Genomic DNA, 55,695 nt, shown 5'->3' with positions numbered 1-55,695 from the left:
AAGCGGAAGCTCGGCAACCGGTTGCCGCGTTCGCGCGCCGCCGCCGCCAGTTCGACGAGGAACGGCGTCGCCGCGACAGTGCCGACCGCCTGGTGCCGGTCGATCAGCGCGAGCGCCTCGGCCGCGTTCCAGCTTTCCATCAGCACCGTGCGGGTGCCGCAGACGAACGGCGCCTCCAGCCCGTTGGCATAGCCCGATACGTGGGTCACCGGCGAGGGCATCAGTGTCGCCTCGCCCGGCATGAGCCCCCAGTAGGTGCCGCTTTCGCGCAGGATGCGGGCGATCGAGACGTGGCTGTGGAGCACGCCCTTGGGCCGGCCGGTCGTGCCGGAGGTATAGAGCACCATCTTGACGCCGAGCGGGTCGACCTTCGGCCGGGCGAACGGCAGCGCGCGCCCTTCCTCGACGAGCGCGGCATAATCGTCCGGTCCTTCGCCGCGCACCGTGAAGACATGCTCGAGATCGGGCAGCGCGGCAGCGAGTCGCTGCGCCATCGCGGCATAGTCGAATCGCCGGAAGCTGGCCGGCACGAACACCGCGCGCGCGCCGCAGTCGGCCAGCATCAGTGCGACTTCATGGTCGCGATAGATCGGCACGACCGGGTTGACGACGAGGCCGGACATCGCCGCGGCGAGATTGATGACCATGGCCTCGCGCCAGTTCGGCACCTGGAAGGCGATCACGTCGCCGGGCCGGAGGCCGCGCGCGTGGAGCGCCGCGCTCAGCGCTTCGGCGTCGGCGACGACCTGGGCCCGGGTCACGTGCGTCTCGCCTTCGACCAGCGCGACGAAGCCGGGGTCGGCCTCGGCCAGCGCGGTCGCCTGCTCGGCGATCGTGCGTTCGTCCCACAGCCCGGCGCCCGCGAAGGGCGCCAGGTGCGGCGGCAGGCCACCGGGTTGCGATTCTAGCCATGCCCACGGGGCGCTTTTCCTCTCCATCATCGCTCCTGACTGCGCTGCGCGGGCGCGCAGGCCAACTGGCCAAAATACCAAGGAGGCCGAAATGAGGCTCGTTCGCCTATCACCTTGCGCAGCTTGTCGCCACGTCCGCGCTCGCGCAGGATCGCAGCATAAGGCAATCGGGAGAAGACCGTGGAACGCGTGAAGCGCATTGGCGACGTGGCCGAGATCATGCTCGACTACGTCGAGAACAAGAAGACCTACCAGACCGACAAGCCGCTTCGGGTCCCGACCAGCAGCTATACCGACAAGGACCAGTTCAAGGCCGAGATGGAGCTGGTGTTCAAGCGCGTGCCGCTGATGCTCGCGTTCACCGCCGAACTGCCCAACCCCGGCGACTACAAGGCGATGGACGCGGTCGGCTCGCCGGTGCTCATCAACCGTGACAAGCAGGGCAAGGTCCGCGCCTTCCTCAACGTGTGCTCGCACCGCGGCGCGCCGGTCGCGCCCGACGGCACCGGCAACTGCTCGCGCTTCACCTGCAAGTACCACTCGTGGACTTACGGCGCCGACGGCCGCCTGATCGGGATTTCCGAGCCGGGCACGTTCGGCGAGGTCGACAAGGGCCGGATGGGTCTGCGCGAACTGCCCTGCGAGGAGCGCGGCGGCATGATCTTCGTCAGCCTCACGCCCAACGCGCCCATGGACCTCGATACCTATTTCCAGGGTTTCCTCGAGGACTTCGACGCGCTCGACTTCGCCAACTGGACCTATCTCGGCAACCGCACCATCGAGGGCGCGAACTGGAAGATCGCCTTTGACGGCTACCTGGAAGGCTACCACTTCAAGTCGCTCCACCCCGAGACGATCTTCCCGCGCACGCCGTCCAACTGCACGCACTACGAAGGGTTCGGGCCGAACATCCGGATCGGCTTCCCGCAGCACACCATCGCCGAGCAGCTCAAGGATGTCCCGCGCGAGGAATGGGGCAACCGCGAGAACTACGGCTACGATTTCGTGCGGATCTTCTTCCCCAACGTCTCGATCTTCATTGCGCCAGAGATCACCCAGGTCGCACAGCTGTTCCCCGGGCCCACGCCCGACCGCAACCGCACCGTGCTCAACTACCTGCGTCGCGACCCGATCAGGGACGAGGCGGACCGCGAAGGCGTCGAGGCGGCGATGAACTTCTTCCGCGACGTGACCTACGAGGAAGACTACGTCATTGGCCTGGAAATCCAGCGCGGCTTGGAATCGGGCGCCCACGACGACCTGACCTTCGGCAAGAACGAGCGGGGCAACCAGTACTTCCACGAATGGCTGAACTGGTATCTGGAAGACGACGCCTCGTTGCCCCAGCCGGAGATGTGACCGCCGGAGATGTGACCGCCGGAGTTGTCGCCTGCCGGCCGCGCTTGCGCCGGCGGGCAGGGCACGCCTTGATCGTATTCTCGTCATTTCCGTGAAGGCGGGGATGACGAGGAGGGTCAAGGCAAGATCACGCGCCGGCGCCATCGGAACCAACGGCTTGGGAGAGCCCGAACATGCACAAGTTGTCACTCGCATCGGGCGTATTGCCCGAGTTCGGCGCGGTCGACGTGATCGAGGCCGGGGCCGCCGCCGGGTTCGATGCGGTGGGCCTGTGGGTCGATCCGCTGGAATGGACCGCGCAGCATACCCGCGACGCCAAAGCCGCCCTGGCGCGAACCGCCCTGCCGGTGCTCGACGTCGAGGTGGTGTGGATCAGGCCCGACACCGCGCTCGACGATCACCGCAAGGTGCTCGATGTCGGCGCGGAGCTGGGCGCGGGCAACGTGCTGTGCGTGTCCTCGCACCCCGAGGTCGGCGAGACGGTCGCGCAACTGGCGGCGCTGTGCCGCCATGCCGAGGGTTCGGGCATGCGCGTCGCGCTTGAGTTCGGGATCTTCACCGAGGTCAGGGGCCTCACGCAGGCACTGGCGGTGCTCGACCGGGTGGCCCATCCCTTGCGCGCGGTGCTGGTCGATCCGATCCACGTCGACCGTTCGGGCACCACCGTGGCGCAGATCGCCGCGATCGACCCCGCGCTGCTGCCCTATGCCCAGTTCTGCGACGCTCGCGGCCAGCGACCGGACCCGGCCGACTTTGCTGCCGTCATCACCGACGCCATCGACTTGCGCGAACAGCCGGGCGAGGGCGTGCTGCCGCTCGCCGCGCTGGTGCAGGCACTGCCGGCGGGCATTCCGCTGTCGATCGAACTGCGCTCCGCCGCCTTGCGCGACGCGTTCTCGCATCCTGCCCTGCGTGCCCGGGCCGTCCTCGACGCGACCCGCGGCTGGATGGAGCAACTGGCATGACCGTCACGGTGATAACCCTGCTCAAGCGTCGGCCGGACATGAGCCCGGACGCGTTTCGGGCCTATTATGAAACGAGCCACCGGGTGATCGGGGAGCAAGTGCTTGCCGGCTACGCCACCCGCTACGTGCGACGGTTCCTGACGCCGATGGACGGGATCGACCAGCCGTTCGACTGCGACGTGGTGACCGAAATCGACTTTCCTGACGTGGCCACGCGCGATGCCTGCTTCGCTGCGCTCGGCGATCCGGACACGCTGGCGATGATCGTCGCCGACGAGGAGCAGCTTTTCGACCGCAGCCGGATCAGGACCTTCTCCGTCGAGGACAGCGCCTCGGTCCTGCCGGCGGTGGGCGCAGCGGCGGGCTGACCGACGATACGACCTCAGGGGCGGATGGGTGTCAGCCTGTGCGGGACGGCCGCTACTGCCCCGTACCGACTTTCGATCCCCAGCGGTTGTCGCTCGGCACGAAGCCGATTTCCGCGAGCAGGTCGATCAGGCGCTGGCCATCGGCCTGCACACGGTCGACCCAGCCGTTGTGATCGAGGTGCCCGAGTACCGAGCGCTGGAACAGGCCCGCTTCGCGAACCGCATCGCGCAGCAGCAGCGCCGAGGGCCTTTCGGGGGCGACGCTGCTTCGGCGTCGGAGCGTCGGGGTGGCATCGACCGCGCGCAAGGGGAGGCCGGGCGATGGCGGGGCGGTTCCGTCAAGGGAGGTCGGGATTGCGCGCGGCGCGCGGTTCACGGTGTCGAATTCCACTTTCAGGCTCCCGGAGACGATCACGTGACCCGGCCCAGGCGCCGGGTTCGTCCTGCCTTCTGAACCCCTTGGCGGGGATTTGGTTTCCGGGAAAAGCGCTTCAGGCCCGGATCGGCAGGATTTCGGCGGTCTCGTGGATTTCGAGGATCTCGAACACGTTTCCGAAGAAATCGCGGCAATACGTACCTGTATAGCCGTGCCTGATACCATGCTCGTCGACGGTGATCCCCTCCAGCGCGGGCGGGGTGTGGACCGGCAGGCCGGCCGCGACGATGCGCTCGTGCACGGCGGTGATGTCCTCCACCTGCAATGCCATATGGGTGTAGCCGTATTCGTTGACGCCCCGGCGGGGGTCCTGCGCGGCCTGGCGCGGGGCGTCGTACCGGAACACCTCGATCTGCAGGTTGCCCAGGCGGCAGAAGAACTGCTCGGCGGCGCTGCCTTCCAGCCCCACGATCCGGTCGATGAAGGGATTGTCGGCCCAGCGCAGCGGCGCGACTTCCTCGACCGCGCCCAGGATGTCGAGGTAGAACTCGCGGGCCTTGGCAAGGTCGGGCACGGAGACGCCGATGTGGTGGACGCCGATGACGCCGGGGAGTTTGCGCGACATGGATGGGCTCCTCGTGGCCTCGTCCCGGGTGTGACCCGGGACGAGGCGGGAATCAGGCCGGAACCTGTGCTGCCACCTCGGCGCCGACGTTGCGCTGGGCGGCGTGCCTGCCGGCAAGGTAGCCGAACACCATGCCCGGGCCGAGGGTGCCGCCGCCGCCGCCGTAGGTCATGCCCATCATCGAGCCCATCGCGTTGCCCGCCGCATAGAGCCCGCCGATCGGCCTGCCGTCGAGGTCGATGACGCGGCCCAGGGTGTCGGTCTTGGGACCGCCCTTGGTGCCGAGCGCGCCGGACTTGACCTCGGCTGCGTACCAGGGGCCGCCTTCCAGCTTGCCCAGGGTTGCCTCCTTGCTGCCCTTGTGCGCAGGGTCGCCCCAGTACAGGTCGTAGTAGCTCTCGCCTCGGCCGAAGTCCTCGTCGCGGCCGTTCTCGACCATCGTGTTCCAGCGCGCGACGGTAGCCTCCAGCGCGCCGGCGGGAATGCCCAGCGTCTCGGACAGTTCGTCCAGCGTGTCGCCGCGCGCGATCCAGTCGGCGGGGGTCTTCGTGTGCTCGCCGGCGTCGGCGGTGCCGATCAGTTGTGCGTCGAGGAAGCCCCACTTGTCGTAGAAGCTCTGGTTGAACACGCACCAGGCCGGCAGGTTCGCCCAGGAACAGGTGTTGAGGTCCTGGACGTGGAACGCGGCGCCGAAGGCGTTGTAGTTGGCGGCCTCGTTGGTGAAGCGCTTGCCGGTCCGGTTGACCATGATGGTGCCGGGCAGGGTGCGCTCGCCGGTGAACAGCATGCGGCCCATCGGGTTGAGCGGCGCCTCGACCACCGGCATCCACCACGCCTCGCGCATCGAGGACAACATTGCGCCGGCCTTCATCGCCATGCGCAAGCCGTCGCCGGTGTTGGTCCTGATCGAGACCGGGGACGTGAGGGGGCCACGCAGGAAGGCGGTCTTGAACGCCTCGTCGTGCTCGAAGCCGCCAGTGGCTATCACCAGATTCGGGGTGTCGAGCCTCGTGCCGTCGTCGAGAGTGACGCCGGTGATCGCACCGTTCTCGATCACCAGGTCCTTGCCGCCGGTGCCGAGGAGAAACTCCACGCCCCGGTCGAGGCACCCGCGCAGAAGGCGGCCGACGAGGGCATGGCCAAGGCCGCGCTCGTCGTTTTCGGCGCGGCGCCGGGCTTCCTCGGGCGGCAGCGGGTCGGGCACGGCCTGCGCCAGCGAGGTCTCGCCCACGGTAAAGTAGACGTGCGGCCAGTAGTAGGGCGAGACTTCCACCTTGTCGCGCCACTCGCCCAGTTCGCCATAAGGGTAGACGGCGCATTCGAGCGTACGGCCGCCTCGGCTGGCGGCGCCGGGCTGTTCGGGGTGATAGTCGGGGAAATGCGGCACGACCATGAACTGGACGGGGGTGTTCTGCTCGAGGAAGGCGACCATCTCGACTCCGCCGTCGACGTAGGCCTCGGCCATGGCCGGCTCGATCAGCCCGTTGGACATCGATTCGAGGTAGGTCAGCGCCTTCTCGCGGCTGTCGTCCTTGCCGTAGGCCTGCTGATGCGGATTGCACGGAATCCAGATCTGCCCGCCCGACCAGGCGGAGGTGCCGCCCAGTTTCTCGCCCTTCTCGACGACGAGCACGCTGGCGCCGTGTTCGGCTGCGGTCAGCGCGGCGGTCATCCCTGCCGCGCCCGATCCGAGCACGACGACGTCGTATGCCTTGTTGGTCATTTTCTCTCTCCCGACGGGCTCTTCGTCCCGAATGAAATCAAACCTGGCTGAAGCCTCCGTCCATCACGAGTTCGTCGCAGGTCATGAAGCTGGAGGCCGCGCTGGCGAGGAAGACCACGCCGCCGGCCATCTCCTCGGGCCGGCCGAGGCGCCCGATCGGGTGGGCGACGTTCATCGCCGCGATCGAAGCCTCGCGCGAGGGTGCCGCGCCCAGCTCGATGTAGCGATCCATGATCGAGTTCAGCATGGGCGTCTCGATCCCGCCCGGATGCACCGAGTTGACGCGGATGTTGTACTTCAGGGCGGCGAACTCCGCGCCAAGGCACTTGGACAGCATCTTGATCGCCGCCTTGCTGACGCAATAGGCGGCGTTGAAGGCCGCACCGCGCAGACCGCCGACGCTCGAGAAGTTGATGACGGATGCGCCCGACAGCCTCGCCTTGCCGCCTTCCTTCAGCAGTTCGAGCATGACTTGCGTGCCGATGATCGCGGAGTCCACGTTGATCGCGTTGACCTTGTGGAACTCGCTGAGCGGCGTGTCCTCGAACCTGGTGACGATCGAGAAGCCGGCATTGTTCACCAGCACGTCGAGGCGCCCGTACGTTTCGCGCACCAGCGCTTCGGCCGCGCGCCAGTCGGCCTCGCTGGTGACGTCGTGCCGGAGGTAGTGGTCGGCGCCTTCGATCTCGGCGCTCTCGCGCAAGTCGGTGGCGATCACGGTGGCGCCGGCGGCCTTCATGGCCTTGACGATCTCGCGGCCGATGCCGCCGGCGGCGCCGGTGACGAGCGCGATCGTGTCGGGGAGGGCGATGGTCATTTCAGGGTCTCTTCCGCTCTTGTTCTTGTCTTGTCGTCCCGGCCTGCGCCGGGACGACGGCCTCACTGCGCGGTCCAGCCTCCGTCCACCACCAGCTCCGCGCCGGTCATGTACGAGCTGTCGCTGCCGGCGAGGAAGTACACCGCGCTCGCCAGTTCCGACGGATCGGCCAGCCGCCCGATCGGCGTCTTGCTGGACATCAGGTCGACGAGGTCCTCCGCCTTCGCGGCCACGCCCTTGTCGACCCAGCGCTGGAAGCCTTCGTTCAGCAGCGGCGTTATCACGAAGCCGGGGTGCAGCGAATTGGCGCGGATCGGCATCTTCTTCTCGGCGAATTCCAGCGCGATCGACTTGGTGAACAAGCGCACCGCGCCCTTGCTGGCGTTGTAGCCCGACACCTCGCTCATGCCGACGAGGCCCATGATCGAGCTGACGTTGATGATGGAGGAGCCGCCTTTCACCTCGGCGCCGCTCGCTTCGAGCAGCGGCACGAATGTGCGGGTGCCCAGGAACACGCCGTCGACGTTGATGGACATGATCCGGCGCCAGCCCTCGAGCGAGGTCGTTGCGACCGGGCCGGTGAGGTCGATGCCGGCATTGTTGACGAGGATGTGCAGCTTGCCGTGGCGCTCGGTCACGGCGGCGAGGGCCTTGGCCCAGTCGTCCTCGCTGGTGACGTTGGCCTGCACGTAGCTTGCCGCCTGGCCGAGCCGGGCGAGCGTTTCCGCCGCCTCCTCGGGGGAGGACAAGTCGGTGAGGACCACTTCGGCGCCCTCGGCCAGGAACCGCTCGACGCAGGCGAGGCCGATGCCCCGCAAGCCGCCCGAAACCAGCGCGACGCGGCCCTTGAGCCGCTGCGAACCCAGATCCGTCATACGCCGTTCATTCCTGCAGTGGACGCGCCGTCCATGGTGAATTCGCTGCCCGAGCAGAACCGCGCCTCGTCGCCGGCGAGCCACGCGACCATGCCGGCCACTTCCTCGACCGTCGCCATGCGGCCCATCGGCGAGAGTCCTTCGTAGGCGGCGCGGGTGGCGACCGGATCGGCGGACTTGTCGATGAGGTTGACGATCAGCGCGGTCTCGACGACGCCCGGAAGCACGGCGTTCACGCGGATCTTGTACTTCTGGTTGCCGGCGTGGACGGCGGCCGACTTGACCAGTCCGATCACGGCCGACTTCGACACCGAATAGGCGCAGAAGTTGCCCATCGCCCGGTGCGCGTTCATCGAGGAGTTGACGATGATCGAGCCGACCGGCCCGTCCGGGTTCCGGGCCATCGCCCGCATCGCGTGCTGCACGGTGAGCATGACGCCGGTGAGGTTCACGCCGATGATGTTGTTCCAGCCCTCGATGGAAACGTCCTCGATGCTGCCGTCGCCGCTTTCGGTGCCGGCATTGGCGAAGGCGATGTCGAGGCGGCCGTGGGTTGCGAGGATGTGCGCCATGAGCCCGTCCCAGGCGGCGGCATCGGTGACGTCGTGCTTGACGAACTCGGCTCCGGTGGCGGCGCATAGCACATCGGCGGCCGCCTGGTTGGAACCGGTGAAAATAACCCTGGCACCTTCGGCGCAGAGGCGCTCCACGGTGCCGGCGCCGATGCCGGAGGTTCCTCCGGTGACGAGCGCCACCTTGCCTTCAAGCCGCGTCACGGCATTCTCCCAACTTGCGCCAAACTCTATACTGGCCGCACTCAACATGGCGTATCCTCGGCCCTCGACAACCTATGATTAGAGCAAGGTGACTTGGCGCCGGCGAAGGTCCAGACAGGCCTCCAAACAGGGTAATCCGTGCTTGGGAGATTGATTGCCGATGGCCGACCGTGACCCCGAAATCGCCACGAAACTGGGTGAAGACCGCAGCGAGGGCATAAGCTGGGCCGAGCTGATGGCGCAGGATTCGCGGCAAGCCCCCGCGATCCTCACCGAGGAAAGCTACACCTTCCGCGGCTCCGACCCGATCCCGGCGGAGCGCTACACCAGCGAGGCCTTCGCGCAATTGGAGCGCGAGCGGATGTGGCCCTACGTGTGGCAGTTCGTCGCCCGCGAGGAGGACCTGCCCGAAGCCGGCGACTTCATCGTCTACGAGAACGCCGGGCGTTCCTACCTCGTCAGCCGCCAGGACGACGGCTCGATCCGGGCCATGCACAATGTCTGCCTCCATCGCGGGCGCAAGCTGCGCACCGACGAGGGCACCGCCGACAAGTTCGTCTGTCCCTTCCACGGCTTCGCCTGGAAGAAGGACGGCAGCTTCGATTCGATGCCCTGCCAGTGGGACTTCCCGCACCTGGTCGAACAGAACCTCGATCTGCCGGCGGCCGAAGTGGGCCGCTGGGCGGGCTACGTGTTCCTGCGCGAGGAACCCGGCGGGCCGAGCCTCGAGGAGTTCCTCGCCCCGCTGCCCGAGCACTTCAAGCGCTGGCGGCACGAGGAATGCGCCAGCGTCATGCGCGTCGCCAAGGAAGTGCCGGCCAACTGGAAAGTCGTGATGGAGGCCTTCATGGAGGCCTGGCACACGATCGTCACCCATCCCCAGTTGCTGCCCTTCACCGGCGATTCCAACGCCGCCTACTGGACCTGGGGCGACAACGTGAACGTCAACCTCGTCCCCTTCGGGGTGATGAGCCCGCATATCGAGCAGGGCCAGGGCGAGCAGTGGATCGTCGACGAGTTCGTCAAGTACAACGGCCGCTCGGGCGACAACTACGAAGGCGAGGCTTCGGCCAACCCCATGGCGATCACCGTGCCCGAGGGCATCACCGCCCGCGCGGCACTGGGCGCCGCGATGCGACAGGCCTATACCGAGAGCACCGGCTACGACCACTCCGAGGCGACCGACGCCGAACTGCTCGACGCGCTGGTCTACAACGTGTTCCCGAACTTCGCGCCCTGGGGCGGCTACATGCCCAACATCGTCTACAACTGGCTGCCCGGAAAGACGCCCGACACTTGCATCATGGAAGTGCGGGTGCTGGCGCGCATTCCCAAGGGCCAGCCGATCCCGCGCGGCGCCCCGCTGAAGTTCCTGACGCTCGACCAGAAGTGGACCGAGGCGCCCGAACTGGGCATCCTGGGCGACGTGTTCGAGCAGGACATGGACAACCTCCCTTACGTCCAGCAGGGTCTCCATGCCTCCAAGAACGGCAAGGTGAACTTGGGCAACTACCAGGAAATCCGCATCCGCCAGTTCCAGGATACCATGATGAAATACATCGAGGGCGACCTCGGCGGATCGAAGCAGGCCTGACCCGATGAGCGACACGGAAAACGAAGCGGCGCGGCCGCCGCGCATCAACTGCGTGCTCGTCTGTGGCGGCGTGTGGCACGACATGGACTTCGCCCGGCTGGAGCTGCTCAAGCTGCTGGGCGAGGACCCCGCCGTGCGCACCCGCGTATTCGAGAACTACGAGACGCTCGACGCGCTGCGCGAGGCGGACGTGCTCGTCACGTATACTTGCGACGTCACGCCCTCGCTGGCGGCGCAGGAAGTGCTGCGCGACTGGCTGGCGGCGGGCGGGCGCTGGTATGCGCTCCACGGCACCAATTCGGTGCTGCGCCTGCTTGCCGACGGGCCCGACGCCGGGCTGTGGGACGCGCCGCGCTGGGCGCCGCTGTTCATGGACATGCTCGGCTCGCAGTTCCTCTCGCACCCGCCGATCGCGCCCTATACGGTGACGGTCGCCGATCCCGGGCACCCGCTGGTCGCCGGTATCGAGGCGTTCGAGACCACCGACGAGCTTTATCACCTCGAAACCCACGGCGATCTCCACGTCCTGCTGGAGACCGACTGCACCGAGGAGGGCACCGGCTTCGTCGAGGCCAGCGATGCGCTCGGCAAGCAGCCGGTGATGTATCTCAAGGACCATGGGCGCGGCGCGGTGCTCTACAACACGCTGGGGCATTGCCGGGGGCACTACGACCTCCAGCCGATGCTCGACTGGTGGCCGACGGTCGACCGCTGTGCGTGGGACCTGCCGGTGTTCTACGAGTTGCTGCGCCGGGGGATGGGCTGGCTCAAGCAGCGCGAGCGGTAGGGCGGGCGCCTTCGTCCCGGGCTCGACCCGGGACCGTGGGCAAGGCCGCGGGCAAAAAAGAAGGGGCGGCCCGCAAGGGACCGCCCCTTTCGTCAGGCGTGGTCTGGAAAGTCAGTTCAGCAGCCCGGCATAGCGGTCGAGCGCAGCCAGCGGGCCCTCGGGCCAGCGCGAGAGCACCAGCAGCCGCTTGTGGCCGCCGCCGATGGCCAGTTCGTCGGTGACGCCCATGCCGCCGTGGAACTGGATCATCTCGTGGCCCAGCTCCACCGAGGCCGGCGCGATGAAGGCGCGGGCGCCGTGGACGGCCGGCGCGAAGGCCTCGCTGCCCCACGATACCAGCGCGAGGTTGAGCAGGGCGCGGCTCTGTTCGATCACCGCGTACTGGGCGACCATGCGGTGCTGGATCGCCTGGAACGAGCCGAGCGCTGCGCCGAACTGGTCGCGGGTGCGCAAGTAGTCGATCGTCTCGTGCAGCAGCCGCTCCATGATGCCGAGCGCCTCGGCGCTGCGGGCGAGCGAGGCGAGGTCGCCGGTCGCGGCGATCGCGGCGAGGCCGTCGTCGGCCAGCTTGTGGCCGGCGGGGACGAGGGTGCCCTGAAGGTCCAGCGAGGTCGCGACACTGCCGTCGGCCATCGTCCAGTCGCGAGTCGAGGCCCCGGCCGTGCCGGCGGGGACGAGGAACAGCGCGACGCCCTCCGCATCGCCCGGCGCGCCGGAAACGCGGGCCGAGACGACATAGCCATCGGCGCCGCCACCGGCCGCGCAGTAGGGCTTGGTCCCGGTGAGGCGCCAGCCGTCGCCGTCGGGGACCGCGGTGGTCTCCACCCAGGGCAGGCCGTCCCGGGTGCGCGCTTCGGCATGGGCGAGGGCGAGGCGCTTCTCGCCGATCAGCAGCGCGTCGAGCCATTCGCCGCGCAGGGCTTGCGGCGCGGTCGCGGCGAACAGGCGCCCGGCCATCACCACCGCTTCCGCCAGCGGTTCCACCACGAGGCCGCGGCCCAGCGCCTCGAACACGGTGGCGATGCCGGTGGCGTCGAGGCCCAGGCCGCCCAGTTCCTCGGGGAAGGGCGCGGCGATCAGGCCGAGTTCGCCCAGCAGCCGCCAGTTGGCGCCGGAAAACCCGCCGGGCTCGGCGAGGAAGGCGCGGCGGCTGTCGTGATCGTAATGGTCGGTCACGAAGCGCTCGGTCAGGGCCTTGAGCATTTCCTCGTCTTCGCTGAGGTCGAAATTCACGTTCCACTCCCGCCAGGCCGTTCCTGGTCTCGATGCCGGTCTATCACCAAGCGGCGGGCGCTTGCCGCTGGGCAAAAGGCTAGTCACAAAAAAGGCCTATGTGCCGGTTTCAAGCGATTGTGCGGCAGGATTCCGCGAGCTAAGAGAGTGTGGAGAGGATCCCATGCAACTGTTGTCACAGGAACACATCGACGCCGTCCGCGTGACGTCGCCCCAGGGGATCCGCGCGGCCGCCGAAGCGCTGCACCGGATTGCGATGGAGCACGGCATGCGCGCGGCCCCCGCCCACGACATCGCCGACAAGCGCACGCCTGTCGATGCGGAGGGCAAGATGCTGGCGACCGAGGTGTTCGGCTGGGGGAACGAGGAAAAGGTGTGGTGGCGCAATTCGCGCATCGCCCTCGACAGTCCGCTGACCACGGCCTGCCGCTTCGAGAGCCAGCCGTTCTGGGCCAATGCCGAAGGCTTCCGCACCCGCGAGCCCAACGCCTACCTCGCCTCGATCGAAATCGGCAATTTCGAGCAGCGGGCGATGACCCGCGCGGCTATCGGCGTTCCGGTGCACCTGCCGTTCGGCCAGATCGGCGCGGTCAGCTTCAACCCGCTCGACCGCGACAAGACCGACCTCTCGGAGGAGTTCGACCGGCTCTCGGACGCGTTGGGCCTCTACGCGCGCACGTTCATCGCCACGTACGTCCAGGTCATGGGCTCGACCCAGGCGCTGCCGCCGGCCTCGCGGCTGTCCAAGCGCGAGGTCGAGTGCCTGCGCTGGGCGGCGATCGGCAAGACCGACCTGGAAATCAGCATGATAATGTCGCGCAGCCGCGCCACCGTGCGCTTCCACATCCACAATGCGGCGACCAAGCTCAACGCGGTGAACCGCAGCCAGACCGTCTTCAAGGCGGCGCAACTGGGCTACATCTCGCTCCAGAACTGACCTCGCGCCGCGCCGTCCGGGCGGGCAAGGCGACACAGGTTTACACGGTTTACACGGTCCAGGAGGAACGGGCGTCGCCTTGCGCGCGCGGCCCGTCACCTTGCGGCGGGCGGATGGCCGGGGCGTGCGCGGATGATCGGGCCGGGACATGCGGCGAAGCTACCGCGCGGCGCCGGGTGTAGGAAAACGGTTTCGACCGCGTTAGAGCGCCCGTGCCTGCCACCATCGAAAGCCCCCCGTGCAGATACGTATCGACGATCCGACCGCAGCCCATGTCGCGGCCTTGCTCGCCCATCACTTGCGCGAACTGCAAAGCGTCATGGGCGAGCACGCCTTCGCGCTCGACGCCAGCGGGCTCTCGTCGCCCGGGGTGACGTTCTGGACCGCCTGGCGCGGCGAGGAACTCGCGGGCTTCGCGGCGCTCAAGCAACTCGGGGCGGGGCAGGGCGAGGTCAAGTCGATGCGCGCCGCCCCCGCCGCGCGCGGCACCGGCGTGGGTCGCGCGCTGCTGGAGCACGTCGTCGCCGAGGCGCGGGCTCTGGGGTTGCGCGAACTCTATCTGGAGACCGGGACGGCGCAGCTGCATGTCCCGGCGATCGCGCTCTATCGCAGCGCCGGGTTCGTCTCGTGCGGGCCTTTCGCGGACTACGAGGCGAGCCCGCACAACCAGTTCATGGTGCTGGGGCTCCCTTCGTCCACCTCGGATGAGGGGGTCCACCCGCTTCGCGGCGGCTTTCCTCCTCCTGCCCGGGAGGAGTGAGCTACCCGCGATCCTCCAGCATCAGCGCTGCGCCCCTCAGGCCCAGCGCCATCGCCGGGGCATTGGTGTTGCCGGTCACATGCCACGGCATCACCGAGCAGTCCGCCACGCGCACCCCCTGCACCCCGTTCACCCGCAGCCGGGGGTCGACCACGGCCTGCGGATCGCCGCCCATGCGGCACGAGCGGATGGCGTGGAGGCCGCAGCTCGACAGGCGCCGGAACATCGCCAGGATGTCCTCGTCGCTCTCCACCTGGGCGCCGGGCACCAGTTCCTCCCCGACCATCCGGTCGAGCGGCGCGGCGTGCACGAAATCGCGCATCTTGCGCACCAGCGCGATCGCCGAGCGGCGGTCGTGTTCGGTGGTGAGGAAGTTGTGGTGGATGTCCGGCGCATCGGTGGGCGAGGGGCCGGTGGCGCGCACGCTGCTTTCGGAAGTGAGGCGCAGGAGCTGGCCGTAGATGGTGACGCCGGGGCGGGGGTCGATCTTGTCGAGCGGGACCGGGTCCTTGTCGTCGCCGACCCTGAAGGTGTAGCCGCCCAGGTAGAACTGCGCATCGGTGCGCCCGTCCGGGTGGGCGACGTTGCAGAAGGCGCCGACCTCGAACGGCCCGGTCGCCAGGACGCCGTCGTGGCGCACGAGGTAGCGCAGCATGGCGAGCGCGGCGCCGAGACCGAAGAAGCTCTTGTTGGTGCCCTTGCCATGATCGAGCCGGAACGGGATCGAGAGCGAGAGGTGCTCGATCATCCGCTCGCCCACGTCCGGCGAATGGGCGACGAGGGGAATGCCCGCCGCCGCCAGCCGGTCCGCATCGCCGATGCCCGATCGTTGCAGGAGCAGGGGGCTCTCCATCGCGCCGGCACTGACGACGATCTCGCCCGAACACGCGAAGCGGCGCGCCTGGCCGTCGACGGTCGCCTCGAGAGCCACCGCGCGGGTGCCTTCGAAGACGATCCGGGTCGCCATCACGCCGGTCATCACCGTGACGTTGGGCCGCTTGCGGGCGGCGGCAAGGTAGGTGCGGGCGGAGGAATCGCGCTTACCGTCGCGGATGTTGTGGCTGTAGTAGCCGACGCGCGGGCCGGGCCTGCCGTTGAGGTCCTCGACGCGGGCGAGGCCCAGCGTCTCGCCGGCCTCGATCATGCGCTCGGCCAGCGGGTACTTGAAGCAGGCGGGGTCGACCCGCACGAGGCCGCCGCTGCCGCGCATCGGGCCCGCGCCGGCGGCGTGGTCCTCCAGTTCGAGGAAAGCCCGCGTCATGCTCTCGCCGTTCCAGCCGGTGGCGCCGGCCTCGGTTTCCCAGGCGTCGTAGTCGGCCGGTTCGCCCCGGCTCCAGATCATGCCGTTGATCGAGGAGGAGCCGCCCAGGCCCTTGCCGCGAATCCACACTTCGCCCGCGCCGGGATCGTTGGCGCCCGGATCGCGCGGCTGGGCGACGTGGTAGGCCCACATGTGTTCGGGGCGCTTGACCAGCTTGGAGACGCCCTTGGGCAGCGTGACCCAGAAGCTGTCGTTCTCGCCGCCGGCTTCGAGCACGAGCACTTGCGACCTGCCGTCCGCGCTCAGCCGCTCGGCCATGACGCAGCCGGCCGAACCGGCGCCGATGATGATGTAGTCCCATTGTTTCGACATTATGCGTCTCTCCCGCGCCGAGAGGTCGCACGAACTAGCGCAATGGCTACCCTAGCGTTTTGGTGAGTCACAATGCGTGCGCCGGCGGGCTTAAACCGATCCCGGGACCGGACTCCAATACCGGCCGGATTGCGTTACGGAAATGGGAGCGAGATGCGCGCTATTGCACAAGGCCTGTTCACTGACGAGACGCCCGCGCGGCTGATCGGCGGCAAGGATCGGGAGACCGGCCGGATCGTGTTCCCGTGTCCCGCAAGCACCGGCTACGAGCCCGTGCCGCTGTCGCGAGAGGGCACCGTGTGGTCGTTCACCGTGCAGCGCTACCGGCCCAAGACGCCGCCATATGCGGGGCCCGACGCTTTCGCGCCCTGGGTGGTCGCCTATGTCGAGCTGCCGGGCGAAGTGATCGTCGAGGCGCGGCTGGACGAGGTCGCCTTCGCGGACGTGAAGATCGGCATGCCGGTGCGCCTTGCTCCTTCGCCGCTGGACCCCGACGACGCGGACAGCGCGCTCATCCCCGCTTTCGTGCCCGCAGGAGCAGCAGCATGAGCACAGGAACCCCCGACGTGTGCATCGTCGGCATCGGCATCCATCCGTTCGGACGCACCGACGGGCTTTCCGGCCTGGACCAGGGCGTCTTCGCGGTGCGCCAGGCGCTCGCCGACGCGGGCCTGGAATGGCCGCAGCTCCAGTTCGCCTACGGTGCCTCGGACTCGGCCGGCAACCCGGACACCATGGTCGACCGCCTCGGGCTGACCGGCATGCAGTTCATCAACGTGCGCAACGGCTGCGCGGCGGGCGGTTCGGCGCTGTTCTCGGGCCAGATGGCGATCAAGTCGGGCGAGTTCGACATCGGCCTCGCGGTCGGCTTCGACAAGCACCCGCGCGGCGCCTTCAACGCGCTGCCGAGCGAATACAACCTGCCCGACTGGTACGGCGAGGTCGGCCAGATGGTCACCACCCAGTTCTTCGCGGCCAAGATCATGCGCTACATGCAGATGTTCGGCATCTCGCAGGAGACGCTGGGCCGGGTGGCGGAGAAAGCCTTCCGCAACGCCGTGCACGCGCCCCACGCCTGGCGCCGCGAGCCGGTGTCGCTGGAGGACATCCTTGCCGCTCCGCTGGTGAGCGATCCCTATACCAAGTACATGTTCTGCTCTCCGGCCGAGGGCGGCGTCGCGCTGGTGCTCGCCAGCGAGAAGAAGGCGCGCGAGCTGGGCAAGCCGCTGATCCGCCTCAAGGCCGCGACCATGCGCACCCGCCCGCCGCACAGCTTCGAGGTGTTCGCGCCGTCGGTCGACGTGGTCGCGGACGATTCCAGGCCCCGCCCGACCGCCTCGCGCATCGCCTCGGCCGACGCCTTCCGCCTCGCCGGCATCGGCCCGGGCGACATCGACGTCGCGCAGTTGCAGGACACCGAGGCGGGCGCCGAGATCATGCACATGGCCGAAAACGGCTTCTGCGCCGACGGCGAGCAGGAGAAGTGGCTGGCCGAGGGCCGCACCGCGATCGGCGGCGCGCTGCCGGTCAACACCGACGGCGGCTGCCTGGCCTGCGGCGAGCCGATCGGCGCCTCGGGCCTGCGCCAGGTCTACGAAAACGTCGTGCAACTGCGGGGCGACGGCGGTGGCCGTCAGGTCCAGGGGAACCCGAAGACGGCCTACAGCCACGTCTACGGCGCCCCGGGCGTCTCCGCCGTCACCATTCTGGAACGTTGAAGCGAATGGACATCGAACTTTCCCCCGAGGACCGGGCCTTCCGCGACGAAGTCCGCACGTTCCTGCGCGAAAACCTTCCCGCCGAGGTCAAGGCCGGCGCGGCGGCGACGCCGTCCGTGTTCGTCGAGCCCGACATCGGCCAGGTCTGGAACGGCGTGCTCAACGCCAAGGGCTGGCTGGGCTACCAGTGGCCCACAGAGCATGGCGGCACCGGCTGGACGCCGCTGCAACGCTACCTGTTCGAGAAGGAGTGCGCCGCCGCCGGCGCTCCCAACCTCACCGTGCTGGGCCTGAAACTGCTGGCGCCGGTGATCTGGACGTTCGGCACCGAGGCGCAGAAGGCGCAAGTCCTGCCGCGCATCCTTTCGGGCGACGACTACTGGTGCCAGGGCTTCTCCGAGCCCGGCGCCGGCTCCGACCTCGCCAGCCTCAAGACCCGCGCGGTGCTGGAAGGGGACCACTATCGCGTCACCGGCTCGAAGATCTGGACCACCCACGCGCACCACGCCAACCGCATGTTCACGCTGGTCCGCACCGATCCCGAGGTGAAGAAGCAGGCGGGCATCTCGTTCCTGCTGATCGACCTCGACAGCCCGGGCGTCTCGGTGCGCCCGATCCTGACCAACGCCGGCGACCACGAGGTCAACCAGGTGTTCCTCGAGGACGTGATCGTCCCGGCCGAGAACCTCGTCGGCGGCGAGGGCCAGGGCTGGACGATCGCCAAGTTCCTGCTGGAAAACGAGCGCGGCGGCTCGTGCCACGCGCCCAAGCTTGCCTACGACCTCGACCAGGTCGAGGCCGGCGCCCGCGGCGAGAGCGACGGGAAGGGCGGATCGCTCGGCGACCAGGTCGACTGGCGCCGCCGCGTGGCCAAGGCGCGCCTTTCGGTCAACGCGCTGGAGATGATCGAACTCAAGATCATTTCCGAGATCGCCAAGGGCCGCAAGCCCGGCCCGCAGACCTCGCTGACCAAGCTGCTCGCCTCGAACCTGCGCCAGGAGATCGACCTGCTCGCGGTGGACCTCTACGGTCCGGCCGGGCTGCAACTGGAAACCGCCCGCCCGCTCTACGGCGACAATTGTCCGCCGGGCCTGCATTCCAAGGGTGCCCAGGTCGCATCGCCGCGCTATCTCAACAGCCGTGCCTGGACGATCTTCGGCGGCACCAACGAGGTGCAGAGCACGATCATCGCCAAGTCGGTGCTGGGGTTGTGATCGCGGCGCTGGTTCCATCCCGATCCGCGTCCGCATCGTCATTGCGGGGCCCGAAGGGCCGTGGCAACCCGGAGCGTCGGGGGCATCCCCCTGGGTTGCTTCGCTACCCTCGCAATGACGAGCGAGGGAGCGGTCATGAATGAAATCGATGCGGTCCGCCGCACCCACAACGAGAGGAAATCCTGATGCAGCAGAACCGCGAGGCGCTGACCCGCGCCTATCGGCAGATGAAGCTGATCCGCGAATTCGAGGAACGGCTCCACGAGGAGATCCAGACCGGCGAGATCGCGGGCTTCACCCACCTCTACTGCGGCCAGGAAGCCGTCGCCGTCGGCGTGTGCGAGCACCTGACCGAGCGTGACAAGATCGTCTCCACCCACCGCGGCCATGGCCATTGCCTCGCCAAGGGCTGCGACGTCGACGGGATGATGAAGGAAATCTGGGGCAGCCAGGAAGGCCTCTGCAACGGCAAGGGCGGCTCGATGCACATCGCCGACCTCGACAAGGGCATGCTGGGCGCCAACGGCATCGTCGGCGCCGGCGCGCCGATCGCGGTGGGCGCGGCGCTGGCGAGCAAGATCGACGGCCCCGACGCCGAAGGCAAGCTGGGCGTCTCCATCGCCTTCTCGGGCGACGGCGCCTGCAACCAGGGCACCACGTTCGAGGCGATGAACCTGGCGGTCGTCACCAAGTCCCCGGCGATCTTCGTCTTCGAGAACAACCACTATTCCGAGCACACCGGCGTCGACTACGCCGTCGGCACGGTGAACGACATCGCCAGCCGCGCCGAGGCGTTCGGCATGAAGGTGTGGCGCGGCGACGGCACCGACTTTTTCTCGGTCTACGACACGTTCCGCGAAGTGCTCGAATTCGTGCGCGTCCCCGGCAACGGCCCCGCCGCCGTCGAATTCGACACCGAGCGCTTCTTCGGCCACTTCGAGGGCGACCCGCAGCGCTATCGCGGCGACGGCGAACTCGACCGCCTGCGTGCCGAGCGTGATTGCCTCAAGATCTTCCGCAAGAGCGTGACGGGCGCAGCCCTGCTCGACCATGCGGACCTCGACACGATCGACGCCGACGCTCTCCAGGCCATCGAGAACGCGGTCCAGGCCTCTCGCGCCGCGGCTCGCCCGAGCCCCGAGAACGTCCTCGACAACGTCTACATCAGCTACTGACGGCAGGAGCGAGAACCATGGCAAAAATGATGTATCGCGACGCCATCCGCAACACGATCTTCCAGGAGATGCAGCGCGACGAACGCGTCGTCGTCCTGGGCGAGGACGTGGTGGGCGGCATGGGCACTGCCGGCGGCCCCGAAGCCATCGGCGGCATCTGGTCGACCTCGACCGGCTTCTACGACGCCTTCGGGCCCGACCGGGTGATCGACACCCCGATCAGCGAAAGCGCGATCATGGGCGCGGCTGGCGGTTTGGCCCTGGCCGGAAAGCGGCCCGTGGCCGAGATCATGTTCGCCGACTTCATCGGCGTGTGCATGGACCAGCTGTGGAACCAGATCGCCAAGTTCCGCTACATGTTCGGCGGCAAGTCGATCTGCCCGGCGGTGATCCGCATGCCCTGCGGCGCCGGCTACAACGCTGCCGCGCAGCACAGCCAGATGATCTCCCAGTTCGTCACCAACATGCCGGGCATCAAGGTGCTCATGCCGGCGACCCCGGCGGACGCCTGCGGCCTGCTGCGCCAGGCGATCCGCGACGACGATCCGGTGGTCTTCCTCGAGCACAAGTTCCTCTACGCGATGACCGGCGACGTGCCCGACGACCCGGACTTCTGCATCCCCTTCGGCCATGCCCGCCTGGCGCGCGCCGGCAAGGACGCCACCATCGTCGCCAGCGGCATGATGGTGCAATATGCCGAGACCGCCGCCGACGACCTCGCGCAGGACGGCATCGGCTGCGACGTGATCGACCTTCGCACCACCTCGCCGCTCGACGAGGAAGCGATCCTCGACTCGGTCGAAGTGACCGGGCGCGCGGTGATCGTCGACGAAGCGCCGCCGCGCTGCTCGCTGGCGACCGACCTCTCCGCGCTGATCGCCCAGAAGGCCTTCGCGAGCCTCAGGGCGCCGATCGAGATGGTGACGCCGCCGCACACGCCCGTACCGTTCGCCCGCGAACTCGAGAGCGCCTACCTGCCCAGCCCCGCGAAGATCGCGGCCGCCGTGCGCAAGACGCTCGATTACCGTTGAGAGAGGCGCTGACATGAGTCGCATCCGCGCATTCACGATGCCGAAATGGGGCATCGAAATGACCGAGGGCACCATCGCCGACTGGATGGTGAAGGAAGGAGACACCTTCAAGCGCGGCCAGACGCTGTGCCTGATCGAAACCGCCAAGATCACCAACGAGGTCGAGGCCGAATACGACGCCACCGTACGGCGCATCCTCATCGGCGGCGGCAGCGAGGCCGAACCCGTCGGCGCACTGCTCGCGGTGTTCGACGAGGGCTCGCACTCGGACGACGAGATCGAGGCCTTCGTCGCCGGGTTCAAGCCGGCCGAGGGAGGGATCGCCAAGGGGGCGGAGAAAGCCAAGGCGCCTGAACCCGCGCCTGCCGCAACCGCCGCGCCCGAGCCGGAAAAGCAGCGCGTCAAGATCGACACCAACCGCCCGATCAGCCCCGAGGCGCTGCGCCTCGCGGAAGAGGAAGGCGTCGACATCGCCGGCATCGAGGGATCGGGCCGGGGCGGGCGCATCACCCACCAGGACGTCGTCAGGGCGCTGCGCGGACCCGCGACGGCGGCACCCAAGGGCGTGCTGGCGGTGGAGCCCGACGACCTGCGGGTCCTCGCCTCGCCGCTGGCGCGCCGGATCGCCGCGCTGCACGGCCTGTCGCTTTCGGGTCTCACCGGGACCGGTCCGCGCGGCCGCATCTCCAAGGCCGACGTGCTGGCGCTGGTGCCTGCGCCGAAGGCCGCGGCGAGCGGCTTCGGCACGCCGGAATTCGTCGCCGGCGAGAACCGTCCCGAGATCGTGCCCTTCGACCGCATCCGCAAGGTCGTCGCCCAGCGGCTGACCCAGGCCAAGCAGGAACTGCCGCACTTCTACTTGCGCATGTCGGCCAGCGCCGATGCCCTGCTCGAGATGCGCAAGACCGCCAACCTGGTGCTGGGCGCCAAGGCCTCGGTCAACGACTGGATCGTCAAGGCCTGCGCCATGGCGCTGGCCAGGCACCCCGACGTCAACGTGCAGGTCCACGGGCAGGAGATCCACCGCTTCCCGCACGCCGACGTCTCGATCGCGGTCGCCAGCCCCAAGGGCCTCGTCACGCCGGTGGTGCGCCAGGCCAACCTCATGCGCATCGACCAGATCGCAAGCGAGACCCGCCGCCTGATCGACAAGGCACAGGCCGGCAAGCTGAGCATGGACGACATGGAGGGCGGCACCTTCTCGGTCTCGAACCTGGGCATGTTCGGGATCGAGAACTTCGATGCGATCATCAACCCGCCGCAGGGCGCGATCCTCGCCGTCGGCGCGGCCCTGCGCCAGCCGGTCGAGACCCCGTCGGGCGGCCCAAATGGTTCCTGGGCCTTCGAGACGCGCATCTCGGTGACGCTCTCGGTCGACCACCGCGCCATCGACGGCGCGGCCGCTGCGCAGTTCCTGCAGACGCTCAAGGGCCTGATCGAGAAGCCGGAAGGCCTGTTCTAGGCTGTGGCCGCAAACCTCCCTTCGTCATTCCCGCCTTCGCGGGGATGCCGAGGACAATACAAGAATGATCGTGCGTTGAAAGGATAACGCGATGACCGGAGAGGCAACCACCCCTGCAATCACCAGACCGGGCCCGCTCAAGCGGCTCGGCGACGTGATCCAGCTCGCCTATTTCCCCACCGACTTCGACGCTACCATGAAGTACTGGATCGGGACCGTCGGCGTCGGTCCGTTCTTCGTGCTCAACGACGTCCGCCTCGACGACATGAAGTACAAGGGCCAGCCCACCGACGCCACCTTCACCATGGCGATCGGCTACTGGGGCGACATCCAGATCGAACTCATCAAGACCGACAGCGACGCCCCCTCGCTCTACTCGGGCGAATACGCGGTGCGCGACCGGCTCCACCACGTCTGCGTCTTCGTCGAATCGATCGCCGAAGCGCGCAAGGCCTGCGCCGAGGCCGGTGCGCAAGTGATCGTCGAGGGCAAGGTCGGCGCCGATGGCGAAGTGATCTACGTCGATCCCGGCCAGGGCCCCGGCCACGTAATCGAGTACCTCCAGCCCTTGACCGGGACCGAGGGCCTCTTCCAGATGATGAAGGATGCCGCCCGCGACTGGGACGGCTCCGATCCGATCCGGGTGCTCCAGTAATGACCGACATATCCCAGCACGCACAGGACATGGCCGAAAAGGTGGAGGCCTTCGTGCGCGATGCGATCGTGCCCTACGAGAAGGACCCGCGCCGCGACCACCACGGCGCCCCGACCGACGAACTGGTGATGGAGATGCGCGCGCTCGCCCTCGAGGCCGGCGTGCTCACCCCGCACATCCGCGAGGACGGTTCGCACCTGACCCAGCGCGAGACCGCGGTGGTGCTCACCAGGTCCGGCCTGTCGCCGCTGGGTCCGCTCGCCTGCAACACCATGGCGCCCGACGAGGGCAACATGTACCTGATCGGCCACGTCGGCTCGCCCGACCTGAAGGAACGCTTCCTCAAGCCCCTGGTCGAGGGCAGGGCGCGCTCCGCCTTCTTCATGACCGAACCGGCCGACTGGGGCGGCGCCGGGTCCGACCCCTCGATGATGAAGACCACCTGCCGCAAGGACGGCAACCAGTGGGTCATCGACGGGCGCAAGACCTTCATAACCGGCGCGCAAGGGGCGCGTGTCGGCATCGTCATGGCCGCCTCCGCCGAGGAAGAGACCAAGGGCGGCGCCTGCATGTTCCTGGTCGACCTGCCCGACGAGGCCATCCGCATCGACGAGGTGCCCAACACCATCGACACCTCGATGCCCGGCGGCCACGCCACGCTGACGATCGACAACTTGCGCGTCCCCGCGGACCAGATGCTGGGCCAGCCGGGCGAGGGCTTCAAGTACGCCCAGATCCGCCTCTCGCCCGCCCGCCTGTCGCACTGCATGCGCTGGCTGGGGGCGTGCATCCGCGCCCACGAGATCGCCAGCGACTACGCCTGCCGTCGCATGGCCTTCGGCAAGCAGCTCATCGAGCACGAGGGCGTCGGCTTCATGCTCGCCGAGAACCAGATCCTCATCAAGCAGTGCGAACTGATGATCGACTGGTGCGCCGGCGTGCTCGATTCGGGCTCGCTCGGCACCATCGAAAGCTCGATGGCCAAGGTCTCGGTCTCCGAGGCGCTGATGAAGATCGCCGACAACTGCGTGCAGGTGCTGGGCGGGATCGGCGTCACCGAACGCACCATCGTCGAGCAGGTGTTCCGCGAGATCCGCGCCTTCCGCATCTACGATGGCCCCACCGAAGTCCACAAGTGGAGCCTCGCCAAGAAGATCCGCCGCGACTGGCGCAAGGCGCAGGAAGCCTTGGCGGCGAAGGAAGCCGAGCCGGCATGACCGACGTCGCCCCCGATCTTGCCGACGCCAACTCCGGCACCACCGCCGTGCGCGAGGGTTACGCCTTCGACGAGGCGGCGCTGGTCGCCTGGATGGAAGCCCACGTCGAGGACTTCGCCGGCCCGCTCACGGTCGAACAGTTCAAGGGCGGCCAGTCGAACCCGACCTACAAGCTGGTGACGCCGACGCGTGCCTACGTCCTGCGCCGCAAGCCGCCGGGCGAACTGCTCAAGGGCGCCCACGCGGTCGAGCGCGAGGCCAAGGTGCTTTCCGCGCTGCACGGCGCCGGCTTCCCGGCCGCGCGCGTCTACGGCCTGTGCACCGACGACACGGTGCTGGGCACCTGGTTCTACGTCATGGAAATGGTCGAGGGCCGGATCTTCTGGGACGCCACCGTCCCCGGCGTATCCAGCGAGGAACGCGCCGCCATCTTCGACGCGATGAACGCGACGATCGCCCAGCTCCATTCCTTCGACCCCGCCGCCATCGGCCTCGGCGACTACGGCAGGCCCGGCAATTACTTCGCCCGCCAGGTCGGCCGCTGGTCGAAGCAGTACGTCGAGGACGAGGCCGCCGGCCGCAACGCCGACATGGACGCGGTGATCGCCTGGCTCGGGGCGAACATGCCGCAGGACGACGGCGCCTCCAGCGTGATCCACGGCGACTTCCGCATCGACAACATGATCTTCCACCCCACCGAGCCGCGCGTGCTGGCGGTGCTCGACTGGGAACTGTCGACGCTGGGCCATCCCCTGGCCGACTTCGCCTATCACGCGATGATGTACCACATGCCCCCGCACATCGTCGCCGGGCTGGGCGGCGCCGACATCGCCGCGCTCGGCATCCCGACCGAGGCGGACTACGTCGCCGCCTACTGCCGCCGCACCGGCCGCGAGGGGCTACCCGACTACCGCTATTACATGGCGTTCAATTTCTTCCGCCTCGCCGCGATCTTCCACGGCATCAAGGGCCGCGTCATCCGCGGCACTGCGTCGAACGCCCAGGCGAAGGAGCGGGCCGAGGCGTTTCCCGAACTGGCGAGGCTGGCGCTGGGGTTCACGCGCTAGGACAGCGCCATCAGAACAACGTCGAGAACAACGTCGAATCGCCCGCCTACCCCATTTCCTTGACTCCTGCCGCCCCCCGGCCTATCTGCCGGCCTTTCCGAACCTTCAGATTATTTCCGGGAGTGCCCATGGCGCGCGTAACTGTCGAAGACTGCGTCGACAAGATCCCCAACCGCTTCGACCTCGTCCTGCTCGCTGCCCAGCGTGCGCGCGAGATTTCGGGCGGCGCCGAACTCACCGTCGACCGCGATCGCGACAAGAACCCGGTCGTCGCCCTGCGCGAGATCGCCGACGAGACGGTGATCCCGTCGGTCCTCAAGGAAACCCTGACCGCGTCGATGCAGCGGGTCCTGCCGGACGACGACGACGAGATGGACGAGATCGGCTCGCTCAGCCAGTCGGCCGAGGCCCTGCGCATCACCGCGTCGGCCCCGACCCGCAACACCTCGCTCGGCGGCGATTACGACGGCTGATCGTTTTCGTTGACTGTCGCGACATGACGGGCAACGATCGATGCAGTGTCCGCGAAATCGAAACTGCCTCGCATCATCGGATTTTCCGGGGGACCGCCCAACAGGGCCGGTCCCCTTGGTGCGTCCGGGACGGAACTGTCTGAGCGGCCCATGGCCGGCGCGGTAGATGCAAGCGCGACGATCGCGGTCTACAGCGTCAAGGGCGGCGTCGGCAAGACGACCTTCGCTGCGAACCTCGCCTGGTGCTCGGCCGTGGCGGGCGGGCGCAGGACCCTGCTCTGGGACCTCGACGCCGCGGGCGGATCGGCCTTTCTCTACGGACTCGAACCGCAGGACGCACAGCTCGCCGAGGAAGTCTTCGCGCGCGAACGCCCGGCCGCAGGGCTGATCCAGCACACCGCCTATGCCGGGCTCGACGTACTTCCCGCCGACGAATCCATCCGCTCCCTCGATGCGCAACTGGCACGCATCGGCAAGCGCAAGCGGCTGGCGAAGCTGACCGAGGAACTGTCGGGCGACTATGCCCGCATCATCCTCGACTGCCCGCCGGTGATGAACGAACTCTCCGCGCAGATCGTGCGGGCCGCCGATCTCGTGATCGTGCCGCTGCCGCCGTCACCACTCTCGGCCCGCGCCTTCGACCTCGTGGTCCGCGAGATCGCCGGCAACACCAAGCGCCATCCGCCGATCCTGCCCGTGCTCTCGATGCTCGACATGCGCCGCGCGCTGCACAAGCAGGCGCAGGAGGCGAACCCGAACTGGCCGGCCATCCCCTACGCCAGCGTGGTGGAGCAAAGCGCCGTGCACCGCCAGCCCGTCGGCGCCCTGGCCCCGCAGAGCCCTGCAGCGCAGTCGTTCGGGCGCCTGTGGGACGCGATCGAGAAGAAGCTGGCCCAGCGCCGGACCTGAACTCCCGGGTCGCGATGGCGATCCGGTGTGACGGCGTCATGCGCCATGCGGCGATGCAAACCGCCCACCTATCCAGAACGCGCACCAGTTGTTACCTTCCTCGCCAGTGCAAGTGGGGGCGAGCATGAGCGGCATCGACGAAGGGCTGGCGGAACTGGGGCAGGGCAGCGTCACCGCGGCTGCGGTGGAACCTGCGGCGGCGACCGCCGGGCATACCCACGAGACGACGTGCCTCAACTGCGGCACGGCGCTGGTCGGGTCGCACTGCCATGCCTGCGGGCAGGCGGCGCATGTCCACCGCACGCTCGGTGCATTCTTCCACGACCTGCTGCACGGCGTCTTCCATTTCGAGGGCAAGGTCTGGCGCACGCTGCCGCTGCTGGTCTGGCGCCCGGGCCGGCTGACGCGCGAGTACATCGACGGGCGACGCGCCAGCTACGTCTCGCCGATCGCGCTGTTCCTGTTCTTCGTCTTCCTGATGTTCGCGGTGTTCCACGCCACGCAGGACCACGAGGTGGCCGGCCCTGTCGCCGGGGGCGGGAACGTCGCGGCCAACATCGCACGGCTCGAGGGCGAGATCGCGCAGCTTCGCACGCGGCGGCAGGCCGCCGCCGACGCCGGCAGGCCGACCGACCCCCTCGACGCGCAGATCGAGGGGCGGCAGGACGTGCTAGACACCTTGCGCGACCTCGGGACCGGGAACGCGCAAGCGGGAGTCCATGCGGGCAAGCCGATCAGCAGTTTCCCCATGGTCGACAAGGCGATCCGCACGTTCCAGGCGAACCCGGAACTGGCGATCTACAAGCTCCAGACCTATGCCTACAAGTATAGCTGGGCGCTGATCCCGATTTCGGTGCCGTTCCTGTGGCTGCTGTTTCCCTTCAGCCGCCGCTTCCACCTTTACGACCACACCGTGTTCGTGACGTACTCGCTGTGCTTCATGACGCTGCTGGCGATCGCGGCGATGGTCCTCGGCGCGCTCGGGCCGAGCTGGGTGGTGCCCCTGCTGTTCTTCGCGCCGCCGATCCACATGTACCGGCAATTGCGCGGCGCCTATGGGCTGGCCCGGTTCGGGGCCCTGTGGCGCACCGTTCTGCTGCTGCTTTTCGCCACGACGGCGCTGCTCCTGTTTGTCCTGATGATCATGGCACAGTCGAGCTTCTGATCCGGCGCGGGCCTGTCGACAGGCGTGCCGGCGGCGATCCGCGGCGTTGATCGAGGTGCGCCGGCGAGAACGCGGGCTTCGTCAGGCTGCGGCCGGGCTCGCAATGACGATCAGGTGCAAAGGCGGGTGCCTCCGGAAACGGCGCTACGTGGCCGCGTTCCGCGTCTTCGAGGTCGTGGACCCGTCGTACGCATGGCCACGAACGCAAAGGGGGCGTCAGGCTCCTCACCTGACGCCCCCTCCTGCACTCTCCCGGGGGAGAACTTTAAGGTCGTATCGTGCGGCGCCCGGGGGCGCCCGGTTCAGGCGCCTTGCGGGGCGGTGCCGCCGGTGAAGCGCTTGCCCGATTTCGGGATGGCCGAGCCCGACAGCGGGCGCGGGGTGGAGGGCCCGCGCGGGGTGCTGGGCCGGTCGATCGACCCGCCGGCGAGCAGGACCTTGATGTCCTCGCCCGACAGCGTTTCGTATTCGAGCATCGCCTGGGCCAGCGTTTCCAGCGCGGCGCTCTGGTCCTTGAGGATCTGCGTCGCACGGGCGTGGGCGGTATCGACGAGGAGGCGGATTTCGCTGTCGATCAGGCGGTTGGTCTCGTCCGAACCCATGGTCCGCTGCGAGCCGCCCATGCCGAGGTAGCCTTCCTGGGCTTCTTCGTACTGGAGCGGGCCCAGCTTGTCCGACATGCCCCACTTGGTCACCATCGAGCGCGCCAGGCTAGTGGCGTACTGGATATCCGACGACGCACCCGACGAGACCTTGTCGTAGCCGAAGATCAGCTCTTCCGCCACGCGGCCGCCCATCGCGACCGAGAGGTTGGCGAGCATCTTGTCGCGGTGATACGAGTAGCTGTCGCGCTCGGGCAGGCGCATCACCATGCCGAGGGCGCGGCCGCGCGGGATGATCGTCGCCTTGTGGATCGGGTCCGAAGCGGCCTCGTTCACGGAGACGATGGCGTGGCCGGCCTCGTGGTAGGCGGTCATCTTCTTCTCGTCCTCGGTCATGACCATGGAGCGGCGTTCCGCGCCCATCATGACCTTGTCCTTGGCGTCCTCGAATTCCTGCATGGCGACGAGACGCTTGTTGCGGCGCGCCGCGAGCAGCGCCGCCTCGTTGACGAGGTTGGCGAGATCGGCGCCCGAGAAGCCCGGCGTGCCGCGTGCGATGACGCGGGGATTGACGTCGGGCGCCAGCGGCACCTTCTTCATGTGCACGGCGAGGATCTTCTCGCGCCCGTCGATGTCGGGCACCGGCACGACGACCTGGCGGTCGAAGCGGCCGGGCCGCAGCAGCGCGGGGTCGAGCACGTCGGGGCGGTTGGTCGCCGCGATGATGATGATGCCTTCGTTGGCCTCGAAGCCGTCCATCTCGACCAGGAGCTGGTTGAGCGTCTGCTCGCGCTCGTCGTTCGAGTTGCCGAGGCCGTGGCCGCGATGGCGTCCGACGGCGTCGATTTCGTCGATGAAGACGATGCACGGCGCGTTCTTCTTGGCCTGTTCGAACATGTCGCGCACGCGGCTGGCGCCGACGCCCACGAACATCTCGACGAAGTCCGAGCCCGAGATCGTGAAGAACGGCACGCCCGCCTCACCCGCGATGGCGCGGGCGAGCAGGGTCTTGCCGGTGCCGGGCGAGCCGACCAGCAGCGCGCCCTTGGGGATCTGGCCGCCGAGCTTGGAGAAGCGGGTGGGATCGCGCAGGAACTCGACGATTTCCTCCAGTTCCTCGCGCGCTTCGTCGATGCCGGCGACATCGTCGAACGTGACGCGGCCCGAACGTTCGGTCAGCAGCTTGGCCTTCGACTTGCCGAACCCCATCGCGCCCGAGCCGCCGCCCTTCTGGACCTGGCGCAGCGCGAAGAACGCGATGCCGACGATCAGCAGGAAGGGCAGGGTCTGCGCGAGGATGTAGAGCAGCAGGCTGCCCTGTTCGGCTTCCTTGCCCGAATACTTGACGTCGTTGTCCTGGAGGAGCTGCGTGAGCGTGGTGTCGTTGGGGACCGGCGTGGTGGTGAACGTGTCGCCGTTCTTGAGCTTGCCGTCGATACGGTCCTCGGCGATCTCCACCGAAGCCACGCTGCCTTCGGCCACCTTGCCGCGGAAGTCGGAGTAGGGAATCGCGGGGCCGGCCGTGGTGCGGGCGCCGAACATCGACACCACCATCAGGAGCGCGAGGAAGATGCCGCCCCATACGAGCAGGCTCTTGACCCAGGGATTGCCGCTTGGCTGGTCGTCGTTCATTCGAGGAAACCGTCCTTTCAGGCCACCAATGTAGGCGTCTGCCGCCGAATCTCAAGTTACCGAAAGTGTCGGGAACGTTCGTTTTGGCGCGGACTCCATCCGACCGGACGATCCGGGCCGGTCAAAGCGCCTGATCGCTGGGTTCCGCGAGCCGTGACAGCGGCAGGTGCAGGGTCATGCAGGCGCCGGATTCGCGGTTTTCCAGCGACATTTCGGCGCCCAGTTGCTGGCTCAGCACGCGCGAGATGCGCAAGCCGATCGAATCGGTGGCCGCCGGATCGAGGCCGGGCGGGAGGCCGTGGCCGTCGTCGGCGACGCTCAGCATGATGGTGTCCCGCCGCCGCTCGACCCGCAGCGCGATCGACCCGGCGGCGCGATCGGCGAAGCCGTGCTCGAGCGCATTGGCGATCGCCTCGCTGACGATCAGTGCCACCGGCACCGCACTGTCGGGCCGCAGGACGATGTCGCGTTCCGCCTCGAGCGAGCAGGTGATGCCGGGCCGGGCGCTGGAGGCCATGATCTTGCCCGAGACTTCGGCGAGGAAGCCGTCGAGCGGGACCAGCTGGCCGTCCTGGCGGTAGAGCTGGCGCTGGATCGTGCCGATGATCTGGAGCCGCGCGGCGGCGTCCGACAGGGCGCGGCGGGCGGTCGGCTCGGTAAGCCCGCGCATCTGCAGCGAGAGCACCGCGCCGACCATCTGCAGGTTGTTGCCGACCCGGTGCTGCATTTCCTGGAACAGCAGTTCGGCGCGCTCGACCAGATGGCCGCGTTCCTCGGCGAGCTGGCGGACGTCCTCGCGAGCGGCGAGGAGACGGGCATTGGAGGCCTGCATCAGGTGGACGAGCCAGATGTCGACGGTGACGACGCCGGTGTAGAACAGCATCGCGGTGATCGTGCCCCGGTCGAAGGCGCCGCGCGGCGGGATGAACACGTACCAGGCGAACAGGCCGCAGACCACCGCGGCGACGATGCCGCAGCGCGGACCGAACAGGAACGAGCTGACGATGACGGCGGGGAAGAACGAGACGAACGGGTAGCCCGGGGGCAAGATGCCGTCGAGCGCCCAGCGCATCCACAACGCGAAGAGACACAGGGCAAGCGTCACCGTGTGGCGTACCAGCGGCTGGTCGGGAAGAAGCGGCAATCGTTCCGTGAACCGGCTCAAGCTATTCAAGTCAGGCCCCAATTGCGTCGCCGTCCGGCGTCGGCCGCGACGGGCCTTGCAGGTCTGTCGTACCGCAAGCGCGGGTCTCGGGAAAGACGCCAAGGTGCCGGCGCTGGGGATAGGACGGCTGGGTTCCGTGTCGTCCGCCCGCCTGCCCGCGCTCCTGCCCGCCCAGTCGCCCCACCGCGCATCGCGCCGTGCAATTTGCGGGAAGCCGGGGTATCGCGCCTCCCGCACATGCCCAGACGCGCCATCGGAGCAGACCCACGATGAAGACAGCCGGCCGCATTCACCCGGTCTATGCCGCCATGGAGCGCACGGTGTTCGACCACATGTCGGCGCTGGCGCGCGAGCACGGGGCGATCAACCTGGGGCAGGGCTTTCCGGACGGGCCGCCCCCCGGCCCGCTGATCGAGGCGGCGGCGCGGGCGCTGCACGAGCGGTCGAACCAGTATCCGCCCGGCCCGGGCCTCCCGGAACTGCGCGAGGCGATCTGCGGCTACTATGCGCGGCGGCAGGGACTGGAGCTGGCGGCAGGGCAAGTGACGGTAACGTCCGGCGCCACAGAGGCGATCGCCGCAGCCGTACTCGCCCTGGTGAAGCCGGGCGACGAGGTGATCCTGTTCCAGCCCGCCTACGACGCCTATGCGCCGATGGTGCGCCGGGCAGGCGGCACGGTGGTTTCGGTGCCGCTCTCGCCGCCGCACTTCCGTTATACGGCCGATGCGCTGGAAGCGGCGATCACGCCGCTGACGCGCGCGGTCATGCTCAACGACCCGCTCAACCCGGCGGGCACGGTCGCCAGCCCGGCCGAGCTGGAGGCCATCGCCGGCGCCTGCCTGGCGCACGACCTGGTGGCGATCTGCGACGAGGTCTGGGAGGACGTGCGCTTCGACGGCGTGCCCCACCGCTCGCTGATGAGCCTGCCCGGCATGGCCGAGCGGGTGGTGAAGATCGGCTCGGCGGGCAAGATCTTCGGGCTGACCGGGTGGAAGGTGGGCTGGATGATCGCGCAAGGGGAGCTGGCCACCGCGATAGCCCGGGCGCACCAGTTCCTCACCTTCACCACCGCCGTGCCGCTGCAGTGGGCGGTCGCCGAGGGGCTGGCCATGCCCGATGCCGTGCTCGACGAACAGCGCGCCGGCTGGGCAGCCGGTCGCGCCAGGCTCAAGGCGGGGCTGGAGAACGCGGGGTTCACCGTCCTGCCCAACGCCGCGACGTGGTTCCTGTGCGTCGACCTCGTCGCCTCGGGCGTGGCGCTGACCGACCGCGCGTTCAGCGAGCGGGCCGTCGTCGAGGCGGGCGTCGCCACGGTGCCGGTCGGTGCGCTCTACGCAGGGGACGCCGCGCCCGACCACATCGTGCGCCTGTGCTTCACCAAGCCCGACGCCGTGCTCGACGATGCGCTGGCGCGGCTGGCGGCATGGCGGCGCGGCTTGTGAGCGCGTTCGCGTGGCGGGCGATGCGCGATGCCGACATCGACGGCGTCGTCGCGGTCGCGCGGCTGGCCTTTCCCGATCACTTCGAGGCGCGGGCCTGCTTCGCCGAGCGCCTCGCGCTGTTTCCGCAAGGATGCTTCGCGCTGGCCCATGGCGATGCGGTGAGAGGCTACCTGATCGCCTATCCCTGGCCGGCCGGTGCGATCCCGCCGCTGGACAGCCTGCTCGGCGGCCTGCCCGAGGCGCGTGGATCGGTCTACCTGCACGACCTGGCGCTGCATCCCGCGATGCGCGGGCAGGGCCATGCGCGGCCCGTCGTCGAGCACCTGGCGCAAGCGGCGCGGACATGGGGAGCGACCACGCTCGCGCTCGTTTCGGTGAACGATTCGGTGGCGTTCTGGCAGGGCATGGGCTTCGTGCCGGTGGTCGGCGATGCCGCGATGGCGCGCAAGCTCGCCAGCTATGGCGGGGATTCGACCTACATGGTGCGCGCGCTGTAAGAGCGGGGCGGTGTGTCCTTGAAAATGCGCTTTTCGTGCATTTTCAAACGGCCGCTCAGCTATAGCGTTCCTCCGCCCAGGGGTCGCCGCGCATGTGGTAGCCGTTCACTTCCCAGAATCCCGGCTTGTCCGCGCCCAGGACGTCGATCCGGCTGATCCACTTGGCGCTCTTCCAGAAATAGAGGTGCGGGACCACCAGCCGCACCGGGCCGCCGTGGTCGCGCGTCAGCGGCTTGCCCTGCCAGCCGTGGACCAGCATGGCCCCGGGTGCGGCGAAATCGGCCAGGGGGATATTGGTGGTGTAGCCGTCGTAGCCGTGGAGCATCAGGTGGCTGGCCTCGGCGCGCGGCTGCACCGTCTCGAGCAGGTCGCCGGTGGCAACGCCGCTCCAGTCGTTGTCGTAGCGCGACCAGGTGGTGACGCAGTGGATGTCCGAGCGGCTGCGCGACTGGGGCAGGGCCATGAATGCCGCCCAGTCCAGCGTCAGCGGGCGTTCCACCATGCCGCCGACCTTGAGGCGCCAGCGCTCGCGGGTGACGTCGGGCTGGCGGCCGAGATCGAGGACGGGCCAGTTCTCGACCCGGTGCTGGCCGGGCGGCAGCCGTTCCGGCTCGGGCCGGGCGGAGCCGACCGCGTCCCCCCCGGCGCCCTCGCCGGTGATGAACTTGTGCTCGCTCGCCCAGCGCTGCTTGGAGCGGGTGAGCTTGCTTTCGGGCGGCAGGGCGTCGTCATCCATGGGCAGGGCACCTCGGGTTGGCCGCCTCCATTACAATTTCTTACGATTTGAGGCTACTTCCCGCAGCCTCCCGACCCTAGCCGGAAGGTCATGAGGAACCCACGTCCCGTTCGGCCCGGCTCGGGCATGGTGTGCATGCTCGTCGCATCGGGCGCGCTGGCGCTGCCCCTTGGCGCGCGGGCGCAGCAGGCCTCGACCCCCACCTCAAGCGCTGCGGCGGACACCGTCGCCAGCGACGAGATCATCGTCACCGGGCAAGCGGTGCCGGGCGCGGTGATCGGCGACGTGCCGCCGGAAAACCGGCTCGGCCAGGCCGAGATCGCCTCCTACGGCGTCGATTCCATCAGCGACCTGCTCGACGAGATCGCCGACCAGACCAGCAGCATCGCCGGGCGCGACGGTTCGAGCGGGCCGGTCGTGCTGGTCAACGGAAAGCGCGTCTCCGGGGTCAACGAAGTCGGCGACCTGCCGGTGGAATCGGTACTGCGGGTCGACATCCTCCCCGAGGAGGTGGCGATCAAGTACGGCTACGATTCGCAGGCCAAGGTCGTGAACATCATCCTCAAGCGGCGCTTCCGCTCGCGCGTCGCCAATCTCGGCGGCGGCCTGTCGGCGCAGGGCGGCGGCGGTCAGGGCACGGGCGCCTTCACCTATACCCGCATCCACGACAACGACCGGCTGAACCTGACCGGCAAGGTCGCGACCCAGGCCGCGATCCGCGAGAGCGACCGCGACATCGCGCCGGACCCCGATGCCGGGGTGACCGCTGCGGGGGGCATCGCCGACGAGACGGCCTACCGTACGCTCCAGGATTCGACCCGCAGCTATGCGCTCGGCGCCAGTCTCGCGCACGAGCTGGGGGGCACGGCGAACGCCTCGTTCAACCTGAAGGGCACCTATTCGACCGGCCGCGGCCTCGACGGGCTGGCCACCGGCGACCTGACGGTGCCTGCCGACAGTCCCTATGCGGACGGGACCGAGACGGCGCTGACCCGCTATCTTTCGACCAGCCCGCTGCACAGTTCGAGCAATTCGGGCAGCGTCTCGGCGGGCGGCACGCTCAACGTGGACCTCTCGACCCGGTGGAAGCTCTCGGTCATCGGCAGCTACGAGCACGCGCGGTCGCAAACCCGCTCGGACAGCGGCTACGACACCGCCGCGCTCCAGGCCGCGCTCGACACCGGCGACGCTTCGGTCGATCCCTACGGCACGCTCCCTGCGAGCCTCCTGGGCGCCATGCTGGCCAACCGCGGCACCTCCGATACCGACACCGGGAGCGCCAGCATGCTGCTTTCGGGCAAGACGCTGAAGCTGCCCGCCGGCGACCTCGGGGTCAGCCTCAAGCTGGGCGGGGACTTCACCGCCCAGTCCTCGACCACCGTGCGCGAGGGCAGCGTGAGCGAAGGGAACGCCGAGCGCACCAACGGCAGCGCCAGGCTGAGCATCGACGTACCGCTGACCAGCCGCAGCAAGGGCGTGCTCGGCGCGATCGGCACACTGAGCCTCAATCTCAACGGCGGGCTCACCCGGGTTTCCGACTACGGGACGCTCGGCACGTTCGGCTTCGGGCTGAACTGGACGCCGATCACCGGCGTCACCGTGATCGCGGCGGTCAGCCAGGACCGCAACGCGCCCACCGTCGCGCAACTGGGAAATCCGGTCGTCACCACGAGCAACCGGCGGGTCTACGACTACGTGACCGGCGAATCGGTGCTGGTGAGCAGTGTCTCGGGCGGCAATCCCGGCCTCAAGGCCGACGATCGCCACGTCTTCCGGCTGGGCGTCAGTGCCAGGCTGATGGACGAACCCAAGCTCAATTTCAGCGCCAGCTACGTCGACAGCCGCAATCGCAACGCCATCATGAGCCTGGGCGGGGTGACCGCGGCGATCGAGGACGCCTTCCCCGACCGCTTCGTGCGCGACGGCGACGGGACGCTGACCGAAGTGGATTCCCGCCCGGTCAACATCTATCGCCAGCGCACCGAGCAAGTGCGCTGGGGCTTCAATTTCTCCGCCCAACTGCGCAAGGCCAGGCGGCCGGCGCGCCCGCAGCGGCCCGGCGGGGCGGGCGGGGGAGGACCGGATGGGCAACGTGCTCCCTGGGGCCGGCAGGCCGGCGGGCAGCCGGCATCGCGCGACGGCGCGGGACAAGCCCCCGCCGCCGATCCGCAGCAGCGCCCCGCGCCCCAGGACGGGCAGGCTCCCGGCGACGAGCGCGAGATCACCGTGACCGGGAGCCGCGAGGAGGAGAGCGGTGGCGGCGGCTTCGGAGGTCCTCCCGGCGGCCCTCCGCCCGACGGTTTCGGGCCTCCGCCCGGAGACGGTCCCCCGCCGGATGGCTTCGGTCCGCCCCCGGGTGAAGGTCCGGGAGGCCCGGGAGGCCCGGGAGGTCCGGGCGGAGGTCCCGGCGGCAGGGGTGGACCCGGCGGTGGCAGGGGCTTCTTCGGCGGCAGCGACAATGGCGCGCGCCTGCTGGTCTCGGTCTACCACACCCTGATCCTGCGCCAGGAGGTGCAGCTCACCGAGGGCAGCGAGACGATCGACCTGCTCGACGGCGGTACGATCACCGGCAGCAGCACGCCGCGTCACAAGGTCACGGCGAGCCTCGGGGTCACCGACAACGGCCTCGGCGCGCGGCTCGAAGGCAACTGGCAGAGCGCGACGAAGGTCTCGGGCGACAGCCTGTCCTCGGCCAGCGGCGATCTCAACTTCGGGGCGCTGGCGACGCTGGACCTGCGGATCTTCGCCAACCTCCAGAACCGCTTTCGCGGCAAGGACTGGGCCCGCGGCACCCGTGTCAGCCTGTCGGTGGAGAACCTGTTCGACAGCCGCCAGCGGGTGACCGACGCCACCGGCGCCACGCCCTATGCCTACCAGCGGGACTATCTCGATCCGATGGGGCGCACCTTGCTGCTTTCGGTGCGTCGCATCTTCTGACAATCGGGGGCCTTGGTCGATGTTCGGCATGCAGGGCAGTGCAATGGAACGGTTCGTGGTCCTCTCGGGATGTTCGGGTGGAGGAAAATCCACCTTGCTGGCCGAACTCGGCCGGCGCGGGCATGCCGTCGTCGAGGAGCCCGGACGCCGCATCGTCGCCGAAGAGACGCTGGCCACGGGGCGCGCGCTGCCGTGGATCGACATGGCGGCCTTCGCCCGGCGCGCGGTCGAGGTCGCCCGGCGGGACCGGGTGCTGGCACGGGCCATGCCCCGGCCGGGATACGTCTTCTTCGATCGCGGGCTGATCGATGCCGCGGCGGCGCTCGACCATTCGTGCGGGCAGGCGGCCTGCGGCGCGGCGCTGCGGGCCGTTGCCGCCAGGCGCTACAACCGGCAGGTGTTCCTCACCCCGCCCTGGCCGCAGATCTATGCCTCCGACGAAGCGAGGCGGCACGGCCTCGACGAGGCGATCGCCGAATACGAGCGGTTGCTGAAGGCCTACGGCGCGCTCGGCTACGAACCCGTCGTGTTGCCCAGGGTCCCGGTCGGGCAACGGGCCGACTTCGTCCTGCGGCACTTGGTTGCACGCACCGACGGGGTGTGATTCCCCGGCCCCAGTCGCTATCGTTTCAGTCGCTTTCGAACGCCGGGCGCATGTCGTCGGGCGCGAGGTCCGAGAACTTGGTGATGCGCGCCTCGAAGCGCAGGCGGACCTTGCCGGTGGCGCCGTGGCGCTGCTTGGCGATGAGGAGTTCGGACAGGCCGGTGACTTCCTCCATCTTCTGCCGCCAGGTCTCCCACTTGTCCTTGACGTCGGGGCCGTCGGTATCGCTGGGATACTTCGGCTCGGTCGCCTTTACGTAGTAGTCCTCGCGGTAGACGAACCAGACCATGTCGGCGTCCTGCTCGATCGAGCCCGATTCGCGAAGGTCGGAGAGCATCGGGCGCTTGTCGTCGCGCTGCTCCACCGCACGGGAAAGCTGCGAGAGCGCGATCACCGGCACGTGCAGTTCCTTGGCGAGCGTCTTGAGCCCGCGCGAGATTTCCGAGATCTCGTTCACGCGGTTGTCGCTGGCGCGGCCCGAGCCCGAGAGGAGCTGGAGGTAGTCGATGATGACGAGGCCGATGTTGTGACGGCGCTTGAGGCGGCGCGCCCGGGTGCGCAGCGCGGCGATCGACAGGCCCGGCGTATCGTCGATGAACAGCGGCAGCTCGGCCAGGCGCTGGCTGGCGAAGGACAGCTGCTGGAAGTCCTCGCGGCTGATCTTGCCCATGCGCAGCGCTTCGGAACTGATGTTCGACTGCTCGGCGAGGATACGCGTGGCGAGCTGGTCGGCGCTCATTTCGAGGCTGAAGAAGGCCACCGGCGCGCCGACCGACTTCTCGTGCGGCATGCCGTCGCGCACGGTGTCGTCGACGTAGCGCTGGGCGGTGTTGAAGGCGATGTTGGTGACCAGCGAGGTCTTGCCCATGCCGGGGCGTCCAGCCAGGATGATGAGGTCGGAATCGTGCAGACCACCGATCTTCTGGTTGACCGAGGTGAGGCCGGTGGTCTTGCCGGAGATGTGGCCACCCGAATTGAACGCCTTCTCGATCGACTGGATCGCGGTGCGGGTGGCGACGCCGAAGCTCTGCGCCTCGCTCTGCGTCGCGGCGCCTTCGGCCACCTTGTAGAGCGCGGCCTCGGCGCGTTCGACCTGCTCCATCGGCTCCACCGATTCGGAAGTGTCCATCGCGCTCTCGACGAGGTTGCGGCCCACCGAGATCAGCTCGCGCAGCAGCGCCAGGTCGTAGATCTGGTCGGCCAGCTCGCGCGGGGCGAGCAGGCCCTGGCCGTCGGCGGTGAGTCGCGCCAGGTAGGAGACGCCGCCCAGCGCCTTGAGCGCCTCGTCGGCCTCGAAATAAGGGCGCAGGGTAACCGGCGTGACCACCGCCTTGCGGTCGAGCAACTGGAGGATGCGCTCGTAGATGCGGGCGTGGACGGGCTCGAAGAAGTGCGTGGGCGCCAGTTGGGTGGTCAGCTCCTCGATCACCCGGTTGTCGATGAGGACGGCGCCGAGGAACGCGGCTTCCGCCTCGACGTTGGCAGGAAGGGTGCGCACGCCGGCATCGTCGGCGCGGATGAGGAGGTCTTGCTGGGCCATAAGCGGCGCACAATGCTCCGTGGCCCTGAGTCCGGCAAGCGGGGGGTGGGGTGATATTAATCCACAAGCTGTGGATGTCGCCCGGATACCCCGGCATCGTCACAAAGCCCACTTGCCCGTCCATGCCGCAACCGCGTAAAGGCACATCGATCATGGCGGACCCGCGCATCTCCCACATCGAACTCGACGATGCGACCATCCTGTGGCGCAATGCGGACATCGAACAGGAACGGCGGATCGCCATCTTCGACCTGATCGAGGACAACGTGTTCCGGCCGGTGCGCGCCGCCGGAGCGGGCCACGAAGGCCCCTATCGCCTGCGCCTTTCGGTGCGCGACGGCCGGCTTTCGCTGGAGATCGCGGGCGACGACGGCACCGAACTGGAGACGCTGGTGCTGGGCCTGGCCCGGTTCCGCCGGCCGATCCGCGAATATTTCGCGATCTGCGAGAGCTACTACCAGGCGATTCGCAAGGCCAGCCCGCAGGAGATCGAGACCATCGACATGGCCCGGCGCGGCGTCCACAACGACGCCGCCGAAATGCTGCTGGAACGCCTGGAGGGCAAGATCGAGACCGACCACCCGACCGCGCGGCGCCTGTTCACGCTGATCTGCGTCCTGCACATCCGCGGCTGAGGGCAAGATTATGACAGCGCGAAAGGGCGGGAAATCCGCGCGGGCCAACTGGCGCCTGAGAGCGGTGGGCGCGCTCCTGCTGGTGGCGATCGTCGTCGGGGCCTGGGGCTGGTGGCACTTGCGCCACTGGACGCCCGATCGCACCGTCTACGCCGTCCAGGGCGTCGAGATCGGCGCCGACGACGGCCCGGTCGCCTGGAGTTCGCTCAAGGCCATCGGGGCCGACTTCGCCTATATCGACGCGAGCGCGAGCGCCTTTGCGCGTGATCCCCGCTTCGTGGAGAACTTCGAGGCGGCCAAGGCGGCGGGCATGGAAGTGGGCGCGCTGCACCGCTACGATCCCTGCCAGCCGGCCGGAACCCAGGCGGCGAACTTCGTCACCACCGTCCCGCGCGACGCCAAGCTGCTGCCCCCTGCGGTCGAACTGGACATGCTGGCCGACGGCTGCCCGGTGAAAGTCGGCGACGCGCGCGTCGAGAGCGAGCTGATGACGTTCCTCAACCAGGTCGAGACGCATACCGGCAAGCCCGTGATCCTCAAGGTCACCCCTGCGTTCCAGTCGCGCTATGCGATCGCCCACAAGCTCGACCGCAACCTGTGGCTGGTGCGCGATCGTTTCGAGCCGAGCTATGCCGGCCGGCCCTGGACCTTGTGGACCGTCAACCACGACCTCGCCAACGAGATTGCGCAAGGGGGGCTGCGCTGGGTAGTGATGCAGCCATGAGCGATACCCGGTCACGCCAAAGCCTGCCGAGCGCTGCCCCGCAGCGCGACATTCTTATCGCCGCCGCCCGTGCCGCCGCGAACGGCGCCTATGCGCCTTATTCGAACTTCCACGTCGGCGCCGCGCTGCTGCTGGCGGACGGCTCGGTGGTCACCGGCGCCAATGTCGAGAACGCCAGCTACGGCCTGTCTCTGTGCGCCGAGACCGTCGCGGTCGCCAGGATACTCTCGGGGGAACGGGCCGCGCTGGAGGCCGTCGCGGTGACCGGCGGCGCGCCGGGTGAGGCCGGGCAGGGGGCGCGCGTCACTCCCTGCGGGCGCTGCCGCCAGGTCCTCAACGAGATCGCGCAAGTGGGCGGCACCGACCCGGTGATCTGGTGCGACGGCGCGGACGGCGTGCTCGAACTGCGCCTGTCGGACCTGCTGCCACATGCGTTCGGGCCCTCGAACCTGCTCTAGGGCGGCTTTTGGTGGCAATGCCCTCCACGCCGCCATCGGCAGGACGCGGCATGTGGTCCATTCGCCGCAAGGCTATTGTCTATAAATACAGTTGAGATTACAAAAGCCTCAGTCGGAACGTAGACAGAGGCGAGCCCATGGCAAAGATCCGCTATTCCCAGGCGCAGGACGATACCCCGCTGATCCTTCTCGTTCCCGGCACGCCACTGGCGCCGGGACACTGGATGAGCCGCTGGGCACAGGGCAGCGAGGATTGCGAGATCGTCGAACTTGGCCTGTGGGACGAGCCGCACCGCAACACCTGGGTCAACAAACTCAACCTCGCGATCCGCCGTGCCGACCGGCCGGTGGTGGTCGTGACCGACGACATCGCCGCGCTGGCGCTGGCGTGGTGGGTCGAGTTCGAGGGCGTCGGGCCGGAAAACCCGATCCTGGGCGCGCTCATCGCCAATGTCCCCAACATGGACCTGCCGGGCAGCGACTCGCGCCTCGCCGGCTTCGGGGCCTGCCCGCGCCAGACCCTGCCGTTCACCTCGTTCCTGGTCGGCGATCTCGATCGCGACCTGGCCTATCAGCGCTCCGTGCTGCGGCTGGCGAGCGACTGGGGCTCGGCCCCGGTCAGTGGCGACACCCGCGGCGACTGGTCGCAGGGCTGGGAACTGCTGCAGTCGATGATCGGCCTGACGCTGTCCAGTTCGCTGAGCCCGCACTGGACCCGCTCGCGCCACGCGGCGGAACCGCGCCACCGCGCGAACTGAACGAACATGCCGTCGTCCCGGACGAGGTCCGGGACGACGCAGGGTTCAGGCCGCCTCGCGCTCAATCAGCCACTCAAGCAGCGCGCCCAGGCAGTCGCGGCCAAGCTGGGCGGAGCGTTCCGGGCTCCAGCCCTGGAGCTTGTCGGCGGCCGGGTTGTGGTCCTTGAACGGCATTTCCAGCGTCATCGACACCGCGCCGAAGCGCTCGGCCAACTGGTTGGTCGACATCGTCAGGTTGCTCTTGCCCGGCCGCGCGAGGGGATAGCCCAGCTTGGTCTGGAAGTCCGGCGTGCGGCGTTCCAGCAGCGCGGCGTAGCGGTTGTACCCCGCGAGTTGCGCTTCCTTGAGCGAGGGAATGCCTTCGAAGCCGGCCAGGAAAACGGCCGGTATCGCCTCGTCGCCGTGCACGTCCATTGCGAAGTCGACGCCGCTTTCGTCCATCGCATTGCGGATGACGAGGACTTCGGGAGACCGTTCGGCCGTCGGCGCCGCCCATTCGCGGTTGAGGTTCACGCCCGCCGCATTGGTGCGCAAGTGCCCGCGGCGCGAGCCGTCGGGGTTGGCGTTGGGGACGACGTGGAAGCGGCAGCGCTTGCGCAGCTCGCGCCCGACCGAACTGGCCGGGTCGGTCAGGACGTCGAGGGCGCCTTCCATCCACCACTCGGCCATCGATTCGCCGGGATGCTGGCGGGCATAGAGCCACACTTGCACTGCGCCCGCGCCCATTTCCAGGCAGTCGATCGGCTGGCCGTCGAGGGTGAGGCCCAGCGTACGGTGCGCCACGCCCTCGGACGCCGCGACTTCGGCGACGAGATCGTGGTGGCGCTCCATCGAATAGGGCGCGAAATAGGCGAACCAGGCGATGTCGCCTTCGGGCCGGTAGCGGATGGTCAGGGTGCCGCCATCGGCGCTCGCCTCGTAGCGGCTGGCGGCGCGGCCCCAGAACTGGCGGTCCTCCGACACGCAGGCGTCGTAGTCTGGCCAGCCACCCGGATAGGCCGAGGCGCCAAGGCCGGTGATGCGCAAGGTAAGCTCGCGCCCGGCAGCGCCACTGACGCGGAAGTGGAACCACTGGAAGAAGTCCGATTCGTGGTCCTTTCGGATCGCGAGGCGGGCCTCGGCGCCAGCGGTGGAGAGGACTTCGATGTTGCCGGAATCGAATGCCGACGTGATCTGGATGTCTGTCATTTGACCTGAATAGTTTCGCCCGACTGTCCCGGGAACCCCTTGAACAGCGCTTCTGCCACTTTCGCCGAACCGAGCGGGGCCTGCGCGAGCGGCGAATCGGCGCGCACCGTGAACTGGGCGCGGCCTTCCCACAGGGCGGTGGCGGCAGGCGGCGCCGCCCGCTCGCGGATGGCGACGAAGATGCGCGTGCCGACCTGGTCCTTGGGCGGGCCGGACAAGTCGATGCCGAGGCCCAGGCCCACGCCCGAGCCATAGCCGCCGGTGGCGCCGCCGACGCCCACCGACACCGGGCCGCGGCTGCGCTGGGGCTTGAAGGTCTGGCGTTCGAGCGTTAGCAGCGCGACCTGCTCGCTGCCCGATTGGCCGGGCAGCGGCTCGCTGTAGCCGACCCGGGCCAGTTCACGGGCGACGGAGGCCGCATAGGCGCGAAATTCGAGGTTGTCGGCCTGTCCGGGGGCGGGCTCGACGCGGATCGTGCCGCGGCCCAGGCGGGCGATGTCGGGAGCGTGGAAGCGCGTGACCTCGACCGGGCCGACCGGGGCGACGCAGGCGGAAAGCGCGGCGCTGGCGGCGAGAAGCAGGGCGGGCGCGAAGGCGGCAGCCAGTCGCCGCGGGGGCAGGGTGCGCTCGGTCATCGCCATCGGTTCTCTCCAGCCTCGTCGTCCGGGCCATGATTGGCCCTTCGCATCGGTTCTGCCTGCCGCGTGCATGTCGTGCAAGGTCGACGCGACGCGGGCTTCGACAGGGCCAGCCTATGTATAATTCCGAATGAAGGTAACAGGTTCCCTCAGCCCGCGCCCACCGGATCGATCGCGTCGGCCTTGGGGAAATTGTCGAACAGGGCGCCGGCGAGCTTGGTGGCGATCATGCCGTCGCTCCACTTGTCGTCGCCTTCGCGGGTGGCGATCGTCGCGTAGCCTTCCCACAGCACCTTGCCGCTGGCCTTGTCGACGATCCGCGCATCGAGGCGGGTGGAGACGAGGGCCGAGCGCGGCTTGGTCAGGTCGACGTTGATGCCAAGGCCATAGGACTGGCCGTACGTGCCGACTTCCATGGCCGCGGTGCCGCTGACGGGGCTTTTCTTCTCCTCGCCCGGGCTGAGCACCTGGCGCGAGATCTTGAGCCGGGTGATCTGCGGCTGCGGCACGTCGGGGTGGAGGGTGTCGTAGCCCGCGCCCACCAGCGCGTCGACGATCGCCGCCTCGAAGGTGCGGCGCATGCTCGCCTCGACCCAGGGGCCGTCACCCGATTCGGATTCGACCGAGACCGGGCCCTTGCCAAGCTCGGCCGCCGCCGGGTCGGTGGAGACGAAGCGCGTCACCTCGACCCGGCCTTCGCGCGGATCCCGGGTGTTGCGGTTGGGGTAGCGCGGCGAATCGAGCATCGAGCCGCGCCCGCCCCAGCCGTCGCCACGCCAGCCGCCGCCACCCCAGCCTGGGGCCCACTGCGCCTGCGCGGCAGGTGCCGCAAGCAGCATGGCGGCCATGCCTGCGGCGATCGCCGCGCCTTCGAGCTTTTTCATGATGGGTATCGTTTTCGTCCGAATTCGGGTGGGGTCGCGCCCGGGATGATGTTATGCGCGCATCAAGTTGCCCGCAGATGAACGATGTAGATAAGCCCTGGACGGGCAACTGCAATGTTCGCGAGACGTGCAGCCTGCTTGACTTCGCGGCTCGCTACCACTAACGGCGCCACTTCGAATTTCCGGCGGTCGGTAACCGCCAAAACACGACACGGACGAGACAGACCATGAAGATTCGCAACAGCCTCAAGTCGCTCAAGGGCCGTCACCGGGACAACCGCGTGATCCGTCGTCGCGGCCGCACTTACGTCATCAACAAGACCAACCGTCGCTTCAAGGCCCGCCAGGGCTGATTCGATTCGCCTGGGCCTGCCCTACCTGGCGGGCCGACAAGGCGGATGGTTTCGCGTCGAGTGCATGAGGCCCCCGCCAATCGCGGGGGTCTTGTCATGTCCGTCGTAAATGAATTTGCATCCGTCGAAGCTGTGGTCTTCGACGTCGGCCGCGTGCTTGTCCAGTGGGACATGCGCCGCCTGTTCGCGCAGCTGATCGACGAGCCCGCGCGGCTCGACTGGTTCATGGCGAACGTCGTCACCGAGGCCTGGCACTTCGAGCACGATGCCGGCCGCGACCTCGCCGAGATGGTCGCCGCGCGCAAGGCGCAGTTCCCCGGCAACGACGCGCTGCTCGACGCCTACGCCACGCGCTTTGGCGAGACGATTCCCGGCAACGTCCCCGGCAGCCACGAAATCGTGCGCGAGCTTGCGGCAAGGGCGGTCCCGCTCTTTGCGATCACCAACTTCGCCAGCCCGTTCTGGCGCGACTATCGTGCGGGCGAGCCGCTGTTCGACCTGTTCGGCGACGTCGTCGTCTCCGGCGACGAGAAGATCGCCAAGCCCGACGCACGGATATTCGCGCTGGCTGCGCGCCGATTCGGCCATGCCCCGGGCGCGATGCTGTTCATCGACGACAGCGCGGCGAACATCGAAGCCGCCCGCGCGCTCGGCTGGCAGGTGCACCACTTCCACGATGCCGGCGCGCTGCGCGCGGACCTGAAGGCGCGCGGGTTGCTGGCCTGATACCTCGTCCCGGACCCGATCCGCGACCGTGGGGGGGCTTTGGGCAGGGCCTTGCGCGGGGCGCCCCAACCGGAGCTATCGCCCGAAGCATTGCCCGCGGTCGCGGATCGGGCCCGGGACGACGATGCGTCCCTTCAATTCACGACCGGATCGCTCCGATTTCCTTTCGTCTGCGCATCGTTAATTTTTCTTCGCAAGTGCAGCGAGAGTGCTTGGCAAGTCCCGATTCCTGTTGCATCACTTGCGTAACAGGGAGTCAAAATGTCGGCTGAGAGCGGTACGAATTTCGACGAGATGCTCAATGCGGACGGCTCTGTTCGTCCTGCCTACGGCGATTTTCGCCAGTGGTTCGACAGCCAGGACACCACCTGGCTGAAAAGGCAGGACGCCGAGGCCGAACGTTTCTTCCGCCGCATCGGCATTACCTTCAACGTTTACGGCGACGATGCCGCCGAAGAACGGCTCATTCCTTTCGACATGATCCCCCGGATCATCACCGCGCGCGAATGGCGCAAGCTGACGCGCGGGATCGAACAGCGGGTGCGGGCGCTCAACGCCTTCCTCCAGGACCTCTACCACCGCCAGGAGATCATCCGCTCGGGCCGCCTGCCGATCGAGGCACTGCGCAACAACGAGGCGTTTCTCTCGCAGATGATCGGCTTCACGCCGCCGGGCGGGGTCTATACGCACATCGTCGGCATCGACCTGGTGCGCACCGGGCCGGACGACTTCATGGTGCTGGAAGACAACGCCCGCACGCCCTCCGGCGTCTCGTACATGCTCGAGAACCGCGAGACGATGATGGCGATGTTCCCGGAACTGTTCACCAAGATCCCGGTGCGCCCGGTCTCGGACTATCCGCGCCGCCTCGCCCGTTCGCTGCGTGCCTGCGCGCCGCCGGCCTACAAGGGCGGCAAGCGGCCGGTGGTGGCGGTGCTGACGCCCGGCATCTACAATTCGGCCTATTTCGAGCACGCCTTCCTCGCCGACCAGATGGGCGCGGAACTGGTGGAGGGCAACGACCTGCGCGTGGTCGACGGGCGCGTGTGCATGCGCACCACCACCGGCTACAAGGCGATCGACGTGATCTATCGCCGGGTCGACGACGATTATCTCGATCCGCTCAGCTTCAATCCCAACTCGCAACTGGGCGTGGCGGGCATCTTCGACGTCTACCGCTCGGGCGGGGTGACGATCGCCAATGCGCCGGGCACCGGCATCGCCGACGACAAGGCGATCTATAGCTACATGCCCGAGATCGTCGAGTTCTACACCGGCGAGAAGCCGATCCTCCAGAACGTGCCGACCTGGCGCTGCTCGGAAGCGGATTCGCTGGGTTACGTGCTCGACAATCTCGCCGACCTCGTCGTCAAGGAAGTGCACGGGTCCGGCGGCTACGGGATGCTGATCGGCCCCACTTCGTCGAAGAAGGAGATCGCCGAATTCGAGGCCAAGCTGCGGGCCAAGCCGGCCAACTACATCGCCCAGCCCACGCTCTCGCTCTCGACCGTGCCGATCTTCACCAAGGAGGGCCTGGCGCCGCGCCACGTGGACTTGCGCCCCTTCGTGCTGGTCTCGCCCGACGGCATCGACATCACGCCCGGCGGCCTGACCCGCGTGGCGCTCAAGAAAGGATCGTTGGTGGTCAATTCCTCGCAAGGCGGAGGCACCAAGGACAGCTGGGTGCTGGACGAGTGAGGGGGGGCGCACTCTAATGCTCGGACGTGCCGCCAATGGCGTCTTCTGGATGTCGCGCTACCTCGAACGCGCGGAGAACACCGCGCGCCTGATCGACGTGGGCTTCCACCTCGCACTGACGCGGGGCAACCGCCAGTCGCAGGACGAGGAATGGAAGTCGGTCCTCACCACCACCGGCCTGCTCGACGACTATTGCTCCAAGCACACCGATTTCGGCGGCACGCAGGTGTTCAACTACCTGTTGCGCGACCGCGACAACCCCGGCTCGGTGCTCAACATGGTCGAGAACGCGCGCACCAACGCGCGCGTGGTGCGCACCAGCATCACCAACGCCGTGTGGGAAACCACCAACGAGGGCTGGATGCACTTGCGCGACCTGTTGGCGCGGCCGGTGCGCGAGACCAACCTGGGCGAAGTGCTCACGCAGATCCGCCGCACCGGAACCCTCGTGCGCGGCGCGCTCGAAGGAACGATGCTGCGGAACGAGGTGTTCAACTTCTCGCGGATCGGCACGTTCATCGAGCGGGCGGACAACACCGCGCGCATCCTCGACGTGAAGTACTACGTGCTGCTGCCTTCGGCGGCCTGGGTCGGCTCCAGCCTCGACAACGTGCAGTGGGACACGCTGCTGCGCTCGGTCGCCGGCAACCGCGCCTATTCGTGGCTCAATGCCGGGTCGATGGACCCGCGCGGCATCGCCCGCTTCCTGATCCTCGACGGGCAGTTCCCGCGCAGCCTGCTGTTCTCCTACGAGAAGATCCGCAGCAACATGGCCGGTCTCGCCAAGGAATACGGGCACGAAGTTTCGGCGCACCAGTTGCTGCGCGATGCCGGGGCCAAGCTGCACCAGACCACCATCGAGGAAATCTTCGAAGGCGGCCTGCACGAATTTTTGCAGGACTTCATCGGCAAGACCATCGAGATCGCCGGCACCATCGCCGCCGATTACCGTTTCAGCGAGTAGGAGGCCTTCTCGTGCTCCTCACCGTCAAGCACACCACGCGCTACGCCTTCGCCGGCAACGTGACCCACGGGCTGCAGCGCCTGCGGCTCAAGCCCAAGTCCACGCATGGCCAGGAAGTGGTCGACTGGCACATGGAGCTGACCGGCGCGAAGCAGGAGGCGGCCTACGACGACCAGCACTTCAACCATGTCGACCTCGTTTCGATCGTTCCGGGGGTGCCCGAAGTCGTCGTGACCTGCGAGGGCACGGTGCGCACGATCGACAACAACGGCATCACCGGGCCGCATACCGGCCTGATGCCGCTGTGGTGCTTCCTGCGGCCGACCGCGCTGACCAAGCCTGGCCCCAAGGTACGCCAGCTCCTCGCCGGGATCGAGGCCGACCGTTCGGACGTGCTGGGGTTCCTGCATCTCCTGTCGGACCGGATCGCCGAGCAGGTCGAATATGTCAGCGGGACGACGGACGCGCATACCACGGCCGAGCAGGCGCTCGCTGCGGGCAAGGGGGTGTGCCAGGACCATGCGCATATCTTCATCACCGCCGGGCGGCTGCTCGACGTGCCGATGCGCTACGTCGGCGGCTATCTGCACATGGACGATCGCGACGAGCAGGAGGCCGGCCACGGCTGGGCGGAAGCGCACGTCCCTGGGCTCGGCTGGGTCGGTTTCGACGTCTCCAACGCGATCTGCCCCGACGAGCGGTATATCCGCGTAGCGACGGGTTGCGACTATGGCGAGGCGGCTCCGGTTACAGGTATTGCCATAGGAGCTGGGGAAACCCGACTCGACGTTCATTTGTCGGTAGGTCAAAATAAGGTAGGTGCGCAGCAGCAGCAGTCCGTCTCCGGTGGGCAGCAACAAGTGCAGGGCGGCTGAAAGGGCCGCTCCCGCGCGTCCCGCCATGACAGACATGGGGCGGTGCGGGACAAGAGCGGGTTTGCAAAGGCTTTTGATTCGATGACGTATTGCGTGGGCATGATGCTGGATCGCGGGCTCGTTCTGATGAGCGACACGCGTACCAATTCGGGGGTCGACAACATCTCGACCTTCCGGAAGATGTACCACTGGGAGATCCCCGGGGAGCGCATCATCACGGTCATGACCGCCGGCAACCTGGCCACCACCCAGGCCGTCATCAGCCAGCTCGAGGAACGCAACAAGGCCCCGTCGGAGCGGCACAACTCGCTGCTCGAGGCGCCGACGATGTTCAAGGTCGCCTCGATCGTGGGCAACCTGTTGCAGGACATCATCGAGGAACGGGCGACCGACAACGGCCAGAAGGCGTCCGCCGGCACCTTCAGCGCGTCGATGATCGTCGCCGGCCAGATCAAGGGCATGGAGCCGCGGCTCTTCCTGATCTACCCCGAAGGCAACTTCATCGAGGCCAGCTTCGACACCCCCTTCTTCCAGATCGGCGAGACCAAGTATGGCCGCCCGATCCTGATCCGCGGCTACGAGCGCGACATGAGCTTCGAGAGCGCGGTGAAGCTGATGACGGTGTCGTTCGATTCGACACTGAAGGCGAACCTGTCGGTGGGCCTGCCGCTCGACCTGCTGGTGATCGAGCGCGACTGCTTCACGCCGCGCCACGAACGCCGCATCGATGCGGCGGACGCCTATTTCCGTTCCGTCTCGACGAGCTGGAGCGAGGCGTTGCGCAATGCGCTGGATGGGCTTCCGGACTACCGCATGGACCCGGTGGTGAAGGAAATCGTGGGCTGAGAGGCCCGGCATCGCGGAATGACGCCTGCTGACTGAGCACTTCTGTCATCCCGACCTTCGCCGGGATGACGGGGTATTGAACGGGGCTGCCTTCGCACCCGCCGGCAAACCACCCCACCTTCTAGCCTCGCTGCGGCACGTCCCACACCAGCGGCAGGTTGCGGATCGAGAGCAGCCCCGGGAACACGCTGGTATCGGCGCCCGGTTTGACCCGGAACTCGGGGACACGCCTGAACCATTCCTCCAGCAGGACCCGCAGCTCGCGCCGGGCGAGGTGGGCGCCGAGGCAGATGTGCACGCCGCCCACGAAGGTGAAATGCCGGTTGGCGCGCCGTTCGGGGTCGAACCTGCGCGGGTCGGCGAAGCGCGCCGGGTCGAAGTTGCCGGCCGGGTTCAGGCACTGCACCGAATCGCCCTTGCGGATCTGGACGCCGTGCCACTCGAAGTCGCGCGTCGCGGTGCGGGTGGAGGAGAGGATCGGCTGAGTGCGCAGGAATTCCTCCACCGCGCCGTTGATGAGGTCCGGCCGCTCGCGGAGGCGGCGCTGGATGTCGGGTTGCAGGGCCATGCGGCGAAACATCTGGGCGATCGTCGCCGCCACCGTGTCGAGCCCGCCCAGCCACAGGAACCAGACCATGCCGATCTTCTCGTCGTCGGTCGGCGCTCGGCCCTCGATCTTGCCGTGGACGATCGCCGAGACGAGGTGCTCGTCCGGATTGGCCTCCTTCTCGGCAATGAAGGCGCGCAGGAAATCGAGCACCCCGCGCAGCGCCGCCTGCATCTTCTCCAGCGTGCCCGAGTGCAGGATGTCCCATTCCCAGTCGAGGAACTGCTCGAACATCTGCGCCGGAAAACCCATCAGGCCCATGAAGATGCGCACCGGATAGACCCGCCCGAAGTCCCAGGCCATGTCGACCTCGCCCCTGGCGGCGACCGCTTCGATCATCTCCACGACGACCTCGCGGATGCGCGGCTCGATCTCGCGAGTGATGCGCGAGGGGCTGAAGTGGGGCATCAGGTAGAGCCGGTACTTCGAGTGGTCGGGCGGATCGATGGCCAGGGGGATCGACTTGAAGGTCTCCCCGATCAGGCGCTGGAACTCGGCCGTGCCCGCGTTCGAGAAGTGGTCGTTGTCTGAATAGACGCGGTCGATGTCCTCGTAGTGCGAGACCACCCAGCTGCCGCGCCGCGCGCCCGAGATCGCGCCGAGGCCCGATCGCATCGGCGGGTTGTAGAGCAGGCGGGGGACGTCCTCGCCGTTCAGCCAGGCGAAGGGGGCATAGGGATCGACCAGGTCGTTGGGCTCGCCACCGTTGGCGAACGACAAGTCGACGATGCGGTCCCGGGGTACGTTGTCGGGCGCGTCGAACTCCACTCGAATGTCGTCAAGCGTTCGCGATTGTGTCATGATTGTCTCCCGGCCGAATGAGTGCACCACCACCATTCGGGCCGCAAGGCGAGTGACCATCGCCCCGCCGTGCCTTCGCAAATCCTCGCCAATCATCGTCGCGGCGTTGCCTTGGCCCCTGCGATTGTCATGACCCGGCCCGGTTGCGAAACGGGCACCATTATTGTTTCGGGAGAATCGCAATGGCCGATGACGACACCCAGGAGCTGGCCCAGTCGGCCCGCAAGTACTGGTCGGCGGATGGATACAAGGAAGGCGGCGTCATCCGCGAGGTGGACTACGCCTCGCAGTCGGGCGGCCTCGATCCGATGTTCGAGGGCATCAAGATCGTCGACACCGACACCCACATCACCGAGGCGCCGGACCTGTTCACCAGCCGCGCCCCGGCCGGCTGGAAGGACAGGATGCCGCGGGTCGAGCGCATCAACGGCACCGATCGCTGGTTCGTGGGCGACCGTGACTTCGGCACGCTGGGCGGCAACGTCATCCGCGCCGACAACAACAAGCTGCTCGGTCGCCTCGCCTTTCCGAAGCTGGAAGAGGCGCATCCCGGCGGGCACCAGATCAAGGAACGCCTCCAGGCGATGGACGACATGGGCGTCCATGCGCAGATCGGCTTCCAGAACTCGGGCGTGACCCAGGCCGGCTCGCTGATGAGCCTTGGCGATCCCGACCTCGCGCTGAAGGTCATCCAGATCTACAACGACGCCTCGGCCGAGTACCAGGAGATCTCGGGCCAGCGCATCTTCAACATGGCGCACCTGCCGTTCTGGGACCAGAAGGCGCTGGAAACCGAGGCGAAGCGTTGCCACGACATCGGCCTCAAGGGCTTCGTGCTGCCCGACACGCCCGAGCGCGTCGGCGTGCCCAGCTTCAACCACGACTACTGGACCCCGTTCCTGGAGATGTGCGAGGCGACCGGCATGCCGCTCAACTTCCACCTCAACGCGGCGATCGACCCCAACACGCTGACCTGGGAAGGCTTCCAGTTCGAGCAGACGCTATCCGTCGTGGCGACGATGTTCTCGATCGGCAACGCGGCGACGCTGGGCAACTGGATGGTCTCGGGCCGCCTGGACCGTCACCCGAACCTCAAGATCGGCCTGATCGAGAGCGGCGCGGGCTGGGTGCCCTTCGCGGTCGAGGCGCTGGAGCACCAGTTCCGAGAGATGCTGGCGAGCAAGCGCGACGTGCTCAAGAAGGAGCCCTGGGACTACTTCCGCGACCACTTCTTCTGCACCTTCTGGTTCGAGAAGATCGCGCCCAAGTACCTGCTGGAGATCATCGGCGTCGACAACGTCATGTTCGAGACCGACTTCCCGCATCCCACCTCGCTCTATCCGGGCGTGCAGGAGCACCTCAAGGACGTGCTGGGCGGCTACACCCACGAGGTCCGCAAGAAGGTGCTGCAGGACAACGCGGTCAGGCTCTACAACCTGCCGTTCTGAGCGGACGCTTCGCAATGACGCTTGGTTGACGCTTCGCGGCGTTTCCCGAGCGGAGGGTCCGGGCGTGCGCCGGGACGACGGCGTGGTATTTTCCTCTGGGTCAGGCCTCCGTCATCCCGGCGCAGGCCGGACCCAGCCCTCGAGAACGCCGCGAAACGTCGTCAATGCCGGTAGAACAGCGTCATGGAGGCCACGTGGTTCATCCGCACCCGTCCACGGGTCTGGTCGATGGTCTGGTTGAGATAGCCCAGTTCCAGCGTCGAGGCGCCCGGCAGCCCCACTTCCGCGCCGGCGAAGCTGCGCAACTGGTCGAAGCCGCCACGCGCGCCCCAGTCGGTGTCGTTGAGAGCGACGAAGGCCTCGGCGTAGACCAGCGCGTTCACCGCGTCGCTGCCGGCCTTCAGCGGATGTTCGTAGCGCAGCATCTCGCGCAGGCGCCAGCCCACGTCGCCGCCGTCCGAGCGCCAGCGCTGCTCCAGCCGTGAGCGCGAGGACAGTTCGCCGCCGAGCGGCTTGCCCAGCGCGAGGTTGAGCTGCTGGAAACTGCGCTCCTCGTTGACGTCGCGCCCACCCTCGACCGGGGAGATGACATGCGCGTAGCCCTGGTAGAGCGTGACCGAGGGCGACAGCTTCCACCCCACCGCACCGCGCAGCAGCAGCGGGTCGAGCCGCGAGACCCCGTCGCCCACGCGCGGCTGGAACTCGGCGAAATAGACCAGCTCGTCGGAGATCGAGCCCATCGCGGTGAGGTTCACCCAGGCCTGTTCGTCGTGGCGCGTCTCGGCCCGGGCGGTGGTCGCACAGGCGAGGGCGGCGGTTGCAAGCGCCAGTCGGGCGAGGGGCAGGAGGTTCATGCGATCCTTCGGGCACGGGGGAAACTGCTTGCCCGTTATGGCTCGTTCGTGTCCCGATGGTGTCCTGCAGGTCAGGTCTTGTTGCCAAGTCTTCCCGGTGCATGCCCGCGGGCAGTCTTCAGGCGCGGTCTTCCCGGGCAGTGAGCGCGACTCGGCCCGCGATCCCGGCATGCGCCGGGACGATGGGGTGCCTCAGCGGCAGAAATCCGCCCCGTCGGCCTCGAGATGCAGGTGATTCGCGTGGGCGGCGTTGTAGCCGGGGCCCAGCGTGGTGCCGAAACGCTTGCAGGCGCTGTCGTGGACGGTGCGCAGGAAGCGGCGCTCGGCAGGCGTGCCGCCGTTCCAGTCTTCCAGCACGGTAATTCGCCGGCCGTCGCCCAGCACGAAGCCCGAGACGTCGATGGCATTGGCGGTGGCATGGCCCGAGCGGCGGTTGGTGCCCGCCACGTTGCGGCACGAGTAGCTGCCGAAGGTCTCGATCTTCACCACGCGGCTGCCCAGGATCTGCTGCGCGGCGCGGTCCACGCCGTAGCGCGCCCAGGCGGCGAACGGGATCGCCACCGCGCAAGTCGCCGGCCCCAGGCCGGATACCATCACCGTGGCGCTGTCGGTGTTGAGGGCAGCGAGCTTGACCGTCCCGAGCGTGGTGCAGGAACTGCCGTAGTACCGGTCCTCGAGCGGGGTGAAGACCGCGTGCTGGGCTCCGAGCTGCGAGAGGCACTGGCGCACGTCGATTCGCGGCGGTGCGGCAGGGCGTTGAGCGGAGCGGGCGGGGCTTCGCCGGGACGGCTGCGGGGCGTCGATGCACCCGGCAAGGCAGGCCAGGCCGGCCAGCAAGGGGGGCAGGAAGAGCAGGACTCTGCGCATGGAGGCCCTTGTGCAGGGGGCTGGTTAACCTGAGCTTACCGGTGCGCCGGTACGTGCGCGGCTACCATCCGCAGATTTGCGCAGTCGAAGCGCATTTGCACAGGCGCGTCACCGCAAGTCGATTGACATAGCTGGCCACGCCACTAGGAGCGACGCCGGGCCACGCGGTCCCAACGCCGCGCGAGCTCTCTGTAAGGAGAGTCAGAAATGACTGATTTGATTGCCGTACCCGCGCGTAAACCTGCTCGTCCGCAGTTCTCTTCCGGACCTTGCGCCAAGCCTCCGGGCTACTCCCCCGAAAAGCTCGCCACCGAATCGCTCGGCCGCTCGCACCGCGCCAAGATCGGCAAGACGCGTCTTGCCTACGCCATCGACCTGATGCGCGAAGTGCTGCAGCTGCCCGATACCCACCGCATCGGCATCGTCCCGGGCTCCGACACCGGAGCCTTCGAGATGGCCATGTGGACCATGCTGGGCGCGCGCGGCGTGACGACGGTTGCGTGGGAAAGCTTCGGCGAGGGCTGGGTGACCGACGCGGCCAAGCAGCTCAAGCTCGATCCCACCGTGATCCGCGCCGACTACGGCCAGCTTCCCGACCTGACCCAGATCGACTTCGGCACCGACGTGCTGTTCACCTGGAACGGCACCACCTCGGGCGTGCGCGTCCCCAATGCCGATTTCATTCCGGCGGACCGCGAAGGCCTGACGTTCGCCGACGCCACTTCGGCAGTCTTCGCCTACGACATCGACTGGTCGAAGATCGACGTCGCCACCTTCTCCTGGCAGAAGGTCCTGGGCGGCGAAGGCGGCCACGGCGTGCTGATCCTGGGCCCGCGCGCCGTCGAGCGCCTGGAAACCTACACCCCGGCCTGGCCGCTCCCCAAGGTGTTCCGCCTGGTCTCCAAGGGCAAGCTCGCCGAGGGCGTGTTCAAGGGCGAGACCATCAACACCCCCTCGATGCTCGCCGTCGAGGACGCGATCTTCGCGCTCGAATGGGCGAAGGGGCTGGGCGGTCTCGAAGGGCTTCAGGCCCGTTCGGACGCCAATGCCGCCGCGCTCTCGAAGATCGTCGCCGAGCGCGATTGGCTGGGCCACCTCGCGATCGACGAGGCAACCCGCTCGAAGACCTCGGTGTGCCTGACCGTCGAAGGCGCCGACGCGGACTTCATCAAGAAGTTCGCCGCCCTGCTCGAAAAGCAGGACGCCGCCTACGACGTCGCCGGCTACCGCGATGCTCCGGCGGGCCTGCGCATCTGGTGCGGTGCCACCGTCGACACCCAGGACATCGAGGATCTCGGTCCCTGGCTCGACTGGGCCTACGCCACCGTCAAGGCCGCATAATCGTCGTCGTCCCGGACCTGATCCGGGACCGCGGGCCATCCTTGAGGCGA

54 protein-coding genes (1 of these 54 only partly in view) are annotated in these 55,695 nt (G+C 68.1%); 35 read left to right on the top strand and 19 right to left on the bottom strand.

All coding sequences use genetic code 11. The annotated features are described in order from the left end of the window. Positions 1-941 carry the 5' portion of an AMP-binding protein gene (locus ACFFDA_RS17695; RefSeq protein WP_404482103.1) on the bottom strand. Its footprint begins 703 nt before the window's first position, so the window shows 941 of its 1,644 coding nt (coding positions 1-941); its start codon is at positions 939-941; the stop codon falls past the left edge of the window. Between the two features lie 150 nt (positions 942-1,091). Between ACFFDA_RS17695 and ACFFDA_RS17690 the strand changes: the two genes are divergently transcribed. The 3 genes from ACFFDA_RS17690 (at position 1,092) to ACFFDA_RS17680 (ending at position 3,603) form a co-directional block, all read left to right on the top strand. Continuing rightward, entirely contained in the window at positions 1,092-2,270 is a 1,179-nt protein-coding gene (locus ACFFDA_RS17690; protein WP_404482102.1) for an aromatic ring-hydroxylating dioxygenase subunit alpha, read from the top strand. Between the two features lie 173 nt (positions 2,271-2,443). Beyond that, positions 2,444-3,235, top strand: a complete 792-nt coding sequence (locus ACFFDA_RS17685; protein WP_404482101.1) for a sugar phosphate isomerase/epimerase family protein — start codon at positions 2,444-2,446, stop codon at positions 3,233-3,235. Further along, the gene (locus tag ACFFDA_RS17680; protein WP_404482100.1) at positions 3,232-3,603 is read left to right on the top strand and encodes an EthD domain-containing protein; all 372 of its coding nucleotides are present in this window, start codon (positions 3,232-3,234) and stop codon (positions 3,601-3,603) included. Before ACFFDA_RS17685 ends, ACFFDA_RS17680 begins: the two co-directional genes overlap by 4 nt. 52 nt (positions 3,604-3,655) lie before the next feature. Here ACFFDA_RS17680 and ACFFDA_RS17675 read toward each other — a convergent pair whose 3' ends face one another. The 6 genes from ACFFDA_RS17675 to ACFFDA_RS17650 form a co-directional block, all read right to left on the bottom strand. Then, the gene (locus ACFFDA_RS17675) at positions 3,656-3,994 is read right to left on the bottom strand and encodes a hypothetical protein (RefSeq protein ID WP_404482099.1); all 339 of its coding nucleotides are present in this window, start codon (positions 3,992-3,994) and stop codon (positions 3,656-3,658) included. A gap of 100 nt (positions 3,995-4,094) precedes the next feature. Next, positions 4,095-4,604, bottom strand: coding sequence for a VOC family protein (locus ACFFDA_RS17670; RefSeq protein ID WP_404482098.1), 510 nt, complete (start codon positions 4,602-4,604; stop codon positions 4,095-4,097). A 52-nt stretch (positions 4,605-4,656) separates the two neighbouring features. Beyond that, positions 4,657-6,327 (bottom strand): FAD-dependent oxidoreductase, encoded by a 1,671-nt coding sequence (locus tag ACFFDA_RS17665; protein ID WP_404482097.1) that lies wholly within the window; start codon positions 6,325-6,327, stop codon positions 4,657-4,659. A gap of 37 nt (positions 6,328-6,364) precedes the next feature. Then, a complete protein-coding gene (locus ACFFDA_RS17660) occupies positions 6,365-7,144 on the bottom strand; it encodes an SDR family oxidoreductase (RefSeq protein WP_404482096.1) in 780 nt (259 codons plus the stop codon). 62 nt (positions 7,145-7,206) lie between these two features. Next, positions 7,207-8,019, bottom strand: coding sequence for an SDR family oxidoreductase (locus ACFFDA_RS17655; protein WP_404482095.1), 813 nt, complete (start codon positions 8,017-8,019; stop codon positions 7,207-7,209). Continuing rightward, positions 8,016-8,795: an SDR family NAD(P)-dependent oxidoreductase gene (locus tag ACFFDA_RS17650; protein ID WP_404482094.1), complete on the bottom strand. Its 780-nt coding sequence runs from the start codon at positions 8,793-8,795 to the stop codon at positions 8,016-8,018. Before ACFFDA_RS17650 ends, ACFFDA_RS17655 begins: the two co-directional genes overlap by 4 nt. Before the next feature lie 160 nt (positions 8,796-8,955). Here ACFFDA_RS17650 and ACFFDA_RS17645 point away from each other — a divergent pair, with 160 nt between their 5' ends. Next, a complete protein-coding gene (locus ACFFDA_RS17645) occupies positions 8,956-10,389 on the top strand; it encodes an SRPBCC family protein (RefSeq protein WP_404482093.1) in 1,434 nt (477 codons plus the stop codon). A gap of 4 nt (positions 10,390-10,393) precedes the next feature. After that, positions 10,394-11,176 carry a ThuA domain-containing protein gene (locus ACFFDA_RS17640; protein WP_404482092.1) on the top strand — a complete coding sequence of 261 codons (783 nt, stop codon included), beginning with the start codon at positions 10,394-10,396 and terminating at the stop codon, positions 11,174-11,176. A gap of 111 nt (positions 11,177-11,287) precedes the next feature. Here ACFFDA_RS17640 and ACFFDA_RS17635 read toward each other — a convergent pair whose 3' ends face one another. Continuing rightward, positions 11,288-12,409: an acyl-CoA dehydrogenase family protein gene (locus ACFFDA_RS17635; protein WP_404482091.1), complete on the bottom strand. Its 1,122-nt coding sequence runs from the start codon at positions 12,407-12,409 to the stop codon at positions 11,288-11,290. A gap of 163 nt (positions 12,410-12,572) precedes the next feature. Here ACFFDA_RS17635 and ACFFDA_RS17630 point away from each other — a divergent pair, with 163 nt between their 5' ends. Together ACFFDA_RS17630 and ACFFDA_RS17625 are read left to right on the top strand one after the other, a co-directional pair. Further along, entirely contained in the window at positions 12,573-13,346 is a 774-nt protein-coding gene (locus ACFFDA_RS17630; RefSeq protein WP_404482090.1) for a LuxR C-terminal-related transcriptional regulator, read from the top strand. 238 nt (positions 13,347-13,584) lie between these two features. Continuing rightward, positions 13,585-14,106 carry a GNAT family N-acetyltransferase gene (locus tag ACFFDA_RS17625; RefSeq protein ID WP_404482089.1) on the top strand — a complete coding sequence of 174 codons (522 nt, stop codon included), beginning with the start codon at positions 13,585-13,587 and terminating at the stop codon, positions 14,104-14,106. A 1-nt stretch (position 14,107) separates the two neighbouring features. Here ACFFDA_RS17625 and ACFFDA_RS17620 read toward each other — a convergent pair whose 3' ends face one another. Beyond that, entirely contained in the window at positions 14,108-15,739 is a 1,632-nt protein-coding gene (locus tag ACFFDA_RS17620; RefSeq protein ID WP_404482088.1) for a GMC family oxidoreductase, read from the bottom strand. Between the two features lie 153 nt (positions 15,740-15,892). On the opposite strand from ACFFDA_RS17620, the gene ACFFDA_RS17615 reads away from it, so the two are divergent. The 12 genes from ACFFDA_RS17615 (at position 15,893) to ACFFDA_RS17560 (ending at position 27,825) form a co-directional block, all read left to right on the top strand. Next, positions 15,893-16,288, top strand: a complete 396-nt coding sequence (locus ACFFDA_RS17615; protein ID WP_404482087.1) for a Zn-ribbon domain-containing OB-fold protein — start codon at positions 15,893-15,895, stop codon at positions 16,286-16,288. Next, complete coding sequence (locus ACFFDA_RS17610; protein ID WP_404482086.1) at positions 16,285-17,457, top strand: thiolase family protein; 1,173 nt, start codon at positions 16,285-16,287, stop codon at positions 17,455-17,457. The genes ACFFDA_RS17615 and ACFFDA_RS17610 overlap by 4 nt, the downstream gene beginning before the upstream one ends. Before the next feature lie 5 nt (positions 17,458-17,462). Then, entirely contained in the window at positions 17,463-18,671 is a 1,209-nt protein-coding gene (locus ACFFDA_RS17605; RefSeq protein ID WP_404482085.1) for an acyl-CoA dehydrogenase family protein, read from the top strand. Between the two features lie 185 nt (positions 18,672-18,856). Beyond that, positions 18,857-19,846 carry a thiamine pyrophosphate-dependent dehydrogenase E1 component subunit alpha gene (locus ACFFDA_RS17600; protein ID WP_404482084.1) on the top strand — a complete coding sequence of 330 codons (990 nt, stop codon included), beginning with the start codon at positions 18,857-18,859 and terminating at the stop codon, positions 19,844-19,846. Positions 19,847-19,863: 17 nt separating this feature from the next. Further along, positions 19,864-20,877, top strand: a complete 1,014-nt coding sequence (locus tag ACFFDA_RS17595; RefSeq protein ID WP_404482083.1) for an alpha-ketoacid dehydrogenase subunit beta — start codon at positions 19,864-19,866, stop codon at positions 20,875-20,877. A gap of 13 nt (positions 20,878-20,890) precedes the next feature. After that, positions 20,891-22,339 (top strand): dihydrolipoamide acetyltransferase family protein, encoded by a 1,449-nt coding sequence (locus ACFFDA_RS17590; protein ID WP_404482082.1) that lies wholly within the window; start codon positions 20,891-20,893, stop codon positions 22,337-22,339. A gap of 91 nt (positions 22,340-22,430) precedes the next feature. Then, positions 22,431-22,994, top strand: a complete 564-nt coding sequence (locus ACFFDA_RS17585; RefSeq protein WP_404482081.1) for a VOC family protein — start codon at positions 22,431-22,433, stop codon at positions 22,992-22,994. Beyond that, positions 22,994-24,211 (top strand): acyl-CoA dehydrogenase family protein, encoded by a 1,218-nt coding sequence (locus ACFFDA_RS17580; RefSeq protein ID WP_404482080.1) that lies wholly within the window; start codon positions 22,994-22,996, stop codon positions 24,209-24,211. Before ACFFDA_RS17585 ends, ACFFDA_RS17580 begins: the two co-directional genes overlap by 1 nt. Then, positions 24,208-25,278, top strand: a complete 1,071-nt coding sequence (locus ACFFDA_RS17575; RefSeq protein ID WP_404482079.1) for a phosphotransferase — start codon at positions 24,208-24,210, stop codon at positions 25,276-25,278. Before ACFFDA_RS17580 ends, ACFFDA_RS17575 begins: the two co-directional genes overlap by 4 nt. A 128-nt stretch (positions 25,279-25,406) precedes the next feature. After that, entirely contained in the window at positions 25,407-25,751 is a 345-nt protein-coding gene (gene rpoZ / locus ACFFDA_RS17570) for a DNA-directed RNA polymerase subunit omega (protein ID WP_404482078.1), read from the top strand. Positions 25,752-25,901: 150 nt separating this feature from the next. Further along, positions 25,902-26,660, top strand: coding sequence for a ParA family protein (locus tag ACFFDA_RS17565; protein ID WP_404482077.1), 759 nt, complete (start codon positions 25,902-25,904; stop codon positions 26,658-26,660). A 124-nt stretch (positions 26,661-26,784) separates the two neighbouring features. Then, complete coding sequence (locus ACFFDA_RS17560) at positions 26,785-27,825, top strand: DUF3667 domain-containing protein (protein ID WP_404482076.1); 1,041 nt, start codon at positions 26,785-26,787, stop codon at positions 27,823-27,825. A 302-nt stretch (positions 27,826-28,127) separates the two neighbouring features. Here ACFFDA_RS17560 and ftsH read toward each other — a convergent pair whose 3' ends face one another. Continuing rightward, the gene (gene ftsH, locus ACFFDA_RS17555) at positions 28,128-30,059 is read right to left on the bottom strand and encodes an ATP-dependent zinc metalloprotease FtsH (protein ID WP_404482075.1); all 1,932 of its coding nucleotides are present in this window, start codon (positions 30,057-30,059) and stop codon (positions 28,128-28,130) included. Positions 30,060-30,180: 121 nt separating this feature from the next. Then, positions 30,181-31,224 (bottom strand): sensor histidine kinase, encoded by a 1,044-nt coding sequence (locus tag ACFFDA_RS17550; RefSeq protein ID WP_404482074.1) that lies wholly within the window; start codon positions 31,222-31,224, stop codon positions 30,181-30,183. A 269-nt stretch (positions 31,225-31,493) separates the two neighbouring features. On the opposite strand from ACFFDA_RS17550, the gene ACFFDA_RS17545 reads away from it, so the two are divergent. Next, entirely contained in the window at positions 31,494-32,666 is a 1,173-nt protein-coding gene (locus tag ACFFDA_RS17545; RefSeq protein ID WP_404482073.1) for an aminotransferase, read from the top strand. Further along, on the top strand, positions 32,648-33,163 hold the full coding sequence (locus ACFFDA_RS17540) for a GNAT family N-acetyltransferase (RefSeq protein WP_404482072.1): 516 nt from the start codon (positions 32,648-32,650) through the stop codon (positions 33,161-33,163). Before ACFFDA_RS17545 ends, ACFFDA_RS17540 begins: the two co-directional genes overlap by 19 nt. Before the next feature lie 55 nt (positions 33,164-33,218). Here the strand turns inward: ACFFDA_RS17540 and ACFFDA_RS17535 are convergent, their stop codons facing one another. Continuing rightward, on the bottom strand, positions 33,219-33,899 hold the full coding sequence (locus ACFFDA_RS17535; protein WP_404482071.1) for a sulfite oxidase-like oxidoreductase: 681 nt from the start codon (positions 33,897-33,899) through the stop codon (positions 33,219-33,221). Positions 33,900-34,034: 135 nt separating this feature from the next. On the opposite strand from ACFFDA_RS17535, the gene ACFFDA_RS17530 reads away from it, so the two are divergent. Beyond that, positions 34,035-36,836: a TonB-dependent receptor gene (locus tag ACFFDA_RS17530; RefSeq protein WP_404482070.1), complete on the top strand. Its 2,802-nt coding sequence runs from the start codon at positions 34,035-34,037 to the stop codon at positions 36,834-36,836. 43 nt (positions 36,837-36,879) lie between these two features. Beyond that, entirely contained in the window at positions 36,880-37,440 is a 561-nt protein-coding gene (locus ACFFDA_RS17525; protein WP_404482069.1) for an AAA family ATPase, read from the top strand. A gap of 25 nt (positions 37,441-37,465) precedes the next feature. Here ACFFDA_RS17525 and ACFFDA_RS17520 read toward each other — a convergent pair whose 3' ends face one another. Next, positions 37,466-38,980, bottom strand: coding sequence for a replicative DNA helicase (locus ACFFDA_RS17520; protein WP_404482068.1), 1,515 nt, complete (start codon positions 38,978-38,980; stop codon positions 37,466-37,468). A 152-nt stretch (positions 38,981-39,132) separates the two neighbouring features. Between ACFFDA_RS17520 and ACFFDA_RS17515 the strand changes: the two genes are divergently transcribed. The 4 genes from ACFFDA_RS17515 to ACFFDA_RS17500 all read left to right on the top strand — a co-directional run bounded on the left by ACFFDA_RS17515 (position 39,133) and on the right by ACFFDA_RS17500 (position 41,555). Next, on the top strand, positions 39,133-39,615 hold the full coding sequence (locus ACFFDA_RS17515; protein WP_404482067.1) for a UPF0262 family protein: 483 nt from the start codon (positions 39,133-39,135) through the stop codon (positions 39,613-39,615). A 10-nt stretch (positions 39,616-39,625) separates the two neighbouring features. After that, the gene (locus ACFFDA_RS17510; protein WP_404482066.1) at positions 39,626-40,339 is read left to right on the top strand and encodes a glycoside hydrolase family 25 protein; all 714 of its coding nucleotides are present in this window, start codon (positions 39,626-39,628) and stop codon (positions 40,337-40,339) included. After that, positions 40,336-40,797 (top strand): cytidine deaminase, encoded by a 462-nt coding sequence (locus tag ACFFDA_RS17505; protein ID WP_404482065.1) that lies wholly within the window; start codon positions 40,336-40,338, stop codon positions 40,795-40,797. Before ACFFDA_RS17510 ends, ACFFDA_RS17505 begins: the two co-directional genes overlap by 4 nt. A gap of 137 nt (positions 40,798-40,934) precedes the next feature. After that, entirely contained in the window at positions 40,935-41,555 is a 621-nt protein-coding gene (locus ACFFDA_RS17500) for an RBBP9/YdeN family alpha/beta hydrolase (protein WP_404482064.1), read from the top strand. Positions 41,556-41,600: 45 nt separating this feature from the next. Here ACFFDA_RS17500 and ACFFDA_RS17495 read toward each other — a convergent pair whose 3' ends face one another. The 3 genes from ACFFDA_RS17495 to ACFFDA_RS17485 form a co-directional block, all read right to left on the bottom strand. Continuing rightward, on the bottom strand, positions 41,601-42,743 hold the full coding sequence (locus ACFFDA_RS17495; RefSeq protein WP_404482063.1) for a M14-type cytosolic carboxypeptidase: 1,143 nt from the start codon (positions 42,741-42,743) through the stop codon (positions 41,601-41,603). Continuing rightward, the gene (locus ACFFDA_RS17490) at positions 42,740-43,378 is read right to left on the bottom strand and encodes a DUF4136 domain-containing protein (protein ID WP_404482778.1); all 639 of its coding nucleotides are present in this window, start codon (positions 43,376-43,378) and stop codon (positions 42,740-42,742) included. Before ACFFDA_RS17490 ends, ACFFDA_RS17495 begins: the two co-directional genes overlap by 4 nt. A 152-nt stretch (positions 43,379-43,530) precedes the next feature. Next, a complete protein-coding gene (locus tag ACFFDA_RS17485; RefSeq protein WP_404482062.1) occupies positions 43,531-44,265 on the bottom strand; it encodes a hypothetical protein in 735 nt (244 codons plus the stop codon). A gap of 227 nt (positions 44,266-44,492) precedes the next feature. Here ACFFDA_RS17485 and ykgO point away from each other — a divergent pair, with 227 nt between their 5' ends. From ykgO to ACFFDA_RS17455, 6 genes are all read left to right on the top strand, one after another. Beyond that, entirely contained in the window at positions 44,493-44,618 is a 126-nt protein-coding gene (ykgO, locus tag ACFFDA_RS17480; protein ID WP_004210176.1) for a type B 50S ribosomal protein L36, read from the top strand. Between the two features lie 96 nt (positions 44,619-44,714). Beyond that, entirely contained in the window at positions 44,715-45,344 is a 630-nt protein-coding gene (locus ACFFDA_RS17475) for an HAD family hydrolase (RefSeq protein ID WP_404482061.1), read from the top strand. A gap of 261 nt (positions 45,345-45,605) precedes the next feature. After that, a complete protein-coding gene (locus ACFFDA_RS17470) occupies positions 45,606-47,042 on the top strand; it encodes a circularly permuted type 2 ATP-grasp protein (RefSeq protein ID WP_404482060.1) in 1,437 nt (478 codons plus the stop codon). Positions 47,043-47,058: 16 nt separating this feature from the next. Next, positions 47,059-48,006: an alpha-E domain-containing protein gene (locus ACFFDA_RS17465; protein ID WP_404482059.1), complete on the top strand. Its 948-nt coding sequence runs from the start codon at positions 47,059-47,061 to the stop codon at positions 48,004-48,006. An 11-nt stretch (positions 48,007-48,017) separates the two neighbouring features. Then, on the top strand, positions 48,018-48,881 hold the full coding sequence (locus tag ACFFDA_RS17460) for a transglutaminase domain-containing protein (RefSeq protein WP_404482058.1): 864 nt from the start codon (positions 48,018-48,020) through the stop codon (positions 48,879-48,881). An 81-nt stretch (positions 48,882-48,962) separates the two neighbouring features. Further along, a complete protein-coding gene (locus ACFFDA_RS17455) occupies positions 48,963-49,727 on the top strand; it encodes a peptidase (protein WP_404482057.1) in 765 nt (254 codons plus the stop codon). A gap of 121 nt (positions 49,728-49,848) precedes the next feature. Here ACFFDA_RS17455 and ACFFDA_RS17450 read toward each other — a convergent pair whose 3' ends face one another. Beyond that, positions 49,849-51,135, bottom strand: a complete 1,287-nt coding sequence (locus ACFFDA_RS17450; RefSeq protein ID WP_404482056.1) for a cytochrome P450 — start codon at positions 51,133-51,135, stop codon at positions 49,849-49,851. Positions 51,136-51,317: 182 nt separating this feature from the next. Between ACFFDA_RS17450 and ACFFDA_RS17445 the strand changes: the two genes are divergently transcribed. Continuing rightward, on the top strand, positions 51,318-52,583 hold the full coding sequence (locus ACFFDA_RS17445; RefSeq protein WP_404482055.1) for an amidohydrolase family protein: 1,266 nt from the start codon (positions 51,318-51,320) through the stop codon (positions 52,581-52,583). 161 nt (positions 52,584-52,744) lie between these two features. On the opposite strand, the gene ACFFDA_RS17440 is transcribed toward ACFFDA_RS17445, so the two are convergent. Beyond that, positions 52,745-53,437: a DUF2490 domain-containing protein gene (locus ACFFDA_RS17440; protein ID WP_404482054.1), complete on the bottom strand. Its 693-nt coding sequence runs from the start codon at positions 53,435-53,437 to the stop codon at positions 52,745-52,747. 192 nt (positions 53,438-53,629) lie between these two features. Beyond that, positions 53,630-54,304 carry an extensin family protein gene (locus ACFFDA_RS17435; protein WP_404482053.1) on the bottom strand — a complete coding sequence of 225 codons (675 nt, stop codon included), beginning with the start codon at positions 54,302-54,304 and terminating at the stop codon, positions 53,630-53,632. Positions 54,305-54,511: 207 nt separating this feature from the next. Here ACFFDA_RS17435 and ACFFDA_RS17430 point away from each other — a divergent pair, with 207 nt between their 5' ends. After that, complete coding sequence (locus ACFFDA_RS17430; protein ID WP_404482052.1) at positions 54,512-55,645, top strand: phosphoserine transaminase; 1,134 nt, start codon at positions 54,512-54,514, stop codon at positions 55,643-55,645. The last annotated feature ends 50 nt before the right edge of the window (positions 55,646-55,695 follow it).

Origin of the sequence: Novosphingobium sp. BL-52-GroH, assembly GCF_044813085.1 — a bacterium.
In the GTDB taxonomy this organism is placed as follows: Bacteria; Pseudomonadota; Alphaproteobacteria; order Sphingomonadales; family Sphingomonadaceae; genus Novosphingobium.
Note: the sequence above shows the minus strand (reverse complement) of the source record. Positions and strands in the feature narration are given on the sequence as shown.

Coding starts and splice junctions, on each gene's coding strand:
- ACFFDA_RS17680 (WP_404482100.1), top strand. CDS start 3,232: ATGACCGTCACGGTGATAACCCTGCTCAAGCGTCGGCCGGACATGAGC.
- ACFFDA_RS17500 (WP_404482064.1), top strand. CDS start 40,935: ATGGCAAAGATCCGCTATTCCCAGGCGCAGGACGATACCCCGCTGATC.
- ACFFDA_RS17585 (WP_404482081.1), top strand. CDS start 22,431: ATGACCGGAGAGGCAACCACCCCTGCAATCACCAGACCGGGCCCGCTC.
- ACFFDA_RS17605 (WP_404482085.1), top strand. CDS start 17,463: ATGGACATCGAACTTTCCCCCGAGGACCGGGCCTTCCGCGACGAAGTC.
- ACFFDA_RS17455 (WP_404482057.1), top strand. CDS start 48,963: ATGACGTATTGCGTGGGCATGATGCTGGATCGCGGGCTCGTTCTGATG.
- ACFFDA_RS17615 (WP_404482087.1), top strand. CDS start 15,893: ATGCGCGCTATTGCACAAGGCCTGTTCACTGACGAGACGCCCGCGCGG.
- ACFFDA_RS17485 (WP_404482062.1), bottom strand. CDS start 44,265: ATGAAAAAGCTCGAAGGCGCGGCGATCGCCGCAGGCATGGCCGCCATG.
- ACFFDA_RS17470 (WP_404482060.1), top strand. CDS start 45,606: ATGTCGGCTGAGAGCGGTACGAATTTCGACGAGATGCTCAATGCGGAC.
- ACFFDA_RS17610 (WP_404482086.1), top strand. CDS start 16,285: ATGAGCACAGGAACCCCCGACGTGTGCATCGTCGGCATCGGCATCCAT.
- ACFFDA_RS17490 (WP_404482778.1), bottom strand. CDS start 43,378: ATGACCGAGCGCACCCTGCCCCCGCGGCGACTGGCTGCCGCCTTCGCG.
- ACFFDA_RS17515 (WP_404482067.1), top strand. CDS start 39,133: ATGGCGGACCCGCGCATCTCCCACATCGAACTCGACGATGCGACCATC.
- ACFFDA_RS17495 (WP_404482063.1), bottom strand. CDS start 42,743: ATGACAGACATCCAGATCACGTCGGCATTCGATTCCGGCAACATCGAA.
- ACFFDA_RS17450 (WP_404482056.1), bottom strand. CDS start 51,135: ATGACACAATCGCGAACGCTTGACGACATTCGAGTGGAGTTCGACGCG.
- ACFFDA_RS17565 (WP_404482077.1), top strand. CDS start 25,902: ATGGCCGGCGCGGTAGATGCAAGCGCGACGATCGCGGTCTACAGCGTC.
- ACFFDA_RS17685 (WP_404482101.1), top strand. CDS start 2,444: ATGCACAAGTTGTCACTCGCATCGGGCGTATTGCCCGAGTTCGGCGCG.
- ACFFDA_RS17545 (WP_404482073.1), top strand. CDS start 31,494: ATGAAGACAGCCGGCCGCATTCACCCGGTCTATGCCGCCATGGAGCGC.
- ACFFDA_RS17525 (WP_404482069.1), top strand. CDS start 36,880: ATGGAACGGTTCGTGGTCCTCTCGGGATGTTCGGGTGGAGGAAAATCC.
- ACFFDA_RS17435 (WP_404482053.1), bottom strand. CDS start 54,304: ATGCGCAGAGTCCTGCTCTTCCTGCCCCCCTTGCTGGCCGGCCTGGCC.
- ACFFDA_RS17655 (WP_404482095.1), bottom strand. CDS start 8,019: ATGACGGATCTGGGTTCGCAGCGGCTCAAGGGCCGCGTCGCGCTGGTT.
- ACFFDA_RS17445 (WP_404482055.1), top strand. CDS start 51,318: ATGGCCGATGACGACACCCAGGAGCTGGCCCAGTCGGCCCGCAAGTAC.
- ACFFDA_RS17440 (WP_404482054.1), bottom strand. CDS start 53,437: ATGAACCTCCTGCCCCTCGCCCGACTGGCGCTTGCAACCGCCGCCCTC.
- ACFFDA_RS17600 (WP_404482084.1), top strand. CDS start 18,857: ATGCAGCAGAACCGCGAGGCGCTGACCCGCGCCTATCGGCAGATGAAG.
- ACFFDA_RS17645 (WP_404482093.1), top strand. CDS start 8,956: ATGGCCGACCGTGACCCCGAAATCGCCACGAAACTGGGTGAAGACCGC.
- ACFFDA_RS17520 (WP_404482068.1), bottom strand. CDS start 38,980: ATGGCCCAGCAAGACCTCCTCATCCGCGCCGACGATGCCGGCGTGCGC.
- ACFFDA_RS17660 (WP_404482096.1), bottom strand. CDS start 7,144: ATGACCATCGCCCTCCCCGACACGATCGCGCTCGTCACCGGCGCCGCC.
- ACFFDA_RS17535 (WP_404482071.1), bottom strand. CDS start 33,899: ATGGATGACGACGCCCTGCCGCCCGAAAGCAAGCTCACCCGCTCCAAG.
- ykgO (WP_004210176.1), top strand. CDS start 44,493: ATGAAGATTCGCAACAGCCTCAAGTCGCTCAAGGGCCGTCACCGGGAC.
- ACFFDA_RS17640 (WP_404482092.1), top strand. CDS start 10,394: ATGAGCGACACGGAAAACGAAGCGGCGCGGCCGCCGCGCATCAACTGC.
- ACFFDA_RS17665 (WP_404482097.1), bottom strand. CDS start 6,327: ATGACCAACAAGGCATACGACGTCGTCGTGCTCGGATCGGGCGCGGCA.
- ACFFDA_RS17560 (WP_404482076.1), top strand. CDS start 26,785: ATGAGCGGCATCGACGAAGGGCTGGCGGAACTGGGGCAGGGCAGCGTC.
- ACFFDA_RS17510 (WP_404482066.1), top strand. CDS start 39,626: ATGACAGCGCGAAAGGGCGGGAAATCCGCGCGGGCCAACTGGCGCCTG.
- ACFFDA_RS17575 (WP_404482079.1), top strand. CDS start 24,208: ATGACCGACGTCGCCCCCGATCTTGCCGACGCCAACTCCGGCACCACC.
- ACFFDA_RS17540 (WP_404482072.1), top strand. CDS start 32,648: ATGGCGGCGCGGCTTGTGAGCGCGTTCGCGTGGCGGGCGATGCGCGAT.
- ACFFDA_RS17580 (WP_404482080.1), top strand. CDS start 22,994: ATGACCGACATATCCCAGCACGCACAGGACATGGCCGAAAAGGTGGAG.
- ACFFDA_RS17530 (WP_404482070.1), top strand. CDS start 34,035: ATGCTCGTCGCATCGGGCGCGCTGGCGCTGCCCCTTGGCGCGCGGGCG.
- ACFFDA_RS17620 (WP_404482088.1), bottom strand. CDS start 15,739: ATGTCGAAACAATGGGACTACATCATCATCGGCGCCGGTTCGGCCGGC.
- ACFFDA_RS17430 (WP_404482052.1), top strand. CDS start 54,512: ATGACTGATTTGATTGCCGTACCCGCGCGTAAACCTGCTCGTCCGCAG.
- ACFFDA_RS17670 (WP_404482098.1), bottom strand. CDS start 4,604: ATGTCGCGCAAACTCCCCGGCGTCATCGGCGTCCACCACATCGGCGTC.
- ACFFDA_RS17595 (WP_404482083.1), top strand. CDS start 19,864: ATGGCAAAAATGATGTATCGCGACGCCATCCGCAACACGATCTTCCAG.
- ACFFDA_RS17475 (WP_404482061.1), top strand. CDS start 44,715: ATGTCCGTCGTAAATGAATTTGCATCCGTCGAAGCTGTGGTCTTCGAC.
- ftsH (WP_404482075.1), bottom strand. CDS start 30,059: ATGAACGACGACCAGCCAAGCGGCAATCCCTGGGTCAAGAGCCTGCTC.
- ACFFDA_RS17590 (WP_404482082.1), top strand. CDS start 20,891: ATGAGTCGCATCCGCGCATTCACGATGCCGAAATGGGGCATCGAAATG.
- rpoZ (WP_404482078.1), top strand. CDS start 25,407: ATGGCGCGCGTAACTGTCGAAGACTGCGTCGACAAGATCCCCAACCGC.
- ACFFDA_RS17630 (WP_404482090.1), top strand. CDS start 12,573: ATGCAACTGTTGTCACAGGAACACATCGACGCCGTCCGCGTGACGTCG.
- ACFFDA_RS17465 (WP_404482059.1), top strand. CDS start 47,059: ATGCTCGGACGTGCCGCCAATGGCGTCTTCTGGATGTCGCGCTACCTC.
- ACFFDA_RS17505 (WP_404482065.1), top strand. CDS start 40,336: ATGAGCGATACCCGGTCACGCCAAAGCCTGCCGAGCGCTGCCCCGCAG.